Below are 57,671 nucleotides of genomic sequence, written 5' to 3'. Positions count from 1 at the left end.
CGGCGGGCTGGAGACCTCCACCCACGCGACCGTCGGAGAAGGAGACGCTACACTTGCAGCGGCGGAAGCCGTAGAGCGGGGCTTTGATATCGTTATTGCCGCAGGAGGCGACGGAACCCTATATGAGGTTATTAACGGGATCGCCGAGAAGGAGCGCCGTCCGGCGCTTGGTATTTTGCCCTTGGGGACAACGAATGATTTTGCCCGGGCGTTGTCCATCCCCCGGAATTGGGAGGCGGCCTGCGATCTGATCGTTCGCCAGTATACCCGCATGATCGATGTCGGCAAAGTGAATCAGAGATATTTTATTAATATTGCCGGCGGAGGCTCTCTTACGGAGTTGACCTATGAGGTGCCCAGCAAACTAAAAACGATGATCGGCCAACTGGCCTATTATATTAAAGGAATCGAGAAGCTGCCCCGGCTCCGTCCGATCGAAATGCATGTCAGAACCGATACGATGGAATTTAACGAGCAGGTGATGATGTTCCTCGTCACCAACAGCAACTCGGTCGGAGGCTTTGAGAAGCTGGCTCCGGATGCCAGTCTGGACGATGGCTTGCTGGATGTTTTTATATTGAAAAAATGCAATCTGGCGGAATTCATCCGCGTTATCACGCTGGCACTGCGGGGCGAACACCTTAATGACCCCCAAATCATCTACACCTCCACCCGCAGGATCGAAATTACATCTCCCGATTATGTTCAGATCAATCTGGACGGGGAATTAGGCGGCACGCTTCCGTGTACGATTTCGGTTCTTCCTTCACATTTAAACATTATTGTGGACGAATCAGGCAGCTCTACCTACCGCTCCAAACACGGTCTGCTCAAATAGAAGACGGACTCGACTGAACTAATAATATATTTAAAATAAAGGAAAACGGCATATAACTTATGAAAAAGAACAAAGGACAGAAGACTCTCTCGGGTGACCCGGGATCAGGAAAGGGTCGGCCTGGAGGAAAGCGTCAGAATAGAGGCAAGAATCAAATAACAGAAAAGCGATCCCTATCTCTGGAAGGCGTTCCGGTTCAGGAGAACGATGAAGTCCTTGTAGAGATACACGGGCTGGGGCATGAAGGAGAAGGGGTAGGCCGTTATCGCGGCTTTACCCTTTTTGTACCTGGTGCCCTGCCGGGAGAACGGGTTCAGGTCCGGGTGACGAAGGTGAAAAAGCAGTATGGTTACGCCCAAATGCTGCGGATCGACCAGGCCAGTCCCGACCGGATTAAGGCGCCATGCCCGATATATAGCCAATGCGGAGGCTGTCAACTCCAGCATCTCAGCTATTCTGCCCAGCTTCAGCACAAGCGTCAGGTAGTCATCGACAGCTTGGAGAGAATCGGCAAGCTGAAGATCCGCCGGGATGGAGAAGCTGCAAGCGGAGAGAGTGAAGCGGATTTATCGCCGTCGATCACGGACGATCATGAGGCTCGCGGAAATGCCAAGGAAACGCAGGAATTCGGAAACGGGAAATATGCAGCTGCAGAGGAAGAAAACGCAAATAGAGAGGAATCCAGCCGTTCGGTATACGCGTTGTCTGAAGCTAAGCAACAAACGGAAGAGATGGTTCTCGCAAAAGGAAATCGGGGGCATGAGGAGCTCGGTGCCTTAGAGCGGGTTGAGTCGGACAACGCCGGGATTATCGTGCATCCGACGATGGGCATGGATGATCCTTGGCGCTATCGGAATAAGGCCCAGGTTCCTTTTGGCGAGGAAGAAGGCGGCCTGATCGGAGGCTTCTATGCTCAAGGCAGCCATCGGATTATCGATATGGACCAATGCCTGATCCAGCATGAGCAAAGCGACGCAGTGGTCGCTCGCGTGAAGGAAATCGCCCGCTCGTTGGGGATTTCGGCGTACGACGAGCGAGCTCATACGGGGCTGCTTCGTCATGTCGTCGTCAAATACGGCTTTGCGACCGGAGAGATCATGGTGGTTCTCATCACCAATGGCCGGCAAATCCCCAAGGCGGACGAATGGGTTCGCGCTATCCGCGATGCCCTTCCCGCCGTAAAGAGCATCTGCCATAACGTAAATATGGCGAGAACGAACGTCATCTTCGGCGAACGGACAGAGGTGCTCTGGGGGCAAGAATACATCCACGATTATATCGGGGATGTGAAATTTGCCATTTCGCCGAGGTCGTTCTACCAGGTCAACCCGGCTCAGACGGAGGTGCTGTACCGCCAGGCCCTCGAGTATGCCGGCTTGACGGGGCAGGAGACGGTCATCGATGCCTATTGCGGAATAGGCACGATTTCCTTGTTCCTGGCCCGGCATGCCAAGCAGGTCTACGGGGTGGAGATCGTCGAAGACGCAGTTGCCGATGCCCGCCGCAATGCCGCGCTGAATGGCCTCCCTAACGTCACCTTTGCCGCAGGCAAGGCGGAGGAGGTCATTCCCGCGTGGAAGCAGGAGGGCATCACGGCCGACGTCATCGTCGTCGACCCGCCCCGTAAGGGCTGCGACGCGGCGCTGCTGGAGACGATGGTGGCGATGCGGCCCAAGCGCATCGTCTACGTCTCGTGCAACCCGGCGACGCTGGCCCGCGACCTGCGGGTGCTCGAGGGCGGCGGCTACCGCGCCGTCGAGGCGCAGCCGGTGGACATGTTTCCACATACGTTGCATGTGGAGTGCGTAATAGGAATACAACGCATCGATACGTAGAAATCCTTTGTTTTCAACACTTTGCGCGATTTATGACGTTCACGACGGACGGCAACGACTTCAAAAATAAGCTGGTCAAAGACAAAATCGAGGTTTCGGTCGTTTTGGACTTGGATTTGGATGTCGTATGCGTAGATATGTTGGATTCGTTAATTTGAGTTTTCACAAAAGTGGATAGTTTGATTATGTGAGCCAATAGGGGACTAAACTAACTGGGTTGCATACCGCAAATATCAAAAAGGAATCTTGGGCCTTTTCATGTAGTTAAATGGCTACATATTTTTATGAAACAGAGGTCAAATAATGAAGGTATCCGCAAAAACGGAAAAAGAAATTAATATTGATCCTGCTTACTTACAGTCACTATTACGGCGAATAGTACCTTCAAAATGTTTACAGTTATTATTGTGGGATTGCAGCCCGCTTGGAAAAAACAAGGAAGAGAGTTCGGTCTATAGGGTATCTTGTACAGTTCTAGACAACGATAGAGAGCAAAATTATGCCCTGATACTTAAAATATTAAAACCCGATTCTGCGCGTAATCAAGTCGATCACTACTACTACTGGAAACGCGAAGCTTTGGTTTATTATTCAGGGATACTGAATCTGTTGCCATCTGGTATAAGGGCGCCCTTATGCCATGCAGTAGAAGAGTATCCTGATGAAAATGTCTGGATCTGGCTCGAGGATATAGCTTTTGAATCTATCCAAAGTAACTGGTTATTCACGCACATGTGTAAAATATCCTACTTACTTGGAAAATACAATGGCGCTTACATAACAGGAAATCCTCTCCCTAATGAGTCTTTTTTATGCCACACTTGGATGCGTTCTTGGGTAGAGGTTTGTGCTGCTTATGCTAAACCCATTGAGGAGCAAAAAGTTATTTGGGATTCTTGTTTGATTGATTTTATTGGTAAGAGTTCTATGTGGGAGCTTTATCATAACAATAGAAACCGAGTAAATAGCTTGCTGGAGACACTAGAATTGCTGCCCCGTGTATTTGCCCATCAAGACGTACACTGGGATAACATTTTTATAGAGAAATTGAATGGCAGCGATTCATTAATAGCGATCGATTGGCAGTTTGCAAGCATCTCAGGTGTAGGAGAAGAGCTCGGTCGAATGTTTGGATATGCGTTATTAAAGAAGAAAGTTCCAGTTAACAAGGTAGAAGAGTATAAGGAAGAGTTATTTCTAAACTATATGCAAGGACTTAGAGATGTAGGGTGGGACGGAAATTCCAAGCTTGCTCGATTCGGGTTTACTGCGAGTTCATCGCTTAGGTTTATCATGGTTATTGATAAGCTGATTAGTAACTTAGAAAAAGACGATAGAATAAACCAGAAAGAAAAATCAAGACATCTGTTGTTAGTCACTCAGGCATTGCTTAAATTGGCAGAAGAGTCTTGGAGCCTTAGAAGTCAAATAATATAGTACATACAGTTCCGCATGTTTCACCGTTACGCTAACGAAGACAAGAGCTTAAAGACGGCGACGGAGAGAGGATCAAAATGAGATAGGGGGCCGCAGAATGCTGGATATCGGATTGCTGCCGCAAGCGATTCGTCGTTATACGGAAGGAAGCGACGTTTCGGCACTGAAGTTAAAGGGTCGCTCGTCCGTCTACCATATTGCGGGTTCGGACGGTGCGTACTGTTTAAAAATCGCGCATGCGCGCGAACGGTTACAGCGGGAAGCGGATATGCTTCGGTTTCTCGCGGAAGACGGACTTGCGCCGGAATCTATTTGCTTCGAGTCAGACAGAGAGCGAGAGCGAGAATATCTATTAATGGAAGTCGTCCCCGGACATGACGCAACAGATAACCGATATTTGGCTAACCCAGCCAAGCTTTGCGAAACGTTTGCGGAAAGCTTGACCCGGCTGCACAGCCTGAAAACGGCGGGTTGTCCTACCGTGAATGGACTGGAGGATATGGTCCGAAGGGCGGAAGATAATTTTCGAAACGGTCGCTGCGACCGTTCGTTGCTTCGATATCTCGAATGCGCTGATCCGGCAGCCGCATTCGACGAGTTGACAGCGATTGTTCGTCACGTCAGTTGGGATAAGGGGGTCGTAATTCACGGCGATTATTGTCTGCCGAACGTCATGCTTCAGCACTGGCGGCTGTCTGGTTTCATCGACGTGGGTTATGGCGGTGTCGGCGATCCGCATTACGACTTGTTCTGGGGCATGTGGTCGCTTCAGTTCAACCTGGAGGACGTGCGGTGGGCGCATCGGTTCCTTGAAGCGTATGGCCGGCATCTAATCGACCCTGACCGGCAACGTCTATGTGGGTTGATATCAGCCTTTAACGGGTTTCGCGGACAAGATTACTACACGGAGGAATAATAGCTGCAACTAACGAATACGATACGAATTGGTAAACGGAGAGCTATTCAATAAATTGGTGGCTTACTCGATTAACATGCTGGCTCTATTTCATTAAGACTGTGGCTCTAACTCATTGACTGAGTGGCTTCACAGTACCGAAATACTCACTAAATCTTTGAAAGAGAAGCTATCATAATATATGAATGTTCAAGAGAACGCCTTTCTCCCGGCGTTCTTTTTTATATAGATACTTTCAAAAAGGCGGTTGCCCTGAACCTTCAGCGCAACCGCCTTTTTGTATGAGAGGGGATGTGTGTTATAGCCAAAGGAATCGCTCTCGCCAATCAGAAGGGCGGCGTGGGCAAGAAGGTTTTACTGGTCGATGCGGATGCGCAGGGCAACTTGACGGATTCGCTCGGGTTTCATGAGCCGGACAGTTTGTCGGTATCGCTCGCTACGATGTTGACGAAAGCGATGCTGGAAGAACCGTATGATGCACAGGAAGGTATTCTGCATCATCATGAAGGTATCGATTTTGATGCCTGGAAACATCGAATTATCGGCGGTCGAAGTGGCGCTCGTCAATACGATGAGCAGGGAAACGATTATGCGTTCGTACATCGATTCCGTGAAAGCAGATTACGATTATATCCTGATCGACTGTATGCCGAGCTTGGGCATGATGACGATCAACGCATTGGCAGCGGCGGATAGCGTCATTATCCCGGTACAGGCGCATTACCTGCCCGCCAAAGGCATGACGCAGCTTTTGCAGACGGTTGCCCGCGTTCGGCGTCAAATTAATCCGAAGCTTGCTGTGGATGGTGTGCTGCTCACGATGGTAGACAGCCGAACCAATTTCGCCAAAGACATTTCTTTCGTTTTGCGTCGGGATTATGGGGATAAGCTGCGTGTATTCAATACAGAAATCCCCCTGTCCATCCGCGCGGCGGAAACAAGCGCCAAGGGTAAAAGCATTTATGCCCACGATCCGAACGGACAGGTTGCTAAAGCCTACGCTGCACTTACGAAGGAGGTGCAGGATATTGGCAGCGAAAGAAGATCGGCTCGCCAGCATAAAGCTGACCAAAGTCGATGATTTATTCTCGACAGAGGAAAGCCGCAACGATTCGCAACGGGAAAAGGTGATGGATATTCCATTGGCTGAAATTAGTGAATTTCCCGGTCATCCCTTTAAGAGGCTGTTCAAAAAGCCCACGTTCTTTTGAAGGCGACAGGAGAAAATTGTTATCACCCAATCCAGATTTGGAAATGAAAGGATACCTTTGGTGGCGAATCTCCTTCCGTAGCACAAAAGTACCATTCAGTCTTGAAAAATGGACAGACGTATCCCGTTGTGTATAGTTGTAATTTTTAGATTTGGATTGTTGATGCGCCCTAACTTGCCAGCGGCAAGGAGAGCTGCTCTACTTGGATTTCCTGCAGTTTTTTGAAGCGGCTTCTCGCGATAAACGAGCCCTGGCCCGGAGAGGCCACCGCCCCCCGGTTTTTCTTAGGGCGGACTATAGGGGGAACGACACTCTGTCGGATTCGGTATGATGTCCCGGAGATACTTGTCGAGCAATTGAAGAGATTGTGTGCTGACGAACCGATCGAGAGGGATATCCAGACGAACCCAAAATATTTCGAGGCATATATGAACCTCCTCCAGGGAGAACGATTCACGATGGGACCTTGTTTTATAATTCCCGGTGAAGCCACGCCGAAAATGCAGGTGGTAAGCATCACCCGGGAAAATATAGAGGAATTTTTGCTTGACGGTTTCGAATGGCTGACCTTAGAAATTGACTATGTGCAACCCTGTATAGCGCTAGTGTGCGAAACTAGGGCCGTCTCGATCTGCCGCAGCGTTCGCATCACATCCAAGGCACATGAAGCAGGACTTGAGACCTTGAATCCGTTTCGCGGAAGGGGATATGCCGCCGCAGTTGTTGCCGGATGGGCCATGGAGGTGCGAAAGTTGGGAAGTATTCCATTATACAGTACTTCGTGGGAGAATCTTGCATCTCAAAAAGTGGCGAGAAAATTAGCCTTATCATTATATGGGGTCAATTTCATAATTATTTAACGTATTCCAGGAGGCTGGTCGGGGTGTGTTTGTGCCTCCGACGATTCAACGGGTACAATAGTTGAGCGATCCAGGAGCAGTTTGCCAATAAAATATTGACGAATAAAGGGTATCTTTCCAGATAAAAAATTAGGATTGTTAAAGAAAATATCTTTACAATTTGCTTAACTAATTTTGTCGCTCATGATACTTAACTGCACCTGCAATTAACGTCACTTATAAATGTGAAATAGCTTCCCGTGTTGTCCACGTAGCACTGGCGAATGCTTTGTAATTGGTAACGGCAGCTTGGAAATCCCTTTCACTTGTCGCTGCTGTGGCATCGTATACAACAGCTGTTTCAAACCCATTTTCGATTAAATCCCTCATGTGAGACTCTACACAAATGTTGGAAAGTACTCCCGCAATAATCGTCTTTTCCTTTCTATGTTGTCGTAGCTGGTATACTAAGTCATTTGTTTGTGGACTAGCAACCTTGTGTGGTGTTGATACGACTGTTCTCCTATCAAAAATGTAAGGTTTGAAAGAGTGAACAAAGTCAGCTCCAAAAGATGGTGGTGTGTACACATTTACCATTTGATACATTCTAAGACCTAATAACATCTTTTGTTCATTACCTGTAAATTGCCAGTCATAATCATGAGGATATAAATAATGGGGAGATATGAAAAGCTGATATCCTTTATTCAGGGCAGTGCTCATTAATAATTCAAGGTTTTGTATCGTGTTGTTTTTTTCAATAGTATCTTTTGTCAGATGATAGCCTCTTCCCCCAGGACACATGAAATCATTTTGTGGGTCTGTAATTACAATGGCGGTATTACTGGGATGTGGTTGAAACAGCAAGATAGATACCTCCCTCGCAGCTTATTCTTAAATATTTATAGGCATTTATATGTATTTGCAGTTTGTTTGGTGTAAGTAGTGATAAGAAAATAATTGTGCACTCAAAACGGGCAGTTAGGTTTAGCAAATAGGGGATACTCCCCACCGACATGGCATGCAAACAAGTAATAGGTATTCACCTATGCATACTTAGGTGAGTATCTTATTGCTGAAGTGAGTTAAGGGGGAATCGGTGTGGGATACTTTGTCAGCGTAGAATCTGGCGTAAATTTATACGTTGAGGATATAAACCCAAAGGGTAGCAAGACGATTGTGTTTTTGCACGGTTGGCCGTTAAGCCATAAACAGTTTGAGTACCAGTTTGACGTTCTTCCCGCGATGGGATACCGGTGTATCGGAATTGACTGGAGAGGCTTCGGGAAGTCGGATAAACCATTCTCTGGTTACAATTTTGACCGTTTGGCCGATGATATTCGTGTTATTATTGACGCCCTTCAACTGAACAACTTCACACTCGCTGGGCATTCCACCGGCGGATCGATCGCGATTCGTTATATGGCCCGGCATCATGGGTACGGAGTATCCAAACTTATCCTCATTGACGCTGCAGCTCCTACCGGTTTTACCAGAGAAACGGCCGATCAATTGCTTTCCGAAGCTCGAAACGACAGACCAAAGATGATGCGGGGAATCACTGATATGTTTTTCTTTCAATATATCACCGGCCCCTTTTTGGACTGGTTTATGCAAATAGGATTCGAGGCGGCCGGGTGGTCAACAGCAGCGATCATCGTAACTCTAAGAGATGAGAGACTGGACGTCGATTTGCCGAAAATTGGGGTGCCGACCTTAATCGTTCACGGTACTCACGACAAAGTAATCCCATTCGCACAAGCACAGGAAATGCATCGTCAAATCATAAACTCACAGCTTGTTCCGTTTCATTACAGCGGTCATGGTGCTTTCTGGGAAGAACGTGAAAAGTTTAACTATCTAATAACGCAGTTTATTGGTTGATTTGCTGTTCAGATAACGGGAGACGATAGTCGAGCGATCAATGAGCAATTTGCCGCCGAGGCAGCTGCTCCTTCTGGCATTAAGCTAGACGGGTACTATACATTAAACACCAAGAAGGGACACCGAGGAATCATCTGATCGGTGGCCCTTTTCAGCGAACGGGCAGGATAGTTATGGAAGGCATTTCAAACAAAATAAAATCTGCAACAGACCCGTTTAAATTTTTACTTTTACTTTACTTTTGTGATAAAAGCATTTTCACTTTCTCGATTGTTTCTGTTCCGCTTAGAGGCATATTCAATACAATCTGCAATTCCGGGGAATATGCCGCCGAGAATGCAAGATATTCGAAATCCATTCTGCCTGCAATTGGATGAGTAATGACCTTATGCCCTTCAGGGGCATAGATTACTTCTTGTCGCTCCCACATTGCCTTGAATTCATTACTAATGTTGGATAACAGGCGTGTTGATTATCCAGTAACAGGTAATGAAAATTGAAAAGAGGCCTTCCTTTTAGTAGAATCAGAAGTTACCACACAACGATTCAAAAGGAGCCTCTCATGAAACAGATTACCCCATTTACGAATTTAGTGCAAACACTGCTGACAGAACAAGAAGTAAAAGAAGTCGTGAAGGCGATTGGCTATGAAGATAAAGGGAGAACATTTACTGTATTCACCCTGCTTCAATATCTGACCAACGCTGCCGCAGGCGAGTGGGAGAGTTATCGATCCGGCGCAGATCGCGCTGCAGATTGTGGATTGCCGAGTGTGAATTACTCCACGTTCTCCAAGAAAGCCGCTGACGTTCCTTACGAGGTCTTCAAACGTCTATTTGAGATAATGGTATCCAAATGTAACCGGTCTACCCGTCGGAAGTTGCGAATCCCTTCATCTCTGCTGATCGTTGATTCAACGACGATCACCGTAGGCCAGACCCGTTTGCCTTGGGCGGTGTTTCACGGAAAACGCGCTGGAGTAAAACTTCATGTAGCTTACGATGCGGCCATGAATATGCCGATGAAAGTTATCGAGACGGTGGCTACCAAGCATGATGGACCGATATCTACTGGTCAATTACTTTCCAGTATTCACGGCTGGTATTATTTTAATCGTCGAAGAAGCTAACATTTCTTGAGACATGCCTGATCGAGCTCTTAATTCCTTGCATCTTTGCCCAAACTCCAACCTTATATCCACGACCACAATCCTCCATGACTAGCCAATACCTATAAGAAGATATATCGGTAATTCGGGACTAATGTTGTATATAAGTCAGCGATGGTTACTCAAAGTCAACTGAAATGAAACTAATATCTTGATTATTATAAAGAAAGAGCCATCAGTGATTGGCTGATAGCTTCTTGAATTTACTCAGCATCAGTATTGGTTTCTTTGAGCTTCTCGTACTCTGCTTCGATAATTTTGAAAAAGGTTGAAGGTTTTATTTGAAGCCCTTCACAAAGTTCAAAGATCTTGCTGACCGATGGTTCGTTTTTGCCGACCTCGACTAGCGATATGTAAGAACGGTCAACTTGGCAAAGACCTGCGAGATCCTCTTGACTTAATCCCTGCTTAATTCGAATTGCTTTTATCGTTTTACCAATGACTTGTTTTATGATCAAGGAATGGTCGTTCAAGGGAGAAAACTCCTTTTACAACCATTTTCAGTACGGTATAATAGAAATACCAGATCGAATATTCAACAAAAAGTAAAATATTGTAATTATAATAAAGTTCGGAGTAGACATTTCCTTCTTACCACAGATTATATTGGAGGTATGGTCATGACAAATCGTCATTGAAAGAAGGTTGCTATAGCCCTTAGCACGGCTTTAGTCGCGTCTATGCTGGCTATAGGCGGCACAGTCGCCGCGCAGGAAAAATCCTTCTTCATAATCGGGGATAAGGAATGTATTTTGCAAAAAATATCCTTTTTGTAAAATAATAGTGGAGAAAATATCCACCTTATGATAAATTGTAATTAATGTAATCGCTCTCATCCTAGAATAGTCATGTCTTAGCGAGTGAAAAGGAGGGGAGTAAGGATAATTATTGTAGAATTAAGACTTTTAGTTTCAAAATGAATCCTCGATTTACAACATTTTGTCAGGAGGACTGAAAAATGAAATGGAGATCGACGTTTCCAATCACTTTTTCTTTTCTTGTAATCATTTCTATTATATTTGGCTGCTCCCAAGCTTCGACGGATAATAACAAAGGGAAAACAGATACAAGAGCCAGCGAAACAAATGAAGAAGTGGTGGAAATTGATTTTTGGTACGGTTGGACGGGACCTGGCGGTGAGGCAATGGAAGAACTCATAGCGGAGTTTAATGAGAGTCAGGATAAGATCAAGGTGAAGGGGCTTAGTCAGAGTGATTATCAGAAGCAACTTACGGCGATAACAGGTGGGAATCCGCCAGATGTTGCATCTAATTATAGTAAAGATGTTGCTTCTTGGGGATCACGAGGAGCGATGACTCCTTTAGATGATTATATAGCTGAAAGCCAGGTAGACATGGATGACTTTATACCTACAGCAATGGAAACCTCACAGTATGACGGAACGACCTATGCCATCCCATTAGCTATGCATGTGTATTTACTTTTTTATAATAAGGATATATTCGCAGAAGCCGGCTTAGATGGACCGCCTGAAACCATTTCTGAGTTGATGGAGTACGCAGATAAACTGACTGTAATGAATGACGATGGAAGAATCGAAAGACTTGGTTTTTTTCCAAGTGTTGACCCTAATTTCTACACGATGACTTTTACATATGGTGGTCGATTTTGGGATGCCGATAAAAAAGAAGTAACACCTGAAGATCCAGGTTTTAAACAGTCCATGCAGTTTGCTAAGGATATTTGGGATAAATATGGCGCGGAGAATTTAGACCGGTTTGCTACGAGTCTTGGGAAAGTTGCGTCACCACAAGATCCGTTTTATACGGGGAAATATGCGATGAGAATGACCGGAGAGTATGAGCCGAAGAGGATTGAGGATAATGTACCCGAATTAAATTATGGAATTGCACCGGTACCATACGATGAAGAACATCCGGAGCTAAAAAATTCGGGGTTTGTTGGCGCTAGTGTTTTATATATTCCCAAAGGTGCGAAGCATCCTGATGAAGCTTGGGAGTTTTTAAGCTGGCTCACCGATAAAGATCAAATGTCAAGATTTGATGCGGCAATCGGCAATTTACCGACAAGAATGAGTGCGTTAGACCATCCCGCATTCGATGATGTCCCGGGGTTTGATATCTTTTTGGAATACTCCAAAAGTCCAAACCTTCAATCGATGCCATCGCTCCCCTTTATGAATGAGTACATGGCAGAAATTAATAAACAGTACGACGCTATTATGCGGAAGAAAGTAACACTAGATGAAGGAACGAAGCGAATAAAAGAAAAAATCCAGCCTCTCGTTGAAAAAACGATGGAGTAGTCAAGTCCTAAAAGGGATCCTGTAATCTATAAAATTACAGGATCCTCCCAAACAACAGAAGAGGGAGGATAACGATGATTTCGAATTCTTTACCCACTTATAATGAAAAAAGAACCATAAAAGGGCGAAGGAATTTATTGTTAGGATTGGCTTTTGCGTCACCGTGGATTATCGGTTTTATTTTGTTTACTGTCTACCCGTTTGTTATTTCGTTTTATTATAGCTTGACAGAGTACGATTTGTTTTCACCACCGACGTGGGTAGGGCTTGCAAATTATCAAGCCATTTTAATGGATGAAAACTTCTACAAATCCCTAACGAACACGTTTTACATGGCATTAATTGCTGTGCCGATATCGTTATTCATTAGTTTACTTTTGGCACTCCTGTTAAATCTTAAGGTAAAGGGCATTGCCTTTTATCGCACGATCTATTATCTGCCTGCTGTTATTCCGGCTGTGCCAGGTGCTATTTTGTGGCTTTGGATTTTGAACACTGAATACGGCATGCTTAATATTGGTTTAAGGGCGATCGGGTTGTATGACCCTGCCTGGTTAAGTGATCCGTCCTTTACTAAACCCTCGCTTGTTCTAATGAATGTATGGGGGGCAGGTGCTACTGCCTTAATTTATCTTGCAGCACTTCAAGGTATTCCGAAACAGTACTATGAGGCTGCGGCTTTAGACGGTGCTAATTGGTGGCATCGGTTTTGGTCCATTACTTTACCTACGCTATCGCCCATAACACTCTTCCAATTGATTATGGGGCTGATAGGAGCCTTTCAGATCTTTACTGAATCATTCATTCTAATGGATGGGGCCACAGGCGGGCCAGATCAGTCGTTGTTGTTTTATGCGGTAAATTTATATCAAGAAGCTTTTGTCTATCTCAATATGGGATATGCATCAGCGTTAGCTTGGGTTTTATTTATAATTGTAGTCCTTATTACCGTCATTGTGTTTAAAACTTCAATGCGGTGGGTTTATTACGGGGGTGAATAATTGTGGAGGCAGTGTCAAATTTTCCAAAACAAACAATAAAGCAAAGGAAGTCGAGGCATAGTACCGGGTATAGGTTACGCAAGTTCATACTTCCCCATGTCTTTTTGATATTATTGGGGTTAGTCTTCCTATTTCCGTTTGTGTGGTTAATATTAACTTCATTGAAAATGCCTCAGGAAATATTTAAGGTGCCGTTAACATTTTTTCCACAAGAATTTCAATGGCAGAATTATAGTAATGCGATAGCGGCAATGCCATTTTTTCGATTCGTCGGAAACTCACTGTTCATTGCTTCCTTAAATATCATTGGGCAATTATTCGCTGCTCCGCTTGTTGCTTATTCCATTGCGAAAATTCCTTGGAGAGGTCGCAATGTTGTTTTTAGTATTATTATAGCCACCATGATCTTGCCACCACAGGTCATGTTGATTCCACAGTACATTATTTTTTCAAAGCTAGATTTGGTTAACACTTATGTCCCATTAACGATTGGTGCTTTTTTTGGGGCGCCATTCTATATTTTCCTTTTACGCCAGTTTTTGTTGGGAATTCCGATTGAACTATCGGAGGCAGCTCGAATTGACGGAGCTTCTGAATTTCGCATATACTGGCAAATTATTCTTCCGCAGTTAAAGCCTGTACTAGCCACCATCGTTCTATTTACGTTTGTCGGTGCATGGACAGAGTTTTTAGGTCCCTTGATTTATTTAACCGATGCTGAGAAATGGACGATTATGATTGGCTTGCAAGGTTTCCTACAGGATCATTCTGCCCAGTGGGAACAATTGATGGCTGCAGCTGCTCTTTTCACGATTCCGTCAGTTATTATCTTCTTCTTTGGGCAAAAGTATTTTATGGAAGCCGGTTCAGCCATGACAGGGTTAAAGTGAGAATTCGTTATTATGACGGAGAGGGGAATGATGGACTTAATAGAAAATATTTTTCAACATTTGCTAGCGGTACATGCAAAAAGCATTCAAGCTGTGGAGATTGGTGCAGCGGGTCGAATTGATGAAAGGACAGGTTGAGTATTGTATGCGACACATCAATTTCAAAAGCAACCAGCATTAAGCAGTATCTGAAACTATATTGAATAATGGTCTTTAAAAAACTGAAATGAGGGATTTGTGATGAAAATTCACTTTTTAGGAACGGCTGCTGCCGAAGGTTGGCCTGCGCTCTTTTGCCGATGTGAGTACTGTCATAAAGCGAGGCAACTAGGCGGTAAGAACATACGCACGCGGTCATCAGTCATTATTGATGACACTATGAAAATTGACTTTCCACCAGACACGTATCATCATGTGCTGCGTGACAATATTGATCTAGCATCGGTGGAGCATTTGTTCATTACTCACTCGCATTGGGATCACCTGCAACAAACGGATCTGGAAAAGCGGATGCCAACTAGTGCTCACGGGATTGATTTTCCATTGCATATTTATGGGCATGATCTCGTCATGCAGAGCTGTAAATCAGTAATTGATGCAAAGCATGAACGGTTTGAACTTCATCACGTTCTACCTTTTCAAAATGTTCAAGTTGATCAGAATACGTGTGTCACCCCACTTTTAGCCGACCATGGCAAGCATGAAACATGTCTTCTTTATTTTATTGAAAAAAACGGTAAATCCATCCTTTACGGTCACGATTCTGGATGGTTTCCTTCTGAAACGTGGAACTGGCTTGAAGGGCGCTCTTTTGACTTGGCGATTTTAGACTGTACCAACGGCCCCTTACCAGGGAGGCAGAATCATCAAAATATTGAAGCTGTGATTGAAATGAAAGAAGAATTTCAACAAAAGGGAATGTTACGTAAGAATGGGAAAGTCATCGCAACACATTTTTCCCATAATGGTGGCTTGCTTCATCATGAATTAGAAGAACGATTTTCCCCACACGGTATAATAGTGGCTTTCGACGGTATGGTATACGAGGTGTAATTATATTAATTTTTTTCATCGAGTAGACTTAAATATGTTTATGGTTACAGCACAAGACTAGAGATAAAAGGAAAGGAACTATTTATGAAAATTATCGAAGAAAAAACGGTTTCTAAAACAGGTAACCGTGATACATGTGAGGATCGGTACTGTGTCACAGGACATTACGCTTGTGTTATAGATGGTGCTACTAATGTTTCAGGAAGAATATATAATGGCTTGACACCGGGTCAGATCGCCTCGGGAGTAATTGCGAAAACGATTCCAACACTTCCACCTGATGCAGATATTAGTGAGATCGTCAAGAGCATTAATGACAACCTAATCCATTATTATAAGGCACACGGTATTTACGACTCAATTTTGGAAAACCCTTTCTCTTGTCCGACGGCTTCAATGGTTTTATACAGCAAGTCTAGACATACAATTTGGATGATAGGTGACTGCCAGTGTATGATCGACGATAAATGGTATACAAATGCAAAAATAGTTGACGACATCATTGCTAATATAAGGTCCTTCGTTTTGGAAGTCGAGCTTCAAAGAGGGAAAACAATTGAGGAACTCATGAAAAAAGATACTGGCCACGAAGCTGTTAGGTCATTCAAACGAATGCAATATTACTTGCAGAATACTGAAGTCGAAACCCAGTACAGCTATATTGCCCTTACAGGATTTGAATTTAATCTTGATAGTATTGAGACGCTTTATGTTGATCCGGTTGCCAAATATCTCGTTCTTGCTTCTGATGGTTACCCTGGGCTAAAACCAACATTGGAAGAGACGGAGAAGGAACTAGAATACATTCTGAAGAACGATCCCCTTTGCTTTAGGGAGTATAAGCTTGGTAAAGGGTTAATCGAGGGGAACGTTTCATTTGATGATCGGACATACGTAAAGGTAAAGCTAGATTAAGAGGTGTAAGTTTGGTTTCCATCATTAATATTTTTAGGGGGATGAATATGGCAGGGATTGGAGCGAGTGGTTTGATCTTAATTTTATTGGTTATGTTGTTACTATTTGGCCCGAGTAAGCTTCCCGAGCTCGGACGTGCTATTGGGAGCACACTGAGGGAATTCAAAAACGGAACGAGGGGCATTTTGTATGCTGATGTACAGGAAGACGAAGAAACTCTGGTTTCCAATGTTATGCAAGCGGATTCAGCATCGAAAAGGACAGCTAGTTGATGGGAAAATGACTTGCAGGTAAACGCAGATGTTTGAAGAAAAAAAATGGGCTTGATCGAACATTTGACTGTTTTTGGTATTTTATCGTACTCCCAATAGCTTTTTGCTTTACTGCCATAGTCACACAAAGATTATTTGATGGAAACATACAGGATAATATAAATAATGTTTGATCCGCGGCGATAAAAAAAATACTCAGGTTATCTTATTTATTACTACTATCGCAAAACGGTATGTTCAAAATGAGTATTGAGAGCAATTACGTTCAAAAACTCTAATAGGGACAGACTGAAGAATAGGAGGCATGAGTGGTGGATAATCAAACGTCTAAAAATAAGGAATTCCGGCAAAAAAATGAGGTAGATAAAGAGGCGAATCTCAAGCAAGAGGAAGGCGGAAAAATCAGTCGCAGACAACTTATGGCGACAATGGGTCTAGCAGGTGCTGCTGTCGTATCAGGGGGACTGTTTTCTACTCTCAGCAACCAAGCTTTTGCAGCAGAGAAGGAAAGGAAAGACCCAATCACTGACGACGCTGATAGAATTTCTTATAGTTATTCCGAAGATCAAATTAAACGTACCGTTGCTGACAAACTACGTGAGTTTGTCAGCGTTAAGGATTTTGGTGCCAAGGGTGACGGAGTTGCTGACGATACAGAGGCCTTTATTGCTGCTGAAACAAAAGCAAAAGGGAAGTTCATATATGTACCGCCTGGAACTTATAATGCTTACGAGCAGCATCTTTCCGGCAATTATTTTGGCAAAGGCGCTGTCGTTATATTCCGTACGCCTGAAACGTTTTACAACACTATGCCTGACAGTGAAAAGACATATCAATGGGAGGTCGAATTAGGCGCAATTCCTCAGCCTGTATTAAACGAATTTTATGGGAAAAGTTCTGGAACAAAGTCCCAGGCGGAAGCATACACCAACACCGCAGTAGGTGAGGAATCCCTTAAAACATTAACAACTGGGAAACAAAATACGGCAGTTGGATTCCGCTCGCAATCTGAAAATAAAACGCAATATTCCAATGTATCGCTTGGTTCGGATTCATTATCTAAAGGGGACTTTTTTAGCCGGTCAGTCGCCGTAGGTTCGAACGCGATGAAATGGGCCGGGACGCAGGATCCCATTATCGCCAGACACGAATTATGGCTTGATGAACACGATGTAAGGGACCCGTGGAGCGTCCCCGGTTCTACCAGTTATTTTCTTTTAGAAATGAATCCTGAAGTTGCTGATTTAATTAAACCAGGCGGTTTATTCCCTAAGGCGTCAAGTGCTGAAGAGGTTATGGGGAATGTAGGAGTGGGAAGAAATGCACTTTTACAACTTGTGAAGGGAAGGTTTAACACCGCTTTTGGCTACCAAGCACTTTCCCGATCATACACAACTGAAAGAAGTGTTGCTTTAGGTGCCTATGCACTTTCCAACAGTTTAGCGGGTTACGATAACATAGGTATAGGTATGTACGCTTTAAGATTTAACCAAACAGGTAATAGAAATACAGTCATAGGTTATGATGCAGCGTATTCGGACGTCTTTGCCGATAGAAATGTCATTATTGGGTATCGTGCTTTACGGGATGCTAAAGGTGATAAATCCCCTTCAAACACATTAAATACAATCATCGGAACATTTGCAGGACAAAATAAAACAAACGGAATGGCAAATGTGGCAATAGGGGCAAGAACACTATTAAATGGACAAGCTGGTTCGCGAAATGTCGTTGTAGGGACTGAAGCAGCGCAAAATTATACAGGGAATAATTCCATTATAATCGGTAACAATGCAGAACCAACCACGCAACAAGATCGAGTATTATGGGTGGATTATGGTAACGATAGAAGATCGTCCCCATTTATTTACGGTGATATGGGTAACGATATCATGAATGTTAGAGCAAATTTACGTCCGGATAAGGACGCTTCACAGTCCCTAGGTGCGCCTTCAAGACGTTGGGATTCCTTATATGCACAAAATGGTACGATAAATACCTCCGATGAACGCCATAAACAACAAATAAGTGCCATTCCTGATGAATGGCTCGATGCCTGGGAAGAAGTTGACTATTGTCGATTCAAATTTAATGACGCGGTAGAAGAGAAAGGTGAAAAGGCCCGTTGGCATGTCGGAATCATTGCCCAACGTGTACATGAGGTATTTCAAAAGCGGGGATTAAACGCCTTTGAGATAGGTTTACTTTGTTATGATAAATGGAAGGAAGAACGCGTAGACGTATTAGATCAAGAGGGGAAGTCAACCGGGAAGACTCAAATAAGTGCTAAGGAAGGAGATTTGTGGTCTATCCGCGCCGATGAATGTCAATTCATGGAAATGGCATTGATGAGACGTGAATTAAAGAAACTTAAGGCGGCCCGTTAGAAACAAAATTAAGGTTTCCATCGTTTTGGACTTGGATTTGGATGTCGGGTGTGTAGATATGTTGAACTCATTAAAGTGAGTAAGCGAGTATGGCATGAATGATTAAGAGAACGCCTTTTGTGGCGTTCTCTTTCTTACGGGAGTGCAGAGAGAAACACAGTGATAAGAGCCATATTTACCTGCAAGTTGAAGCCCGACCTCACACGGTACGGGCTTTTGTTGTATCAATAGACATATGGGGACAATTAATGTATATTCATGAAACAAACGGACCTTCAAAATGGTTTGGGATAAAGGAAATAAAATCCCATTTCTAATAACCGATATACTGAATGTTACGGTATGACAGGGCCACTTAGAAGTTAGTGAGAGCGGAGGGCTTAAAAATAAAGTATATCGGGACGGCTGTACAGCGTAAAGCGGAAGGAATGAGTTATGATAGCTATTAGAGTAGGCCACGCTATAATTGTAATTAACAATTTTTTGCGAAACGGAGTAGAAACAAAATGGTAGACTTCCATCATTACATGGAGGATATCTCGGGTGCCAGGCATCTTCATTTTTCCAGCCTTCTCGGGCGAAAGCCATTTCACCTTTTTCATGAGTCCATCGATCTTGCGTCTGCCGTAATTATTAAACGGTTGACTCAGTCCGTGCAAACATGCGGCATCAAAAACCTGGAGCTGGAGTGCAATGTGCTGGAGCTCCTGTTTGTCGGCCTTTCAATCATTTCTTACCGAGTCGAAGCTTCCGGAATTATCCAGCATTGAAAGGCAAAAAATACAGCGGGCGCGCGATATTATGTTGGAACGAATGGCGAATCCCCCCTCGCTGATCGAGCTGTCCCGTATGATTGGCCTTAACGACAACAAATTAAAAATTGGCTTTAAAGGCTGCACATCGGGCCAACTTGGCCCGAAGCGGCAGTTAGGCTTGTTCGATAGAACATGTTGACAAAGCTCGTATATAGTCAAAAAAGGTAAAAAAACACCTTCTAGGGAAAATCCCCGAAAGGTGTCGAATAAAAAATGGGCGCACTGATCGTCCAAATATTTACTTGATTTTTTGAAGTTATATAAGAGAAAAACTTTTGCTACATCCAGCTGTCACAGCCGATAACCGTGAATGTTCTCACAAATTATCGGCTCTACGTCTTAGCGTCTGGCTCTTTGATAACTGAAGTATTTAATTCTCGTACATTTATTAAGATTTCCTGTTTACATTTCGGACGGAACAACGGGAAGTTTTCAGGTATTGTATCGTTCCGTATCTTTGTACGAGTTTTGCTTTTACAAAGAGGACATAAAATCCATTCAGATCGCTCCATGTTTTATGTTTACCTCGTAGATATTTCGTTGGCAACGGTGAATATTTGGTGAACCATTTTTCGCTATTATTAATTACCTGCTATTTTCTGCTGCTATGTTGAGAAGCATAAAGAAACCGGCAGTATCCAATTTCAGAGACATTCTTCATTAATTCCAAATTGAGCCATGCGGCAAGCTCATAGAATGGTTTGTCTGTAAACGGCCAACAAGTACGTTCACAGCTAACAAGTTCTTCATCAACAATGCCTCGATACCAGCGATCCAGTCCTTCCGAAAGTTTGCTATTTTTTCCCGAACATCCGCCATACTACCGGGCCATTGCACATCTTCACGCGTTAACATACCCTTGCCAAATGAGTGATCGATAACCATAGACCACCAAAATGTAATATGCCAAGTCAGCCATGCAATACTGGCTGGTCCAATATCATAAGACTCTGAATCTGGCCAGTCCGAACATCATACGCCGGCATTGTTGTAAATGTGAAGTCCTTTTACGCAAGGACGCCAAAGGCATTCCTCATCTTCAAGACCAGTAAGATGGATCTCTAAAAGCTGCCAGCAGATATCAAATTGAGAGCTTATAACATTTCGGATGCTCTCTGTTGAGTGCTTAATATCTTTATTGTCCACTATATACCGCTCCAATCTATTTTTATTGCAAGCTTACTTTACCCAATACTCCCTGCCATTGCTGATTCTGTCCATAAAACCATAATCGACTAAATACCTTCGCAGGACAGCGTGATCGTCAAATATATTTTTCAAAATATCTATGACTTCTTTTTCTGAATATTTTCTTCCAGCTTCAAACTCTTCAGCTATTCTTGCCAATATAATCACCTTCTTTTTTGCTTTTGGTGAAAAATCCTTGAGCCTTAAAGGCGAGAGGCTTTTAAAGGCTGTACTAAGAATATGAGCTTTTTCTTTTTCTGTTGTTACATAGCGATCATCAACCATCGTTGCCGTATTGTGGATTGATGTGATCGCATCCTCATCAAAAACTGTTTTTTCAAAAACCTGCTCATATACCGCCAAATACAATTTTGCCTGCTTTGCTTTTTCACGAAATGCACCCTACGAACAATGAGGCGGGAACTTTGAGCATCGTGCGCATAACGAGCAACGTTCGTGTTCGGAGCTTTAGTTGCACAAAACGGCAAGCAGTGCAAGTGTATTGACACTTGCACATTTTTAGAGATTTTCCTGCGGTCAGATCCTAAAAATGGCTTGTTGGGGCAAGCCGCCCCAAGTCGGTGCTTCGCACCTCATGTTGCGTCATGTCGCTATCGCTCCATTTCCTTGTTTTTCTGCGCGTCTGTCAGGCCGAACAGATGGTCAATATTAGCCTTTACAGTTACAACCTCTTCGATATTGAATAACGAATTTCTAGAAGTAAGGTTGTAATAAAAAGGTAGGTTAGCTGCCCGAACTAGAGCAAAGGTCATTCCTTTAAGTATGTACTCCCTATCAACTCAATACATGTCGAATGCCTAATATTGATGGTGCGTAATGAATAGATGAGATGTGACAGTATTCGCTCAAAAAAAAGTAAGGACACGATGTATTTTAGTACTTTTAGCGGGAGACTCAGCTCAACTGGGAGAGAGCATCGCTGGCAAAGATGAGGGTCAGGGGCCGGATTCCAATGTAACTAAATTGGCCAAAGCATTTCAGGTAACCAGAGGTGCGATAAGTAAAGTCACCAAACGATTATTAGAGATGGGGGCCATAGAAAGGTACCAAAAGCCTGGAAACAATAAGGAAATTTATTACAGACTTTCAGATATTGGAAGAGGTATTTATTGGGGGCACGAAAAAATGCATCAGACTCGGATCGCAAGAGACAGTGCCTATTTCAGTCAATTAAGCGAGGAGGAAAAGGATCGTCTTATAGAGATTTTAAATAAAATCTATGGACAGATTGCTGAGGAGCTTAAGACAATGGGACTGGACAATTATATATAAAGAATGGAGCAGGAATAATGACTTTTGAAGAAAACAAAATGGAGCCTTCTCGGGTGAAGAATTGCAGATGGGCATATTTCATTTTCTCATGGGTTCTCGTTATCTGTATCATTATACAAGTATTTCTAGCTGGAATGGCATTGTTCGATAATCCGGTGGCTTGGGGATGGCATAGGACTTTTGTTCACATGTTTCAATATATTTCGATCCTCTTGTTTATCCTCGGCATTTTAGGGAAGCTTTCTTGGAAAATGATTTGGGGAAGTCTTGGTTTGTTCGCCCTTTTTAATATTCAGTATTATACGGCGCATGGTATTGCCGGTGCACTTCATCCCGTATTGGCTCTTGTATTGTTTTGTTGGGCTCTCGCACTAGTGCGTGGATCCTATCAGCTTTTAATTAATCGGGACCGCTCTAAATAGGAGGACGAACGAATGGAAAGATCGGGACGTGTAAGGACCGAAGGCGATGAAATATACTTTGAAGTTCGAGGAGCAGGAGAGCCGCTTCTCATGATTCCAGGCGGGAACGGGGATGCGGGTTTTTATACGTATGTTACCGGAATTCTTGCCGACGAATACCAAGTCATTACGTATGACCGCCGCGGCAATTCGCGGAGCACTAGAAACGATCCACAAAATTTCGAGGTCAGCCAGTAGGCACGGGATGCTGTTGCGGTATTAAATGCAGTTGGTCATGAATCAGCTTATGTATTTGGAAATAGCAGCGGAGCTATTATTGCGCTCGAAATGGCGAGACATCATCCCCAAGCGATTAAGGTGGCAGTTGTCCATGAACCTCCTGTTGTACGCGTTCTTCCCGACAGCCCCAAATGGCTAAGCTTTTTTGCAAGTGTGTATCGGACATCGTTCAGATATAACATTCCATTGGCGAGCTTCAAATTTAATTTATCTCTGTCGATCCCGTTCCGAGCTTTTAAAAGCGTGCCGAAAGATTTTCAGAAACGGGTGACGGAAGCGAATAACGAGTATTTCTTAATCCGACATGAACTGATTCCCAGTGTGAATTACCAGCCTGATACCGATAGGATTAAGCAGAACGGCGTCAAGATCGTGATGGCCGCTGGCCAAATGACACAGGCTAAAGGGAAATACTATGGGAGAACAGTTCCAATCTTGGCAGAGAAACTTGGTTGTGAAATGGTGACGTTACCGGGACATCATCTTTCCTTTTTTGATATGCCTAACGAGTGGGCAACTGCCTAGCGCGATATCCTTCATAGAACATAGAGTACACATTAATTATGGTTAGTGAAATTAACCAGCACGGAAGAGTGCATCGCTGGCAGTGATGAAGTCAGGGGGTCGATCCCCCTGGGCTCACCCTACATGTCAAAGATATAGTTAATATCGCAATATCACGCACTCGACTCATGTTGAGTGCGTGGTAGGAATACAACGAATAGATACGTAGAAATCTTTTGCTTTCAGCACTTTACGCAATTTATGACGTTTACGACAGAGGGCAGTGACTTCAGAAATAAGATCATCAAAGACAATATTAAGGTTTCTGTCGTGTTGGACTTGGATTTGGACGTCGGGTGTGTAGATATGTTGGATTCATTATGATTCGTTACAGTGAGTGTGGCATGAATGATTTAGAGAACACCTAGCATTGGTATGCTGGATGTTATGAAACGTGACCGTAAGTATAGGGAGGTAGCAGAGTCGATTCGGTTCCTGCTCCTCCTTTTTTGTTTGACATTTCCAATCGCGATTTGTCATGTTAAGATGGAACGGATGGTAGATTTAGATGAGTGTCTGATCAAATAGTACATCCACATCTGTGACTGTCATCGTGAAGGGAACGCAAGGAACGGGTTGAGAGCAAAGGCACTGGCAACGGTTGAGTTGGAGCCGACGGAAAGATCCGATTGATTTGGAACATGGCGGGCATTTCTTTGTCCGCTGTTCTCCACCGAATACTGGGCTAAGATCTTTCCACTACGCTGCAGATTGTTTCGGCCCTTGAAAGTAACCTGCTTTCTTTCGTTGTTGATCTTGATATCCGATAGGTCCGTAGCAACTTTCAATATTCGCGTAGCTTGACTGGCAACCTTGGGGCGTTCAGGTAGGCGAGAGGCGGCAGGTTCAGGGATTCTATCAAATCTGTTAGAGAGACATTTACATGAGAAATTTAAGAAGTATAACAAATTGGGTGAATGGTTTTGGCCTGAAGACGAGATTATTAAGTTTATTAATACCATTAAAATGGAAGATGAATATTTCGGACGAATTGATTCAATAGTTTCTTTTGCACTAAAGCATGGCTACAAGATACCAGATGACGACATGGAGACATTAGTTGATTTAACAAGAGGTACGGTAATATCATGGACGCCAAGTATTGATCATAAGTTATTATATTGGGATATACTTGATGCTTATCAGAAGTATCTAGAGAGCTTCCCACAGTATATGATTAGGAGAAGAAGACTAAGTGTTTGGAGAAATGAAGGATATCAATCTTGGGATAAGGAAATAAAGAAATCATTAGGTTTCTCGTAGGAGAAAGATACTGCACATAACTTCGTACTCCTACTACGGGAGTCAAAATCCTTCGGTCTGGCCGGATATGTTGGCAGGGAATTAAGATCAGACGGGCACACCCGACTGCTGTCAGGAACACGGGAATTTTATCAAAAATTACAGTAAAGGACAGAAATGCATGAAAGAAAAGGTTATTACTTGTCTTCATTGCGGCAATAAGACATCAATGAAAGTTGTAGCAAGTCATGACTTGGTAGAGCATGAAGAGATTTGGGACCATTCTGTCAATCATTATCAACCTGCCTATATTACATCATTTTTTAAACAATGGGATATGTATTTGTGTCCAGTTTGTACAGAGATAACCGTTCAGAGAATTACCTCATTCAGTGAAGAGACAGAACCGAACGGAAAACCAATTAAGTATATAGATCTTATTTTTCCTTCAGGTTCCAGCGAAAACAAGCATCTCCCACCACCTGTTAGAGATGCTTTTGAAGCTGCATTGAAAGTAAGGAATCTGGATGGAGCAGTTTGTATTATGGCCTTAAGAAGAACCTTAGAAAAAATGTGTAAGCATAAAAATGCAAAGGGTAAAGACTTATTTACAAAATTAAAAGACCTTCAATCAGAAAATATTTTACCCCCGATTATGGAAGGGATTTCATATATACTAAGGAAAGAAGGTAATTCTGCTGCTCATGCAGATGATACAGAGTTTTCAAGTGAGACAGTCAAATTGATGATCGAATTTACTGAGGTAATATTAGACTACGTTTATTCATTACCAGAAAAAATAGAGCAAGCTCAATTAAGATTAAACAAAGAAACAATCAGTCAAGAGAAAAGTGAAGGTTAATTCAAGAATGTTTGTGACTTCTGCTAACACCGCAGTATGAGAACCGTTTTTTGATCCTTCAGAAATGCCATGAACCCTTGTATAGCAAGGGTTATTCCAGTTTCTCTACTTCGCTTTTGGTGCTTTGTTTTCGCATTTTTAGCCCATATATGAATCAGTTGGTTAGTGGTCATACGTCCAAAAAGATATGGATACCTGAATTTGGGAAATATACGAGGCTGGTTATTTAAGCTTACTTATTATCAATGAAGCAGTTAAGGTCATTAAAGGGAGTTATGGATTAAAAAATGTATAAGATGTTTTTGTGAATAGGCGAAAGGAATCATTTTTTATGTCGACCCTAGCAGGAAAACTGGAAAAAATGTTGAAATATATCAAGTGAGTTTGTGTTTATAAGTCTTATTGAAATTGAAAGAAAGTTTATTAAAAAGGAAGATAAACTTATTTCAAAAATCCCGACTCAGCTCACAATGAAAAACACTTATATCATCTCTACAAAGAATGGACTGAATAATGTGAAATTGTTTGATGTCATTCCCGAAGGGCTTTTTTTGCTATTAACAGGATCAAATAAACAAATTTATGCTGAAATTTTGCTGCTGCTTTATGAAAATATTCAGGCTGAGCGTTTTGGTATCAGATATGATGTGATGAGGGATCTAATTCAAGAACTATTGGAAACCCATATAGAATTAGGCCTTTCTCTTGACGATATGAATGACGAACAAAGTGAATCAATTCAAGGCACAAACAATCAAACTTCAGTGGAAGAGAGCGCAAGAATAAAAGCTAATGCTATTCTCAGACGCTTGGAAACCATGCGTTGGCTAAGTGTTGAAACCCGTAGTCAATTTGATCGCTATTTGGTTTTACCTCATTATGCGAGCAAGCTTATCGGACTGTTTAAAGAACTATGTGACGCAAAAACGGTAGAATATCAGCGGTTTGCCTTTCTAATCTATCAATCTCTTTCAGGGGAAGCTGCCAGACATCAACCTTGTTCTGCCATTCTTGGAGCCGCAGATATAAGCTCGCAATTCAGGCAGGAGCTTATTGCGCTCTACAACAATATGAAAGCCCATATGGAACAAGTGATTCTTAAGACTTCTATACAAGATGTGCTAGACCATCATTTTGAACAATACAAATCTCAGATTGTTGATAAGAGTTACCATCGTCTGAAGACATCGGATCATGTAGCTCGTTATAGAATGCAAATTTTGCACACAGTCCAACAGTGGTTATTAAATTCTACGCTTATGGAAGAAGCGGCTCTTGATGGTGTGAAAAGTGGACTTTATGAGGCTTTGGATGAGGCCAGACGCGCCATACGCCAAGCGCTTTTTTTTATTGAAGAAACATTTCTTGGGCTTGATGAATTGTTCTATCAAATTGATGTCCGTCATAATCAGTATTTGCGATCTTCATTCGAACGGGCTCGGTACTTAAGCCAGCAAAATGAAGGAACGGAACAACAGATCGTTAAGCTCCTTGGACTACTCTCGCAGTTTTCTAATTTTAGTGAAGCGGACACGATTTTTTCACTTCGTCAGGTCAAAACACTTCAGGAGCAGTCTTTATTACCGCCGAGACGTATGAGAGTGTTGCATCAGCCTGAAACTCATATTGTAGTTGACTTACCTGAACACGTAAGGAATGAATTAAAAGAAAAAAGTGCACAAAAGATGCGTAAGGCTGTAACTCGAAAAAAAGTCAACGACTATGTGCTTCAAAAACTAGATGGAAGAAGACAAATGGAATTGGTTGAACTGGCCCCACAGTCTGCTGAAGAGTATATTTTATTGGGCTACATCTATTTGTATGGGAGTGATGGTGGTTCAGTCTTCCACATTCAACGTAACCCTGGCCGTCAAATACTCGTCATTGGAAACTACCGCTTTAATAATCATACGATTAAACGGAGAGGGCGTGGCTATAATGGTGTTTAAAGACATGAGCGATTCGGAAAAAGAAAAGCTACGAGAAGTCATTAATCGATTGTTAGAGGTTAATATGCTCGTTAAGGAAAAGGAACGTGAGATGTATGCGATAATTCGAAGAAATAAGACCGACTTAACCTCTTATTTCCATTTTTTGGGTTGGGACTTAACGGTTGATGAGCGGCATGAATGCATCTATCTGCATAATCAAGACAGTCGTTTGCGGAGAAGGCTTGATCGTGAGTCAACTATTTGGCTCCTCATTTTACGTATTCTGTATGAAGAGAAAAGATAAGGGCTAGCATTATCTGATTTTCCTATGGTAACACTTTATGAAATTCGGAGTAAATATGAAACCTTACGAATGGAGTGGGTTAAGCCTACTGTCTTAGATCGTCTAGTGAGGATGTGTAATCAATTTCAGTTGTTGGAATCGCTCGATTCGGATCAGCGATCAGATGATGCTCGGTTTAAGTTATTTCACACATGGATTTACGTTATTCAAGCTGATGAAATGAAGCAATTAATTGAGCGTCTCACAAGATATGAGTCTGAAAAGAAAGGAGCAACAACGGATGAAGTGGATGAAGAGATTGCGATTGATTAATTGGCATTACTTCACTGATGTAACTATGGAATTCGGTAAACAAACACTAATTACCGGTCAGAACGGGGCAGGCAAATCCACTATTATTGACGCCCTACAAGTCCTTTTTATAGCAGATCAGCGCCTCATACGTTTTAATGCAGCTACTGATGACGCGAAACGGAGTTACATTAATTATCTTAAAGGTAAAATTGGAAACGATGATCGTTCTTTTCTTCGAGATGGTGACTTTACAACATACATAGTATCTGAATTTTGGGATGAAAAAAAGCGAGAATCATTTGTTGTCGGAATTGTGGTAGATGTATACCGTGATCGTATGTACGATGAAGAGTATTTTATTTTGGCTGAAACTAACCTGGATCAGCTGGATTTTGTAAATCCTAGAAGCGAACTGCTGAATCGTGAAGAGTTTAGGCGTAGATATGGAGTAAATGCTGGAGAGGTTGGAAGGAGGGGCGTTCGTAATAAAACGTTGTTTGAGCGAAATAAATCGAACTATGTGAAAGCGTTGTTGGCCAGAACCGGAGGTCTTCATGAACGTTTTTTCAAGGTGTTTACTAAAGCACTATCCTTCAAGCCAATTTCCGATATTAGAAGTTTTGTCTATGATTATATTCTGGATCGACGTGAATTACAGTTAGATTTGTTAAAACAGAATTTCGAACTTCATGAGAGATACAAACAAGAGCTAGAACGCCTTCAGGAACGTAAGCAGCAACTCAAGGATATTCAGGAGAACTATCGGTTGTACGTGAGATATCGAGAAACTACCAAAGAACAAGATTATGTTATTCGTCGTTTGAAACTTGATGTCGAGCAAGAATATAAGGAAGAAAAGGAGCGAGAACTGAGTCATTCACAACGGCAACTGGAGCAAACGAGAGATAACATTAGGGTGGCTCAAACGAAGCACCAGGAGGCAAGCGAAGAAAGTAAATCAGCTTATCAACGTTGGCAGGACAATTCAGGGGAGAAAAGTAAAAAATCCCTTGAGTTAAAGGTAGCGGAAGGGAAGCGGAATCTTGAAGAGCTTGGAAGACTGAAGCAAACGTATGAGTATCAAATACAGAAAGAGATAGAACTTATTAATGAATTTTCTAAATGGTCTAACAATGAGTACTGGGTATTAGGAGATCAGGAAAAAGCGGGTTTAGAAATGCATCAGGCGATGTTGCTGCAATTGCTGGGGCTTGTTCAGTTTGAAAGGTTGGAGACTCATGAAGAAGAGCAGTGGCAAGAAAATTTAAAATCGCTTGGAAAGACCTTGTCAAACTTCCATCAACGGTTAATTGCTGGTGAGTCACGGTTGCATGATCAAATGAAAGCAGATGCCGAAAAAATTAGTGAATTGGAACAGGTTATACGTGAACTTGAACAAAAACGGTTTAGTTATTCGGAGCCTGTACGTCAGTTGAAGGCTCTGTTAGATGAAAGCCTTAAAGGTCGTTCAATGGTGTGGATTTTTTGTGAAGAGGCAGAGTTGTTAAACGAAGAGTGGAGGAATGCTATTGAAGGTTATTTGAATACACAACGTTTTGATATCTTAGTTGAGCCACAGTATGTTTCAGAGGCTCTGCGAATCTATGAACGTGAGAAATGGAAGTACAGACTTGAAGGAGTCGGTTTAGTAGATACAGAAAAAGAAAAACGTTTTCTTGGCACTTCCGAAAAAGGCTCGTTAGCAAAGGAAGTGGAGGCTACTCACCCAGTGATTCTAGCACATGTTGAGCACTTGCTTGGTAGAGTAATGAAAGCTTCAAATGAACAGGAACTTCGACAACATCGTACAGCCGTTACGAAAACATGTATGGTATATAGTAACTATGTGGCTCGACAAATGGCTAGGAGACAGTATGAGGTTCCTTATATGGGATCGAAGGCTATCGTTAGACAATTGGATATTCGTCGGACTGAACTAGCGCAACTTAAAGAAGCAAGCATAGTGCGTCAACAATTACACAGTGAGTTTCAGAAACAAATCCAAAGAACGAAAGAAAAAGAATCACAATATGCTCGCTTATCAGAGAACACTGATCTCATGCGAAAGATAGATGAGCTATCGCTGCAATTAGAACAAGATCAGAATAATCTAAGAACACTGGATTTGACTGAAGCAGAACTACTTAAAGGAGAATTCGAATATTGGGGCAAACAAGAGAAAGAATGGTTGGAAAAACTGGGAGATGAACAAAAGAAACTTGGCAAACTTGAAGAAGCATGTGGACAGTATGCTGCGGCAGTACATCTTCAGACAACTAAGATCCGAGAAGCGGAAGAGAATTGTTCTCAGTGGGTTAGCGAATGGGGGCTGGAAATTGAGAAGCGAGCTATGAAGCGATACGAAGATGCGGTTAAGCAGACAAATCCAACGGCGCAAAAAATAAATAATTATCTGGTTAGTTGGAAAGGACAGCAGAAACTTCGTGATGATCAGTTTAAAGAGGTCGTTACACTACGAACTCGTTATAATGCCAGCAGTGCTGCTATACAGGATGAGGAAAATACTCCTTATGATCGAATGTATGAAACTATTGAAAACCTTAATATACCAGAATATCAGACGAAAGTGGAAGCGGCTCGTATGGAGTCAGAGGAGCAGTTCAAATCCCATTTTATTTTTAAGTTGCGTGAAGCTATAGAAATGGCACGGCGCGAGTTTGAACAGCTAAACTACGCGCTACGTCATTTCCCATTCTCAGATGATCGATATCACTTTGAAGTAAGGGCCAGCGAACGCTATAAGAAGTTTTATGATGCAATTATGGACCCTATGCTATTGGAGAAGGGGTCATTATTTGAACTTCCCGAGAATGAGCGTACCTCTAACTTGCACGAGTTATTTGAAAGATTGGTACGTGGTGAAGGTGGAGAACTTGAGGAATTCACAGATTATCGACAATATCTGGACTTTGATATCGTTATTACATCAGGGGATGGGGCAAAGTCGAGATTTTCGCAAGTATTAAAAGAAAAATCTGGAGGAGAGACTCAAACGCCGTTTTATATTGCTATCTTGGCATCGTTTCATCATCTATATTCAAGCAATAAAACATCTAGATTAGTTGTTTTTGATGAAGCGTTTAACAAAATGGATGAGCAGCGCATACAATCGAGTCTCCGTTTAATTAAGCAATTGGGTCTTCAACTTATTGCTGCTGTTCCTGATGAGAAAATGCAGCATATGGCACCAGAAGTATCCACTACATTGTTTGTGACCAAATACAATTATCAATGTTACGTGGATATGATTGATCGCTGGGAAGGTGAAAGCGAATATGTATCAGAAGAAGTAGATGATAAGAATAATGATGAAATTCAACCTACATTATTCTAAGTCATTCAACATGAATGATCGGAGTGTATATGATGGCAACGAGGAGTTCAGATTTGCGTGAGAAGGAATTTAAGAATCGTTTTTCCCGCAAAATGCTAAATCTGCTGTTGGATAAATATGAACAGAGTCAAACATTTCAAAGTGGAAGGCCAGGCAAACAACGTCCTCAAATAAAAATGACAAAGAGTTCTTTTAATGCAGACTACACGGATGAAATGGATTTTGTAAAAAGGCAATGGATGAATGAAGTTTTGATTTCTTTAGAACAAAGACAGGTTTTAACGTTACAATGGATCAAGTATCAGGAATTTAAAGAAGTAGATAGAATTTATTTAAACTGGGAAATGGTAAGACAATCATACTCTCTTTCTGGCAGAATTCCTCTCCGCGATAAGATAGATCGTCTTTGTGAAGTCCTTGTTCCGCTTAAGCAACATCCGTGGGCTTGGATAGTAAATTGGACGGTACAAACGTTGGCAGGTCTCGAGCAAGGAAAAACAATGGGTTTAGATGTTGAAAGCCCGAACGAGTATGAAGATATCGTACAAGTTTTAAAACAGTTGCCTTTAATGGGGGAAAAGGTAATCTCACTTCGATTGTTTAGTCAACAAATTTTTAATGATTCAAAGTATTTAGAGAAATCAGTGTTAAAGAGGCTTTTGTCAGTAGTAAAACAAGCATCGAAGGAACATCGTGAAACAGATGAAGAATGGCTAGACTTGATTGGTTTGACTCGAAATCCTCAGTATGTTCATTTTTGTGGATCTTTGCAGTTTTTTATAGACAAGCAATCTTATTTAACTACAGGATTGTTAGGTGGTATAGGTTTATCGCAGAAAACAACAGAACTCATGACTGATTTGAAAACAAATGCTCGACGAATCATTACTATAGAAAATTTGACAAGCTACCATCACTGGATTGAGCGGCGTGAGAGGCATGGGGCTGAGGAATTAGTTATTTATACAGGTGGCTTTCCTCATCGAAGTTTACAGGATTTTTTGAAAATGTTGTCCATGCTGAAAGGGGAAAATGGCGAACTAATTCAAATTATGCATTGGGGTGACATTGATTTAGGCGGAATTCGAATTTTTGAGTTTATAAAAAGCAGACTGATACCGTCACTCAAATCATTATGGATGGATATTGAGACACTACAAAGGCTTGAACAAAAAGCTTCTACAATAACAGATACTTACGCGGGGCAAATTGCCGCAGCCTTGGAAGACTCTCGGTACGAATGCTGGAAACCATTGCTAAAGTATATGTTGGAGCAAAATATACGTCTCGAGCAAGAGGCGATACTTGTAGAGGATTGCAGTTTATAATTGCTAAAAGGTAACAGGTGATGTTATGTATACCACAAGAGTGAAAAAAATAACGTATTTTACGACTGTGGGAAAGGACTATAGAAATAAGATATTGAACGATAAAATTGAGTTTTAAAAGCTCTATATTGCTTATAAAACGTAGATATTATGATTTGAAAATCTCGTATTGGTCTGTCGTTGAACATGAAATTTGCAGATGACATTGATCCCAAAGGCATCTGTAAGAATGTTTCAGAATTAGGCAGATAGAGAAATCGTTATGTGGAAGTATCTTTAGATAGCTAGGACGGACTTGACGATGTTATGATTGTCATCCAGCAGGCATTTCAGTTGCAAGTAACTGAGGGAGATGTCAAACCGTCCTGCTGTGTTATAATTGAATCAAATGTCGATACTAGCGATGGAAAGGTGAAACCATGGATAAATTCAAAGATTTAGAAAAGCTTATTAAGCTTACAGGAGATCGCGCCAAGCTGGATGCAAAAGCAAATGACACTTACATTGTATATAAAACCGTAGAAGGTCAAATTGTAAAGGAATATAACAACGGGGAAATTGTTCCTGTTGCCAACTCGGATGGCTCCCATGCATGAGCAAATGCCAATCATGTATGTATTTGCCGGTAATAATGGCAGCGGTAAAAGTACGATTCGAAACCTGATCGTTGATCGGCTAGGAATCAGTGTGAACATTGATCCAGATGTTTTGGCACGAGGGATTGACTCTTTGCATCCTGAAAGCCGAAAAGTATCGGCGGGTAAAGAAGCCATTAAATTGGCCAGAGACTGTATTCGTCATGGTAGAGACTTTTCGGTTGAAACTACATTGGCAGGAGGCAACTCCATTCGTCTCATGCGGGATGCTAAGGCCAACAAGTTTGAGATTACGATGTTTTATGTAGGTTTGGGTGATTATCATTTAAACATAGAACGAGTTGCAGCGCGAGTTAGAAATGGCGGGCATCATATTCCAACTGAGGACATTGTCAGAAGGCATGACACTTCAATTCAGAATCTACTTAACAACGTGCACCTAATCGATCATCTAATTGTCATTGATAACAGTAGCGATAAAGGCGATATGGTGCTTCAGATAAGCCATGGTTCAATTACACACCGCTTGGATTCAATTCCAGGTTGGGTAGAACAAGTTGAAAAGAGATATTTGAAGTGATTGAAGTCGTACGATATAGAGCGAGCAATTCATGTTCCTATTCCCAGCACGATACATGTGGAGGTTACAGTAAGACTTGAAAGAAAAGATACAGCCCGATAGACTGTACCTTAGTTGGTGGCGTAAGGATTGGAAAGGTTATAGTGAATCTTAATCCTTTCACCTTCAAACACTTCGATTTTGTGGATTAACCGTTGTAGGACTTGTTTCATTACTTGCTCGTCGTCGAAGTCAAGCAAACAACCAACCCCTATGATGGTAAAGTCGGAATATCTCGTGTACCACAGGTGCGGCTACTTCATCGACTTCGTATTTCTTTGTCGTCGGATTAATCGTATAGCCGAAAGGCGGGACGGATACCCTACGACTCCTTCCCGTGCGCTTGTCTGCAACCCAAGCTTGATACGTTCCGACAATTCGGCGTTCTCATCTTCCGCAAGAATTGCCTTCAAGTTGAACATGAACCTACTCTTGCTTGTGTCGGTATCGTAGCTGTCTTCGGGCAGGATTAGTCGTACCGGGAGACGTTCCAGTATAAAAACATAGTATATTTCGTTATTAAACGCTAGTTAATACGATACAGAATACGAATTGAAATTAACCGCATCGAACGAAGTGAAGATACCGAAGGTCAAGTTCTTCAATTATTAATATATCGTCTTCATCAATCCGACAATAGAACGTCGTCTTGATAAATCCGAACGCAAGCGTACCAGTATTCAACAATCATAACGATATTTGAATAGATGGTAACAACCTGTACTAATGACGTTAGACCTTAAAAGATAAATAACGGACCGAAGGTCAAGACCAGGTTCCGCGCCGCGTCCTTCTTTTGAACGTTGAACTTCAAAAAAGCTGCTATCGACAATGAAACGGCGACACCGATCGAATGTATTTCATAGCGCTTAAACAAGCACAGGAACGCCGGGAACGTGAAGAAGCTGCCGAGATCAAATAAACGAATATCGAACTAAGCGGGCGCCCTTCAGGGCGTCTTATTTCATTTACAGGGGGAAACGAAATGGCAAACTTACGAAACAGAGTAAACGAGGACGTCGCCCGGTACGAATGTCAACGCGCTAATGGTAACGCAGTTCCTAGACGCATTGCAACGGGCAATTTCAACGAACAACAGACGCTTGCTATCGAACTACTTGCCGTCAAAGGTCGGCGTTCATTAGGCACTATTGCCGCGCAGATCGGCGTTGACGTACGTACCCTTAATAGATGGCGCCAAGAACCTTCGTTTAAGGAAGCCGTCATTGATAAGTCAAAGAACGAATATCTAGGCGCGGGACTTCCCGAAGTCTTCGCAAAGCATCTTGAACTAGCGATAGCCGGGAACGTGAAGGCGATCGAACTGTACTATAAGGTAACGGGATTATTCGTCGAGAAGAAAGAAATCCATCCCGTTATTGACGATCGTTCGAACGAAGCGATTGAACGTGATATTGACAAATTGGATGCGCTGCTTGACGAGATCGACAAAGAACCGATACATTAACGTTAGTCTCTGTTAAGCTGCGTTGTTAACTTTTCATTGACGGGCAGGATAGCTGAATGACTTCGCGAATACTTTTTGAGACGGAATATTCATCACGAACTTCATGAATATCACGTTATGTGAAATCACAGTTAAAATAATAAGTTAGCATTTCAAGGAGGATTATATGAAGACCACCATCTATATGGTTAGGCATGCTGAATCACCATACACTGAAGGAACCGAAAGAACAAGAGGACTCACCACTAAGGGCAAGGGCGATGTTGAAAAAGTTACAGAAATTCTTAAAGAAGAAGGAATAGATGTTATTATATCTAGCCCGTATAACAGAGCAATCCTGAGTATTGAGGGATTGGCACAAAACTTAGGATTAGATATCAAAACATTTGAAGATCTCAGGGAAAGGTATTTTGCTGGAGAAATTATTGAAAATGCTGAGTTAATGTCAGTTATTAGAGAGAAATTTTATGATTTTGATTATTCTTTACCGGGAGGGGAGTCTAATTCTGATTGCCAGAATAGATCGATATCAGTGATAAAAAACATATTAAAAGAACACTCTGGAAAAAAATAGCTATTGGAACACATGGGCTTGTAATGACTTTGATGATGAATTATTTTGATTCAAGTTATGGTTTGGATTTTTTAAATCAATTAAAGAAACCAGATATTTATAAATAGTTTTGAAAATTTAGAATTAAAAGAAGTAATAAGACTGTGGAATGAAGATTTTGGATTAAGCTAACGTAAGAACGATAGTTCAGAATTGACCGCCCAATGTGGCGGTTTTTTTCATGGCTAACGCTAAAAAGTTACCCGAGAACTACCGCATTCAAAAACCCGTAAAATCTGCCTTATACGTCCCACTTTCAAAAAGTTAGTTAGTGGGTGTCCCCCTTCTCAATCCCAAGCACTACAAGCAATTCACCCGCTTCTACCCCCTGAAATTTCAATGTCATTCGGACATTCTATTTTTCTTCAACATCCAAAAACGATGTTGTTATAATGTTCGTGTTCAAAACTTAACAGTATTGACGACGAAATTTGATTTCAGTAAAATCAAGGTATCAAGCGTAATCATAACTTATGTTCATAAATAAGGGGCGGGTATACAATGAAATACGGATATTCGCGGGTTAGTACGATTGGACAAGACTTAACCGCACAGATCGAAGCACTAAAGGCGGAAGGTTGCGAAACGATCATACAAGAGAAGTTTACCGGGACGACGACTAGCCGCCCGCAATTCGAAGCGCTTGTTGCGAAGCTTTCCGAAGGCGATTCGTTAGTTGTGACGAAGCTTGATCGTTTGGCGCGAAATACGAAAGAAGGAATCGAGATCGTCGAAAGCCTATTCGCTAAAGGGGTAAAGGTTCACGTCTTGAACGTCGGGCTATTGGAGAATACGACTATGGGACGCTTCTTCCTTCAAACGATGTTAGCGGTCGCTGAAATGGAACGTAACCTTATTATCGAGCGTACGCAAGAAGGTAAGGCGATCGCCAAGCAACGCGACGACTTCCGAGAAGGTCGCCCGAACAAGTTTAATCGTAAGCAAGTCGAACATGCGCTATCGCTGCTTGAAACGAATTCATATACGCAAGTCGAATCCATGACGGGAATAAGCAAGTCAACGCTAGTACGCGCCAAACAGAAGAGCGACGCACAGGAGTGCGGCAACAACGCATGATTACAGCTGCGAAGGCCTTTGTTGAGGGGGGAAACATACCCGACGCTACTAAACGGCGCCTATACCGCCTTTACGGTCGTACAGATCGACGCCGATCTATGCGAAGCCTTTATCGTATGGACGGACAACAACGCCGAAGAATGGGCGTACATGGATGATATGAAACGATGGATTGACGTTGATTGATCGGCGTCTAATGCGTTTTGAAGCTTGAATTTCAAAATGTAACAGCGAAGGGGTACATCGGGGGAACGGGGGGAGGTCTACGTCGAAAAAGCAGTATAGAATTTACGCATAATATTTGAAATATATTGTTCCATAATATTACAAGACTACTTATACTTAACCAACACATGTGGAGTGCTGTTCACTGTTAGTGCGGAAGGACAACTAAATAGGAGATGTATTGGCGGAAATAGCAAAGAGGGGCGGCGAACCCCTCTTTTTTATGCACGAACTTGTTTCTATAGGAGAAAGATTGCAATAAAAAAATCGCCACTTATGTGACGATTTGGTATTTTGGCATGATTTAAGCAAGGGGTCTGTTTCCAATCCCTTACAATAGTATTATAAACGAAAGGAAAACATAAGTCTATATCTTTCCGGAAAAAGCCTGTATCCTTAGTTTGGGTTGAGATAGTACAAAATTCCAATTCCAAATGAGGAGTGCGATATTATGGGTGAGTATTATTGGGATACGCAAATTGAATACCTTCGTAATTCAAGAGACTTATTTTACAATGATGATTACATCGAATTTTTAGTAAAGACAGTTTGGAAAATCGAAACCCCTGTACATCTCATTGATTTCGGTTGTGGCTATGGTTATTTAGGATTGAAACTGCTTCCGTTGTTGCCAAAGGGCTCAACTTATACTGGAATCGACTTAGGGGATAAGTTGCTTAATGAAGCTCGGGAACTTTTTGCTCGACTCCCATACAAGACAACATTTCTGCAAGGAGATATTCAGGAGATTACTTTGGAAAGTAAGTACGATATTGCAATATGCCATGCCTTTTTACTTCATGTACCGAACCCAATGGATATACTGAAGAAGATGATTGATTGTGTTGTTGATAAGGGAAAGGTCATCACTTTTGAACCTCACTGGATATCAAACGCATCAAATTTTTACTTACATGGACATGACCAATCTCGATTTGTACAGTTAGGGTTCCTTCAAAAACTCTACGAGCAAGATTCCGCCCGGAGCGGCAAAGACGGCAATATAGGCATGAAGATACCTATATATCTAAGTCAAATAGGTTTGAAGGATATCGAATGTAGAGTTTCGGATAAGGTGAATTTCCTTCATCCCAATATGGAGGTCGATAGTAAAAATAGGTTGTATACTCGTTTACTTGAGAGCGGTTATGCGGATGCTCCTAATGAGGATAGGGATATCTTTATTAAGAATCTCATTGAACGTGGAGCCACTGTTAATGAAGCTGAGATTCAATATGAGAATGAACTTCTTCTATCGAAGGAATTTAACCTTGAATCGTACTTAACTTATGCTTCCAACATGAAAATCACTTTTGGAAGTGTAGTAAGATAAAAAAGAACCGAGTAGCATCGGTTCATCATTATTAGAGCAAACACTATTCCTTCGGACACGTACATGTTTGTTGTCACTGTCTACTCGTCACATGTGGAGTCGGTAATATTGATGGTTCGTAATGAATAGATGAGATGTAACAGTATCGCTCAATTGTATTGCTTATGGGCAGCAGGGAGATGCCAGCAATGTTCACCCCGACTCGCATTTCCCTGCTTGAGTTGCAAAAATAACTATCCATTAAATCGGTAATCCCCAAACTTTATCTGTAGCTTCTAACTTTCGCAGAGTATTTTGAGCGGTAGAGATAGTTACTTGATTGGAACGATTACGGTTTTTCTGCTGCAAATTCGCGTGCTAATATACATTGTTTAATTCGATAATATTGAGTATAATTTTTTACATGAGGTGATGATAAATATGCCCAATATTAGGCCGATCTCGGATTTAAGAAATTACACAGAATTACTTAACGAAGTTAAGGAAAATAGCCCTGTTTATTTAACGAGGAATGGTCGAGGAGAGTACGCTATCGTTAAAATCACTGAATTGGATAAGTTGAAAGCAACCATCAAATTATTAGCGAATCTTGAGGAGGGTGAAAAATCAGGGAGGGAAATGGGATGGCTCTCAGCGGATGACGTTGAGGCCAAGTTAGGACTTTAAGTATGGCTAAGGTTCACTACTCCCACATAGCACTCAAAGATTTGCAAGACCTCAGTGGTTATATTTTAGATAACTGGGGAGAACACGTTGCACAAAGAGTACTGAAGAAGATTACAACGGATATTAGAAAGTTGGAGCAATATCCTACATTAGGCGCTGATCTAGGGAAGATTATTGATGTACCAACAGACTATCGCTATATTTTTTCTGAAAAGAATTATGTGTTCTATCGCATTAGAGCTGACTCAATCCATATCATTCGTGTATTAAATGAACAGCAAGATTACATGCAGCAATTGTTTGGATAGGGATTCCATCGTCCCGTTGTCGATGCACCCGTACATCCTAGATATGCTTTGTTTCATGACTATATCATCCAGTTTCTTCTTCAAGTTCATTGTTGTTCCGCTACATCGGCTGGAATAACCAAAACTTTATTTTCCCGGAGCCCCTTTTCGACTTCCCGTAGTTTCGCCTCACGTCTGCCGTTTAGAACAAAAACGAGTTGTGTATGCAGAGGTCCCGCCCAAGGTAGAATATTCACTTACGGAATACGGCAAAACACTGGGTCCTCTTTTAATGGCTGAATAATGGACGATATCCGCAAGGATGGAGTCGCGGGTAATTAAACCAAGGAGGATTTTAAAAATGGCAAAAGATCGTTATCAACAAGGTTTAGACAAATTAATGGAGCTTACTATACCAGACAGTGACAACCCAACTGGCCATATGGATATTGGTGAGGGATTTAAAGATATTGCGCCTGATTTAAGTAAATATGTTGTTGAATTTGCTTTTGGAGACATTTATTCACGTCCAGGATTGGATAACAAACAAAAAGTTCTTACAACCATTTCAGCCCTTGTTGCGCAAGGAACACCGCAGATTGGGATGCATGTAAAAACAGGGCTTGCAGTTGGTTTAACACCGGAAGAAATTGTCGGTTGTATTATGCACCTCATCCCGTATACAGGATTTCCGCGTGTCCTGAATGCTTTAAAAGCCGCTCAAAAAGTGTTTGAAGAACGAGGTGTATCAGTAACAACATCTAACAATTAAAAAGGTTCTTTATACGAAATATAGAACGGAAGATAAACTGAGGCCAATAACTGGGTCGAGACTGTTCAAATATTAAAATGGTTCTAGTCAGCGATTTGTTCGTGATTGGAGCCATTTTATCTTGTCCAGAACTTTATCCTATTTTAACACGGTAAAGCTGATCAAGAAGCGTTGAACAAAATAACGGTAAAAGAAGATTGGGAAGCTATTCTGATGATAAGATGACTTTTATAAGGTAAAAAAACTACATCCCATATCTGTCATCACTACTCGAGCCATGTGGAGCGCATAATATTGATGGTTCTGAATCAATAGATGAGCTGTAACAGCATGGCTTAAAACTTCTATCTACTATATAAATTGAAACTAATGATTGAATAGCTCATGAAGTGGAGAAAGAAAGATGCTTCCAGGGCGAGTTTTGGCTTTGTATTCCAACCATCCGAAGGCCCATCCCATATATAAGGAATGATCGGTTGGATCGGGGTCCCCGAAAAGTAAATGGAACTCACTATGAAGCATCACTTCACTTTTTGGGGAAGGAGTATGATGTTTGAAGCTTCGGAGGCACTTTCCTTCGGAACGAAATGAGAGCTATTCTTTAGTTCAATATATATAGAATACAGTTCAATCCAGGAAAGTTGCTGATTTTGATTAGATTAAGTTAAGCAGCTGTTATAACAAATCAACCTCGTTATTTGTCTTATGTTTAAAATGACAAGAGGTGATTCCATGAAATCGTTTGAAAAAACCTATGATGTTGCAGTTATTGGCGGTGGGCTTTCCGGACTGACTGCATCCATTTATCTGGCAAAAGCAGGTCTAACCGTTATTTTAGTAGAAAAGATGAATCAACTTGGCGGGCGTGCCATGACGGTGAAGAAGAAGGGAGCTTCACTGAATTTGGGCGTGCATGCGTTTTATCTAGACGGTGAAGGCGAAGCTGTGATGAAAGAGCTTGGCGTGGAACTGAAGGGAAACCATCCGCCGGCATCTGCAATTGCCGTATGGAATAATAAGATTTATCCGATGCCTGCAGGCCCGCTTAAATTGATTTCATCTAAGTTGTTTTCCGTACCAGGTAAACTGGAACTAGCACGATTCATGATGAAGCTCGGAAGAATCGATACGAAAAGTATTGGGCAAGTGTCACTGAGGGAATGGGCGGAACAGGAAATTCGTGAACCGATGATTCGAAATGTCGTCTATTCCATTTGTCGGTCGAACTCCTTAGTCCCGCACCCGGAACTACAACCGGCCGGTTCGGCTATCAGGCAGTTGCAGCGTACTTTTTCCGGTAAAGCATTTTATTTGGATAACGGTTGGGCCGCCCTTGTAAATGATCTGGAAGAAAAAGCGCGCAGTGTCGGTGTCACGGTCCTAACCGGTCATCTTATATCTGAAATTACACATGGCGGTACATCTTTGCAGTTGAGATTCAAGAATGATGAAGTTCTTGAAGTTTCTTCTGTCATTGTTACAGGCAGCCCAAAGGAAACTTGCAAGCTCGTGAAGGACGCGGATCAGACTCAGCTAGCACGATGGGAAAGTCAAGCCCGGCCGATGAAAGCGGCCTGCCTTGATCTCGTATTGCGCCGATTGCCGAAACCGAACCCGTTCATTATTGCGGGGTTCTGGCTGGATCAACCGATCTTCTACAACAACCCGACCTCTGTGTCCAAGATGAGTGAAGACGGTTCAGTTGTCATCCACCTGATCAAGCATCTCGGTGAAAATCCAAGCCATCCGAAAGAGGATGAGCGACAATTGGAACAAGCAATGGATCTCTTACAACCGGGTTGGCGCAGCGAGGAGCTTGGACGTCAGTTTCTACCTAATATGACTGTCGTCCATGACTTTTGCTCGGTGGACAAATACGGCAGCTTTTCTGGTCCCTCTGTTCCGGAAATCAGAGGACTTTATGTTGCAGGAGATTGGGCAGGTCATGGGGAATTGCTAGTAGACGCGGCGCTTGCCAGCGCCAAAAGGGCAGCGCAATCGATCATCTCGCAATATGCGTCAAGACAATAATAGCTTTGGGGGGTTATCATATGGAAACCGAACAATTGTATAACGACTTAAAGCCCCTTTTATTTTCATTGGCATATCGAATGATGGGCAGTGTCATGGATGCGGAAGATATCGTTCAGGAAGCGTTTATTACCTTACAGAATGCTCAAAGTGATGAAGTTCTGAATATTAAAGCGTATATGTGTAAAATCGTGACTAACAGTTGCATCAACCGACTCAAATCAGCCAGCAGGCAACGTGAAACGTATTTGGGACCCTGGCTGCCGGAACCCTATGCTACCAACGGAGACAGCAAAGACCCTCTAAATAACTATATTTCCAAAGAAACGCTTTCTACGGCTTACTTGCTTCTATTGCAGCAGCTCTCAACAATGGAACGTGTCGTCTTCCTTCTAAGGGAAGTATTTCAGTATCCTTTCAACGAGATTGCCGAAATGGTCGACAAGAGCAGCGGGAATTGTCGTCAGATTTTTTATCGGGCCAAAAGGAGTATCGGCGATATTTCGGATAAAAACATACCGTCAAAGACAAATACCGGCCCAATGGTGGAACAATTCGTTCAAGCACTCGTTACTGGTAATATGGACCGGTTACTGAATATCTTGACTTCAGAAACGGTTCTATTCACGGATGGCGGAGGGAAAGCGAAAGCGGCTATTCGCCCAATTGTCGGGCAAGATCTTATTACTCGTTATTTTACGGCGATTCGACCCGAGGTTCCCCAAAACTTTACGTGCGACATTCTGGAAATTAACGGATATCCCGGCATTGTTCTTAAGGTAATGGATTATATATTTGCTGTTATCACTTTTCAGATTATGGATGATAGGATCTCGAACATTTATATTTTAATGAACCCTGACAAGCTGCTGCATTTTAATCGTATTTGACTACTTATAATAACAAGCAACGGGATAACTATGATGGCAGGCAGTATTGGCGCTGTCTACTCAACGCATGTGGAGTGTTATGTGTCGCTCATTAAGAAGTAGTATTTTTAGAACCGCATTTACCTGCCCGTTAAAGCTCGAACGTATTCAGTCGTTCGGGCTTTTGTGTATTTGCTCCCGCAGAACTATGCTTAGCATAAGTTCTCCGTCATACAGCCGCCATCACACGGTCCGAGCATAGGGTCAGTTTTTAGTTAAGAAACCTTTTAGGTTGCGCCCTTTGCTATGGGGGGATCTATACCCTTCTCTCTCCATAGTAAGAATGCTAACAATAAAACACCGAGCATTGTAATAAAATGCTGCCAGCTATCCTTAACTTCACCCCCATATTGTGTAAGGACTAAAATTCCATCAATAAAAGGGATGATTGCAGACACAAGCGAAAAAGCGATCAAAACCTTTTTTATTCTCATGAAAACAAAAACAATGATACTTATTCCAAGTACTAAATCTCTTGTTGCCTTCACCCTGACATACCCACTGTCCAGCGGATTCAAGATTTCTAAGCCAAATGCTCTTGAAGCAGCGACAGGTTGAATAAAACCATTAATACCTAAGCCCATTAAACCACATGCACATAAAATGATGAGCCAAAAAGATAATGATTTAGGGCCCCAGCGTTTTATTTTTTTCTCATTCACTTCTTAATCCTCCTCCTTTTTTGTCATATCTAAGACAGCTTTTAATGCAAGCTCCTCTGCTTGCTCTCTTGTGCCGTATAATCTGCCAGATATAAATAAGGATGAAATTCCGTGCAATGCCCCCCAAGTGGCATAGACATAACGATCAAGCTCTTCATCGCTACAATGAGGCAGGTAGGAAGAGAGCACATTTTTGCTAATCTCCCCTATACGCATTCCCTCTTGCCAAGTCTGTTCAACTCCGAACGGGACCCCATCCATGCCATACATGATCCGATAATAGGCTCCATTCTCCCAGGCAAAGGCACAATATGCTTTTGCTAAAGCCATAGCTTGTTCTCGCGGATTTGAATATTTGCTAACAGCCTCTTCAAGTTGGCCGGCTAACAATTTAAAACCATTGCGCAGGAGTTCAAGAATAAGTTGTTCCTTGTTTTCAAACAGCTCATAAACTTTTGTCGTGCTGTACTCAATTTCACTTGCGATTCTTCTTATGCTTACTTTTGACCATCCGTTGGATGCAGCAATGTGTAAGGCAGCTTTAAGAACTTCTTCTCTTAGACGAATTTGCTCTCGTTCAAATCTACTTACCACGAGGGCCACCACCTTTATTTAGTGTTTAATTTAAGCTGTTAAATCCAGGGGACTTCACCCCTTTCGTATAACAGTGTTATTTTTCAAAACATAGTTATATGCTACATTGCTTTTTATTTTTTGTAAATACACAAAACGAAATAATTCAAACTATAGGGTTTTTCTTATACATAGGCAGTCTCTTTGCCCAGGTGACTTGTAAAAATGGAGCGAACCCTTTATATTATGGAAGTGTCAGGAATTGAGAAATGGAAGATTCGAAGGGTGTATAGGATCGTGGAAAGGGTGAAGAATGGCGATGTTTCGATCAAAACGAAGTGTCATGTATGCGTGGATCGTGTCCTATGCGGTTATTTTTTTCATTCCTGTTATCGTAAGCGCATCCATCTACCCTTTTACAAGAAGTATGTTGGAAAGAGAGATCCATGATGCGAACCAATCGATGCTGAATCAAGTCCAGTACGCCATTGATGATCGATTACGGGATATTCAGAAAATAGCTAACGAGCTTGCGACCAAACCCGCTATTCGTGGCTTGCCTTATTTGACTTTGGATACGGACAAAGCGTTGCAATACAACGCGGTGATGCAGTATCTACGCGGTTACAAGATGACGAACTCCTTTCTGGATGATATCTATATCGTATTGGGCGATCAGAGCGGTGCGATTAGTTATGATACGTTCTTGCCCTATGATCTGTTCAACAAGCGGCTGCATGGGGATGAGAGTTGGTCGGTCGAGCAATGGGAGGAACTTCTGTCCCAACCTCATTACGGTGACTTCGAGACGGTATGCCGACCGCACGGAGAACAGAATGTGTGTGAGGCGGTCGTGTTGGTCCAATCTTTACCTACGCTGAATCAAAATTCGCTATTCGGCCAACTGGTGCTCGTGATGGATGGCTCGAACTTTCTGGAGCCGATTCGAAATCTCCAGTGGGTCGAGGGGGCACAGTTGTTGATTCTCGATGACAGCTATCGCGTTGTGGCCGCGACATCGGAGATCCATGAAGTGACGGATGATCCGCGTGTCTATGAATTATCGGGCAACTTTCATGCGGCGTATAACGAACGGGATTGGACGGTATCTCACGTAAAGTCGGATATTCTGGGCTGGACGTATTTGTCGTTCGTCCCGACTCAAGCGATTGAGGAGAAGCTGAACTATATTCGTAATCTAACCGTGGCCGGTCTGGCCCTAAGTTTCACATTGGGAGGCCTGCTGACGTACTTTTTCATTCGAAGAAACTATCATCCACTGAATCGACTCATACGCGGAATTGCAGATCATGACGGTCGATCATTTGACAAAAGAACGAATGAGTTCGAATGGATTGAGCAAGCGATTGCTCAGTCTGCCTTGGACAAGAAGCAGATTCATCAAATTATGCATAGACAGGAAGATTTATTAAAAACGAATGATCTTGTGCAGTGGCTCGAAGGGCACTGGATGGATCAGGAATGGGTAAGTGAATGTTTCGCTGACCACCTTTTTGATGGACATCTGTTCGGGATAATGATCCTGCAGGTGAATGAAGAGAAGATGGCGTACCAAGTGCCGGCCAAAGAGCATGGGCTGGCTAAGGAAATGCGGCTGGCCAGATTCATTCTGTCGAATACGGCGAAGGATATTGTCTCTGCTCATTATGGCGTTATAGGAACGGAAGCGAACGGCAATCTGGTGCTGATCATCCAGTTCCACGGCGATGCGGAAGAGATTCGTCAGAAGATGAACGGGATCGCGAAGGAAATACGCACGTTTATCGATGAAAAATACCGTATTCCTTTTACGATGGCAGTCAGCAATATGAAATCGGATCTCCTCTCCTTGCCCGTCGCTTATCGGGAAGCGCTAGATACCATCGAATACAATTTGATTCTGGGCATATCGGGCATCTCCTTTTACGGAAATATGATTAACTCGGACAACATGCAGTCGGAAGACTGGGTACATTTCTCGTCTTTGCGCACAGGGAGAAAGCTCATTAATTATGTGAAGATTGGTGACGTGAACCAAGCGAAAGAAGCGCTGGGCGAGATGTTTGAGTTGCACAGCAGCTCCGCCCCGCTATCCGTGCAAACGGTCAAACTGATGAAATTAAATCTGATCAACACGATGATGAATACGTTGTACGAGATTAGTCCGTTTATTGATGAGTCCCTCTTGCAACAGCTCAACCCGGTGCGCCGCTTGTTCAACTGTCAACAAATCGCTGAAATCAAGGAGGAGATGAATGAGATCCTGGAGCGATTGTGTGCGTATGTGAACGAACAGCGTAAAGAGGACACCCGGGAATTACAAGAGGAGGTTACTGCGTTTCTTGAGGAGAACTATCGGGATACGGGACTAAGTGTGGCGGCGATGGGCGCGCACTTCGGCATGACGCCGACGTATTTGTCGAGGTTGTTCAAAGAGCAGACAGGAGGGGGACTGCTCGATTATATATTGCGGTTCCGCTTGGAGAAGGCCAAGGCATTGCTTAGACATAGTGAGCAGAACGTCAATCAGATTGCCCTGCAGGTTGGCTTCGCTAGTACGAACACGTTTATCCGTGCATTCAAAAAGTACGAGGGAATCACACCCGGTAAGTACCGAGAGTAGATCAAGAAGACGCTTGTCGCGCATAATGCGGATAAGCGTCTATTTGTGTATGCGTCGATTCGCGATATTTTTTGGTTTTTGCACATGCAGATCGGAATATGGTGATTCGAGATTTTGCATTCTGACGATGGATTCTGCTTATTGGCGATTTCCGAACAGGGCACAGTTGCTTATACTCAGAATACCGGAGCGCTCCGGATGTGGAAAAACGAAATTGGGGAGGATACGGCATGTTGAAAAGGAAAGTAGCGGGGTCTATTGCAGTGTGCGCCTTGATCATGGGCTTGCTGTTGTCGGCATGTTCCAATCAGACAGATTCGTCAGGGAAAGACGGCAACACGGAGAAGAAGCAAAAGATCACGGTTTTATTGCCGAAGCATGAGATGGATAACGTGGGATTCATGGAAAAAGAGACGCGACAATTCGAAAAAGAGACCGGTATTGAAGTCGAACTGATCAATATGTCGTGGGATAACGTAGCCGATAAGATTACGGTGGAAATGACGGCAGGGGGAGACTCTTACGATGTCATCGAATTAGATAACTCCTGGGTGGCGAAGTTCGCAACCAACGAATGGATTACTCCTCTGGATGAGCTGATGAACGGGGAGATGAAGGACGGCATCCTTCCGGGATTGCTGGACAAATTCTCTTATGAAGGAAAGCTATACGGCATTCCTTGGAATAATGATACGCGGTTCTTTATGTACAACAAAAAGAAACTGGAAGACGCCGGGATTGCAGCCCCTCCGAAAACATGGGAGGAGTTGAAGGAACAGTCCAAAATCCTGATCGATCAGGGATTGGTCAAATACGGTTTCATCGATTCATACATGCAAGCACAGTCGGGGATGAACCAACTGACGTATATGGCGTACTCGTTCGGTGCCGATTTTCTGGATCAAAACAATCAAGTTCATCTGACTGACAATGAGGTGCTGACGCAAGCGTACACCTTTATTCGAGAAGGGCTGCACGAGGATAAGTTCATCGACCCTGCTTCGATCACTTCGAACTATGAGACGGTTGCCGATGTGTTCTTGAAAGGGGACACGGCTTTCTTCTTGCAAGCATGGTCCGGTATTTATCAGACGGCCAATGACCCGGAGAAGTCGAAGATCGTGGATGAGATTGCCGTAGCACCTTACTCCATCGGTGTAGACGAATCATCTGGTGCGGTACTCACCTTGCCGGAGGCAATGGCTATTCCCAAGAACAGCAAGAACAAAGAAGCGGCTTGGAAGTACATCGAGTATATGTCAAGCAAAGCATTCGACAAGAGAAAAGCACAGGAGATCGGGGCTTTGCCGATCTGGACGGATCTGTTCCATGATCCGGAGTTGCTGGAGATTTATCCGCACTGGGAAGATTTTGGTACACAGTCTTTGACGGCAAAGGGACTTCAGGATGTACTCTGGTACGATCAGTTCTCGAACGTCGTACAGGTGGAAAGTATTAAGATTTTGTTGGATAAAGTGAGCATTGAGGAAGGTTTCAAAGAGATTGAGCGCAATGTGGCGCAATTTACTGAGTAAACGATGCTGGGTCGGAAGCACATGCTAGTAAAGAATGTGCTTCCGCAGCAGCGGGTCTATGAAAGCGTGGGGGAACGATGACATCGAAATTTCTGAGAGGCGTCACGAACGTCATGGATTCAGATAGAAAGCTAGGCTACTTATTAATATTGCCGACGGCTCTGGTGTTTGCAGTCGTACTGCTGTATCCATTTCTATACTCGCTAAGCATGAGCATGTCCAAAATGGATTTTGCCAACCGTACCCTGGAATTCATTGGACTGACCAACTATATTCAGATTTTTAAAGACTCGTATTTTTTGAATGCGATCCATTTAACCGGTTATTTCACCTTGGTTACGGTAATTGCAGAGATTTCTCTAGGAATCGGGATTGCCCTTGTTTTGAATCAGAAATTCAAATTCAGGGGATTCGTGCGAGGCATCATGATCCTGCCTTGGGCGTTGCCGAGTGTAGTGAATGCGATCATGTGGAAGTGGATATACAACCCGAACTACGGAGCACTCAATGCTCTGTTGACGCAATTGCATATTATTGATGAATATCGGGACTGGTTGGGCGAACCGATGTCAGCGTTACATGCGATGATTTTCGCCAATATATGGAAAGAAACCCCGTATGTGGTGCTGCTCGTATTAGCAGGCCTTTCGAACATTTCGGCGGATCTGTATGAATCAGCCAAAATCGATGGGGCGAATGCTTGGCAAGCTTTCTGGAAAGTGACTTTGCCGATTCTTAAACCCATCATTATTATTCTGGTCATCATGAAGACGATCTGGGCCATCCAGACATTCGAGCTGCCGTTTATTCTAACGGGTGGCGGACCGGGCGGAGGCACGGAACTGATCTCCTTCTACATCTATAAAACGACATTCAAATTCTTGAACTTCGGGTTAGGATCAGCGATGGCTTATATGGTTACGTTCGTGACGTTTATACTGGCTCTGCTCTACATTAAATTTCAATCAAGGGACGGCGAAGTGATCTAAATTCGCATCCATGCTGAGGTGTTTTTCATGAAAAGAGTGTTCTCGTTTAAGCCAATCATCATCTACGCGCTCGTGATACTGATTGTGCTCTACGTACTGGCTCCATATGGATGGTTAATTATCTCCAGTCTATCGACAAAAGCAGACTTGTTGACGGTACCCCTGAGATGGATTCCGGAACAACTGACGCTAGACCATTATCGATCCATTCTGTTCGGTGGAAGTGCATCGACATCGGATGCGGGAGGACAGTTTGTCTCTGCGATGAAGAACAGCATGATCATTGCTGCAAGTGTAACGGTGTTAGCCCTGTTCTTCGGAGTTTTGGCGGCATATGCTTTGTCAAGGCTAAAGTTTAAAGGCAGGAAGCCGGCTACGTTGACGATCTTGCTCGTGCAGATGGTGCCGCCTATTGCGCTCATCATTCCCATGTACATCATCTTAAGCAAAGCTTCATTGATGAACAACAAGTGGGCGTTGATTGTCGTGTATTTATCCTTTGTGTTACCGTTTGTGATCTGGATCATGAGGGGATATCTGGCAGGAATATCTCCTGATTTGGAGGAGGCCGCAAGAATTGACGGATGCTCCAAGCTTCGTGCTTTTTTTACGATCGTCTTGCCGGTCTCCTTGTCGGGTCTGGCGGCGACGACAATCTTCGCGTTTATCATGTCGTGGAATGAATTTTTCTATGCGCTTAATTTCACGACGACGTTGGAAGCGAAGACGCTGCCCGTTGTCATTACCGAATTTAGCAGTAAACACGGTGCCGACTATATTATGACGAGTACGGGCGGCGTCATTGCCAGCTTGCCGCCGGTTCTTCTGGCCCTCTTCTTCCAGCGATATATTATATCAGGTCTGTCGAGTGGAGCGGTCAAAGGATAAGTTAATTACAAGGGAGGATTCGACATGTCTGTATATATATTGGGCGAATTGAATGTGGATATGATCGTTGGGGGAGAAGACGTTATCCCGGAATGGAATCGGGAGAAAGTGGTGGATCGCTTTCAGGTCGTTCTCGGCTCTTCTTCGGCGATTACAGCGTGTGCACTGGCGGGACTCGGGCAGGATGTTCAGTTCGTCAGTGTGGTCGGTGACGATGAATTCGGGCACTTCTGCGTGAATCGCCTGAAGGAGAAAGGCGTGGACACGACGCATGTGCAGATGAGTCGAGATGTGCAGACCGGCGTGACGCTGTCCTTCTCTACATCGAAGGATCGCGGTCTGGTCACTTATATGGGAAGCATTGCGGCGTTGACGCCGGCGGACATTCCCGAGGAACTGTATAGCCGGGCGGAACACGTCCATTTCGGCTCGTATTTTCTGCAGGATGGGATGCGGGACCATTGGCCCCAACTGTTCGAACGTATTCGAAATCACGGCATCAGCACTTCATTTGATACGGGGTGGGACGTGCGTAATAACTGGCAACGCGATGGTATTGTAGAGCTTCTAGCCCATACGGATCTGTTCATTCCGAGCGAGGAGGAGATTCTTCATATTCTCGGCGCTTCCTCTGTGGATGAAGTGGTGACGGCATTGCCGAGTCAACGCCTATGGGTGTTGATCAAGCGCGGAGCACAGGGGAGCATGCTAATCTCCCCGGAGGGAAAAGTCATGACCGCACCGGCATATGATATTCAACCTGTGGATACGACTGGAGCGGGTGATTCGTTCAACGCCGGAGCAATTGCCGGGTGGTTGTCCGGCAAGCACGGCAAGGATTGGATAGAGTTCGCGAACGCATGTGGAGCCGCCTCCACGTTACGTATCGGTGGGGCAGAACAGGTATCGACCTTGGTGGATATTCACCATTTTCAGGAGACGCATCGGCTGAAGAAAGACTAGGAAGAAAGAAAAGATAAGATAAGTACTGGTACGGGAAGCGCAGGAATGCCGAGACTACAGCATTCCTGCCTTTTTTGTAAGCTATCCGAGTTATTCAAGAAATGAGAGAGGTGATAAATGGTTTATTTTAAGTATAGTTATTTTCAACGTAAGCCTAACTTCTTCTCGTTGCTGATGTATCCTAATAATACCTGTGTATGGAGACACTACAACGCTATGCTGTCATTCAACCCAACTAGCCCACCACTCGAAGTATTAAAGATTTTCAATATGATTTCTCCTGAAAGGTGGGCGGTCAAACCAAATCATGGAGGAAGCTAACTTTAAAAAAGCAACAAAAGTACACGTTAATTTATTGTAACGTGTAGCCAGTCGCCGATTATGTTTCAGTTTATTGATAGAGGCCTTATTTTTCAACAGCCTGAGATATTACCCTGCACTTGCGTATTACGTTACGTAATAGTATATCTTGATTTTAGAGAGAGTAGGAGGGATTAGGGGTAATGGAGAAAAGGCAAAGAAGGAAGATAAAGAAAAGATGGTATTTTTTAATATTTATATTGCTTGCTGGTGTAGTGGGTTACTTCAGCTTGTTTTATGATGATGGCTCAGTCTCTTCTTTTATAGATAAGGAAGGAGAGCTGGAGTTTATGGAAGCTTATAGCGAAGCGATGTCTTACCTGCCGGAGCCTGCGGAAGAAGCTTTGCTCATCACATCATTTGGTCAAGTCAAGCTTTACAAGTTCCAGGCATCCGAGACAGAGCGCGCCCCATTGCTTTTATTGCCCGGGAAGTCCGCTTCTACGCCAATGTGGGAAGCTAATTTACAAGGCCTGATTCAAGAGAGACCGGTATACACAATCGATTTGATTGGAGAGCCTGGGCTGAGTGTCGAAAACGCCAGAATCCAAACGATACAGGACCAGGCGACTTGGTTAAAAGAAGTAGTAACCTCATTAGATGAAGCAGAAATCCACCTGCTAGGGTTGTCATTTGGAGGATGGAGTGCTGCGAATTTACTTGTTCAGGAAGAGGTTCCGCAGGTGAAATCACTTATTTTAGTTGAACCTGTGTACGTGTTTGATACGCTTCCTTTAAAAACGGTTTTAGCCTCGATTCCGGCTTCCGTGCCGTTCATTCCCAAATCTATAAGGGACCGAATGTTAAGCGATATTTCCGGAGGTGCCGATATCGAGGATGAACCTATAGCGAGGCTCGTTGAAGCCGGGATGAGAAATTTTAAAAGCAAGCTGCCTATGCCGCAAAAGATAAGTAAAGAGGAACTGGAATCTTTGACTGTTCCCACGCTGGCTATTCTTGGAGGAGAATCAATAATGCACAATCCTGACAAAGCTTTTGCTGCTGCTGAAGAAAGCTTGACGCATCCGCAAAGCGAAGCCGTACTGTTTGACCAGGCATCTCATGCTATTAATGGGGAGTATCCCGAGGAACTCGCGGAGAGAATTCAGATGTTTTTGACAAGATTGGAGCCGTAGAGATGGAGGTGGAGTTCCATTACGAAAACTTATTCAGTAAAAGAGCTGGCTGTAATAAGTGGAGTTTCCAGAAGGACTTTGCAATATTACGATAATGAAGGAATTTTAACGGCTATTAAAAATGCCAAAGGACACCGGACCTACACTGAGGTCCATCTGAGGAAACTAACCCGAATTAATTACTACAAAAGCTTGGGGCTTTCGTTAGAGCAAATTAAAAATAAACTGAATGATTCGGATTCAGACAACGCTGTGGAAAAAGAACTGTATGCCCAAAGTATAATGCTGCGGAGACAGTTGGAAGGGATCAAGGCGAAGCTGCAGGGCATTGAAGTTTCCCGGAAGCTGCGGGCGGCAGGGTATGAAATACCGTGGGAACTGTTAGCCGGCCTGATGAATGTATTGGAAATGGACGCTATTGACCATTGGGGCGAATATGATTTTCCGGAAGAGGACTATGCGGTTTTTCAGGAAGTGTTCCAGACAGAGGAGGCTGTTTTTGAATTTTACAATGAATTCCGAAGACTGATTTTATATTCAGCAGCTTATCAGGCGAGCGAAGTGCCTATAGAGTCAGAGCTGGTTGAAGAGCTTTACAAGGATTGGCAAACGATGGTTACTAGCGTAACGTCTGGCAATGCCCAAGCGATGGAGGCTCTGCTAAGAGTGGATAGTGACCGTGGTCAATGGAGCCGGGGAGAACAGGATTTAATTAGTAAAGGAGAACCTTATCTGACGAAAGTCATTCGCCATTATGATCTTGCGAGAGATGAGTAACCAGGTTAGAGATCATTTGATAACCGCACGTATAATATTTTATTGAAAAATTCAACATGAAAAAGCATCATAAGTATAACAAGCAATACATAGTATGAAAAGTTATTCTATCGAACAGAGAATGCAAGGAGAGATGATATATGGAAAATAATAATATAAAGCTGCCTGATGAAAAGCTTGAGGGTAAATTTATAGGGTCAGTTAAGGTTGGTCCAAAAGGACAGATCGTAATTCCAAAGGAGGTACGAGATCTATTTAATATTGCAAGAAGATGAGAATAAGATAGGGAAAGATTTCGCGGCATTAATTGAAATGGTCGCTGATACTACAATTAATTTAGATAAAGAGGTTTGTGAGGAATTACAAAATTTTAAACCAGATTGCATAGTATCGGATTCTTTGTGCATCTGGGGAAAGCTCTTTGCAAAGAAACTAAAGATTAAATATATATGTTCCACAACTTCATTTGCATTCAATAAGCATACTGTAAAAATGATGAAGCGTGGAGTTGGAGAAATCATACGTATGGCTATAGGAATGCCTCGAATAAATAAGAAGCTCCAACTTTTGAGAGCAAATGGATATGAGATTGATAATTTTATTTCTTTGATTGAGAATGATAATAACACTAATACGATAGTTTACACTTCTAAAGAATTTCAACCTATGTCTGAAATATTTTCTGATAAGTATGCTTTTGTAGGACCATCAGTGAGTGATGTAGAAGAATATGTTGGGGATGAACGTAGAACGGTATATATATCGTTAAGTACAGTAAAAATAATGAGTTTTATAAAAGCGATTGAACAGATATTAAATGATGATACTTATAAAGAAAATGCAATTAAAACATCGAAAAGTTTTAAAATTTCTGGAGAGGCAAAAAAGGCAGCAGATGTGATTTTAAATGTTATAAATAATGGAGAAAAATAGTAGCCCTTATATTCTGCACACCTGAGCCTATAATTTTGCCCCTCCATTTTCTATATAATGGATTATGATGACTAGGCGGTTGGGGACGAAATAGGGTTAATAACAACTGGATTTTTAACGATTGATTTAAACGTTTAGATAGCTGCCTGCGGGTAGTTGATGGTTGGATAAGATGCAAGCGAACCAAAAGCCCGATCTATGCCTGATAGAACGCTCCAATGCTAATGATGATCTATCCGTTTGTACTAAGCGCCAACAAGCGTTTTAGGTTGTCATCAATAAATTGATTATCGGCACGGTTGATTCCGCGACCGGCAAAATGGCCCCAAATCGACCTGATAGGATTAAAAACAGCATTAGGTATAAGCTTAGCCTCGTATTCGTTATCGTCCGCCGAACAGAAGAGATCCGTGCTCCCTGGCATGACACAGGCAAGTGCTTTAATGCTTTTGAGTGCCTCATCGAAATCTCCGTTATAGGAGGGGTTTGCACTAATATCTGCATTTTGGCCTGTCCATAACATGGCCAGGACATTGTGCGGATCCATCTTCATAAAGCTATCTTCCCAGACGCCAACCATAAAATCCGCCAATGAATCATATCCCATCTCACGATAAAGTTCCTCTCTGTAAAACGCCTGCGATAAGCCCCATCCCGCATAGACACGTCCAACGGCGCGCATGTCTGCAGAAGTCAACTGATTTAGTTTGCTTGAATCGAAGTGGGCTGCAGCCATGAGTGCAGCTTTCATTCCGTCCAGGACTACATACGTATGCGGCCAAGTCTTTGCAACTCCGGCGAATGGTGCAATTCGTTCTACCATGTCTGGATAACTTGCCCCCCACTGGAATGATTGAATGCCTCCCATGGACCATCCAACGACGAGAGCGATCTTTTGAATGCCGAATTTTTCGGTCACCAGTCGATGCTGTAATTTAACGTTGTCATAGATAGTTACCTGCGGAAAATTAGCTCGGTCGAATGGGGGAGGCGTGTTACTGGGAGACGAGGATAATCCGTTGCCCAGCAGATTGGGAACGATAATGAAATATTCTCTCGGATCTAGTGCCATGCCCTCTCCAATCAACCATTCGTTCTGAGCATGCTGATCGCCAAAAGCAGTTGGATAGATGATGACATTATCTTTCTTTTCATTCAATCTTCCATAAGTCTTATAAGCAAGAAAAGCGCTTGGTAACGTCAGTCCTGATTGCAAGGTTACGTCACCCAAATCAAAAATCTCATAATCCATCGTGTTGCCGCTCCCTTCAAAATGAAACTATTCCTTTAGAATGTCTTTCTTGTTATTAGTATAGAGCTGTGATAGTCTCAATAAAAGTGAATAAAATTCAATGCAATATTCAATTATATTGAAAGTAAAAGGGGGATCGTATGATGGAATTGCGCCAACTGATTACGTTCCGCACGGTTGCATCAACTTTAAATTTCAGTCGGGCTGCGGAAGTGCTGAACTATGTCCCCTCCAACGTCACGATGCAAATAAAAGCATTGGAGGATGAACTCGGTGTTCGTCTCTTTGACCGCTTGGGCAAGCAGCTCGTTCTCACAAGTGCGGGTAAACGCTTTTTAACTCATATCCAAGGCGTTCTAAACAAATTGGACGAAGCTCGCAGCGTCGTTCATGATAATGAAAATTTAAGCGGCACCCTAACGATAAGTGCTAACGAGGTTCTTTGCGCCTATCGGCTTCCAGTTGTCTTTCACCTATTTCGTTCCCGTCATCCGGGAGTGCGTCTCATCTTCCGCTCCGTTCCCAATCAAGAGCTCAAGCAAACGCTCTTTGAGGGAACCGCTGATGTCGTCTTTATGTTGGACGAATCCATTCGCTCGAGCGGACTTGCAGTGGAGCCGCTGGTGGAAGAAACTTTTCGCTTTTTCGCCGCTCCAGACCATCCGCTCGCGAAACTAACTGTACTGCAGCTGGAGGATTTTCACGGACAAGTGTTCCTTACGAATGAAAAGGGTTGTCCCTATCGAACTATGTTTGATCGGCAATTTGAGAAAGAGGGCATTGATAGCATTACGTATTTAGAGTTTCAAAATGCCGAAGCCATTAAACAATGTGCAATTACGGGAATCGGTATTGCCTTTCTTCCTGAAGTAACAGCGGAAGCCGAAGTTGAACGGGGCGAACTTGTTGCTCTTCCTTGGCAAATTCCGGACCTGCACGTGTATACACAGATGTTATGGCATAAAGACAAGTGGCTTTCACCCATCATATTATCTTTCATAGAAGCAGCAAGGGAGGTTCTCGCTACAGAGGAGGGGAATACAACCATTTAGCCTATTCAGCGATAGGAAAACACCTACTCGCCTGCGGGCTATTTGACCCTTGATTCGCAACTGTTGGAGGACAGGAACTTATATCGTTAACACTTAGTTCAGGAAGATGAACCTACAATAGTTTTGTCATATATACTAAAATTTCTTGGAAGGAGTGCTGTGTGTCGCTAGTGAGAATGCAGTGATTTAGAGCCATATTTACCAGGATAAAAGCCCAAGCTGGTTACTAGCTTGGGCTTTTCTTGGCTCATTGGGGATTAGCGCTGGGCTCAGCTACGCTGTCCATTATTTGCAAAGGAGAGCGTGGTGAACATGTAAGGATCAATCTTTTCGAGTTATCGGACGTATTCCGAATATGCCCAAATACAGGATTCCGGCAGCTAGTGATAAAACAAAAAGAAGGAGAAACAGGTTGCTGTAAATATGAGCGTTGGCTTGTTCAATAAAAGGAAGGAGGGGTACCGCGAGCGCTTTGACGTTTAACAAGGAAGATACGGCGGCT

Annotated in this window: 59 protein-coding genes and 3 pseudogenes (2 of these 62 cut by a window edge); 51 read left to right on the top strand and 11 right to left on the bottom strand. The window is 42.9% G+C overall.

Features of this window, described 5'->3' with window-relative positions:
* The 7 genes from KJS69_RS14085 to KJS69_RS14055 form a co-directional block, all read left to right on the top strand.
* A protein-coding gene (locus KJS69_RS14085) for a diacylglycerol kinase (protein WP_213584388.1) crosses the window boundary here: on the top strand, positions 1-838 show its 3' portion. 92 nt of this gene lie to the left of the window's left edge; the window shows 838 of its 930 coding nt (coding positions 93-930); its start codon lies beyond the left edge, outside the window; its stop codon occupies positions 836-838.
* 59 nt (positions 839-897) lie between these two features.
* Positions 898-2,673 carry a 23S rRNA (uracil(1939)-C(5))-methyltransferase RlmD gene (gene rlmD / locus KJS69_RS14080; RefSeq protein WP_213584387.1) on the top strand — a complete coding sequence of 592 codons (1,776 nt, stop codon included), beginning with the start codon at positions 898-900 and terminating at the stop codon, positions 2,671-2,673.
* A gap of 303 nt (positions 2,674-2,976) precedes the next feature.
* A complete protein-coding gene (locus tag KJS69_RS14075; protein WP_213584386.1) occupies positions 2,977-4,110 on the top strand; it encodes a hypothetical protein in 1,134 nt (377 codons plus the stop codon).
* A 97-nt stretch (positions 4,111-4,207) separates the two neighbouring features.
* Complete coding sequence (locus KJS69_RS14070) at positions 4,208-5,026, top strand: aminoglycoside 3'-phosphotransferase (protein ID WP_213584385.1); 819 nt, start codon at positions 4,208-4,210, stop codon at positions 5,024-5,026.
* A 472-nt stretch (positions 5,027-5,498) separates the two neighbouring features.
* Positions 5,499-6,107 carry a ParA family protein gene (locus tag KJS69_RS14065; protein ID WP_483874563.1) on the top strand — a complete coding sequence of 203 codons (609 nt, stop codon included), beginning with the start codon at positions 5,499-5,501 and terminating at the stop codon, positions 6,105-6,107.
* Positions 6,055-6,237, top strand: a complete 183-nt coding sequence (locus tag KJS69_RS14060; protein ID WP_213584384.1) for a hypothetical protein — start codon at positions 6,055-6,057, stop codon at positions 6,235-6,237. The genes KJS69_RS14065 and KJS69_RS14060 overlap by 53 nt, the downstream gene beginning before the upstream one ends.
* Positions 6,238-6,458: 221 nt before the next feature.
* Positions 6,459-7,097, top strand: coding sequence for a GNAT family N-acetyltransferase (locus KJS69_RS14055; RefSeq protein ID WP_249730520.1), 639 nt, complete (start codon positions 6,459-6,461; stop codon positions 7,095-7,097).
* Positions 7,098-7,313: 216 nt separating this feature from the next.
* Here the strand turns inward: KJS69_RS14055 and KJS69_RS14050 are convergent, their stop codons facing one another.
* Positions 7,314-7,943 (bottom strand): cysteine hydrolase family protein, encoded by a 630-nt coding sequence (locus KJS69_RS14050; protein ID WP_249730519.1) that lies wholly within the window; start codon positions 7,941-7,943, stop codon positions 7,314-7,316.
* Between the two features lie 234 nt (positions 7,944-8,177).
* Here KJS69_RS14050 and KJS69_RS14045 point away from each other — a divergent pair, with 234 nt between their 5' ends.
* Positions 8,178-8,960, top strand: a complete 783-nt coding sequence (locus KJS69_RS14045; RefSeq protein ID WP_213584383.1) for an alpha/beta fold hydrolase — start codon at positions 8,178-8,180, stop codon at positions 8,958-8,960.
* A 235-nt stretch (positions 8,961-9,195) separates the two neighbouring features.
* Here KJS69_RS14045 and KJS69_RS14040 read toward each other — a convergent pair whose 3' ends face one another.
* Positions 9,196-9,411 (bottom strand): MmyB family transcriptional regulator, encoded by a 216-nt coding sequence (locus KJS69_RS14040; protein WP_283777463.1) that lies wholly within the window; start codon positions 9,409-9,411, stop codon positions 9,196-9,198.
* Between the two features lie 111 nt (positions 9,412-9,522).
* Here KJS69_RS14040 and KJS69_RS14035 point away from each other — a divergent pair, with 111 nt between their 5' ends.
* Positions 9,523-10,089, top strand: a complete 567-nt coding sequence (locus KJS69_RS14035; RefSeq protein ID WP_213584381.1) for a transposase — start codon at positions 9,523-9,525, stop codon at positions 10,087-10,089.
* Between the two features lie 242 nt (positions 10,090-10,331).
* Here the strand turns inward: KJS69_RS14035 and KJS69_RS14030 are convergent, their stop codons facing one another.
* A complete protein-coding gene (locus KJS69_RS14030) occupies positions 10,332-10,601 on the bottom strand; it encodes a helix-turn-helix domain-containing protein (protein ID WP_249730518.1) in 270 nt (89 codons plus the stop codon).
* Between the two features lie 485 nt (positions 10,602-11,086).
* Here KJS69_RS14030 and KJS69_RS14025 point away from each other — a divergent pair, with 485 nt between their 5' ends.
* From KJS69_RS14025 to KJS69_RS13990, 8 genes are all read left to right on the top strand, one after another.
* Positions 11,087-12,415, top strand: a complete 1,329-nt coding sequence (locus KJS69_RS14025; RefSeq protein WP_213584380.1) for an ABC transporter substrate-binding protein — start codon at positions 11,087-11,089, stop codon at positions 12,413-12,415.
* A gap of 74 nt (positions 12,416-12,489) precedes the next feature.
* A complete protein-coding gene (locus tag KJS69_RS14020; protein WP_213584379.1) occupies positions 12,490-13,416 on the top strand; it encodes a carbohydrate ABC transporter permease in 927 nt (308 codons plus the stop codon).
* A 35-nt stretch (positions 13,417-13,451) separates the two neighbouring features.
* A complete protein-coding gene (locus KJS69_RS14015; protein ID WP_213584419.1) occupies positions 13,452-14,306 on the top strand; it encodes a carbohydrate ABC transporter permease in 855 nt (284 codons plus the stop codon).
* 240 nt (positions 14,307-14,546) lie between these two features.
* The gene (locus tag KJS69_RS14010; protein WP_213584378.1) at positions 14,547-15,359 is read left to right on the top strand and encodes an MBL fold metallo-hydrolase; all 813 of its coding nucleotides are present in this window, start codon (positions 14,547-14,549) and stop codon (positions 15,357-15,359) included.
* 84 nt (positions 15,360-15,443) lie between these two features.
* Entirely contained in the window at positions 15,444-16,274 is an 831-nt protein-coding gene (locus KJS69_RS14005; RefSeq protein WP_213584377.1) for a hypothetical protein, read from the top strand.
* A gap of 11 nt (positions 16,275-16,285) precedes the next feature.
* Positions 16,286-16,546: a twin-arginine translocase TatA/TatE family subunit gene (gene tatA, locus KJS69_RS14000; RefSeq protein ID WP_374706635.1), complete on the top strand. Its 261-nt coding sequence runs from the start codon at positions 16,286-16,288 to the stop codon at positions 16,544-16,546.
* A gap of 311 nt (positions 16,547-16,857) precedes the next feature.
* Positions 16,858-18,933 carry a tail fiber domain-containing protein gene (locus KJS69_RS13995; protein ID WP_213584376.1) on the top strand — a complete coding sequence of 692 codons (2,076 nt, stop codon included), beginning with the start codon at positions 16,858-16,860 and terminating at the stop codon, positions 18,931-18,933.
* 506 nt (positions 18,934-19,439) lie between these two features.
* Positions 19,440-19,703 (top strand): hypothetical protein, encoded by a 264-nt coding sequence (locus KJS69_RS13990; RefSeq protein WP_249730516.1) that lies wholly within the window; start codon positions 19,440-19,442, stop codon positions 19,701-19,703.
* A 377-nt stretch (positions 19,704-20,080) separates the two neighbouring features.
* On the opposite strand, the gene KJS69_RS13985 is transcribed toward KJS69_RS13990, so the two are convergent.
* The 3 genes from KJS69_RS13985 to KJS69_RS13975 all read right to left on the bottom strand — a co-directional run bounded on the left by KJS69_RS13985 (position 20,081) and on the right by KJS69_RS13975 (position 21,299).
* A complete protein-coding gene (locus tag KJS69_RS13985; RefSeq protein ID WP_213584375.1) occupies positions 20,081-20,260 on the bottom strand; it encodes a cysteine-rich KTR domain-containing protein in 180 nt (59 codons plus the stop codon).
* A gap of 148 nt (positions 20,261-20,408) precedes the next feature.
* The gene (locus KJS69_RS29685; protein ID WP_249730515.1) at positions 20,409-20,633 is read right to left on the bottom strand and encodes a hypothetical protein; all 225 of its coding nucleotides are present in this window, start codon (positions 20,631-20,633) and stop codon (positions 20,409-20,411) included.
* Positions 20,634-20,927: 294 nt separating this feature from the next.
* Positions 20,928-21,299: a DUF2087 domain-containing protein gene (locus KJS69_RS13975; RefSeq protein ID WP_249730514.1), complete on the bottom strand. Its 372-nt coding sequence runs from the start codon at positions 21,297-21,299 to the stop codon at positions 20,928-20,930.
* Positions 21,300-21,788: 489 nt separating this feature from the next.
* Between KJS69_RS13975 and KJS69_RS13970 the strand changes: the two genes are divergently transcribed.
* The 13 genes and pseudogenes from KJS69_RS13970 to KJS69_RS13910 all read left to right on the top strand — a co-directional run bounded on the left by KJS69_RS13970 (position 21,789) and on the right by KJS69_RS13910 (position 33,986).
* The gene (locus tag KJS69_RS13970) at positions 21,789-22,229 is read left to right on the top strand and encodes a MarR family transcriptional regulator (protein ID WP_213584373.1); all 441 of its coding nucleotides are present in this window, start codon (positions 21,789-21,791) and stop codon (positions 22,227-22,229) included.
* Between the two features lie 17 nt (positions 22,230-22,246).
* The gene (locus KJS69_RS13965; RefSeq protein ID WP_213584372.1) at positions 22,247-22,651 is read left to right on the top strand and encodes a DUF6220 domain-containing protein; all 405 of its coding nucleotides are present in this window, start codon (positions 22,247-22,249) and stop codon (positions 22,649-22,651) included.
* Between the two features lie 12 nt (positions 22,652-22,663).
* Positions 22,664-22,888, top strand: a complete 225-nt coding sequence (locus KJS69_RS13960; RefSeq protein ID WP_213584371.1) for an alpha/beta fold hydrolase — start codon at positions 22,664-22,666, stop codon at positions 22,886-22,888.
* A gap of 12 nt (positions 22,889-22,900) precedes the next feature.
* A pseudogene (locus KJS69_RS13955) lies at positions 22,901-23,455 on the top strand (alpha/beta fold hydrolase); the annotation flags it as partial.
* 948 nt (positions 23,456-24,403) lie between these two features.
* A complete protein-coding gene (locus tag KJS69_RS13950; protein WP_213584370.1) occupies positions 24,404-24,757 on the top strand; it encodes a hypothetical protein in 354 nt (117 codons plus the stop codon).
* A 160-nt stretch (positions 24,758-24,917) separates the two neighbouring features.
* Entirely contained in the window at positions 24,918-25,598 is a 681-nt protein-coding gene (locus KJS69_RS13945) for a DUF4145 domain-containing protein (RefSeq protein WP_213584369.1), read from the top strand.
* Between the two features lie 386 nt (positions 25,599-25,984).
* Entirely contained in the window at positions 25,985-27,547 is a 1,563-nt protein-coding gene (locus tag KJS69_RS13940; protein WP_249730512.1) for a Wadjet anti-phage system protein JetA family protein, read from the top strand.
* A complete protein-coding gene (locus KJS69_RS13935; RefSeq protein ID WP_213584368.1) occupies positions 27,537-27,833 on the top strand; it encodes a DUF4194 domain-containing protein in 297 nt (98 codons plus the stop codon). The genes KJS69_RS13940 and KJS69_RS13935 overlap by 11 nt, the downstream gene beginning before the upstream one ends.
* A 69-nt stretch (positions 27,834-27,902) precedes the next feature.
* Positions 27,903-28,145, top strand: coding sequence for a hypothetical protein (locus tag KJS69_RS13930; protein WP_213584367.1), 243 nt, complete (start codon positions 27,903-27,905; stop codon positions 28,143-28,145).
* The gene (locus tag KJS69_RS13925; protein WP_213584366.1) at positions 28,114-31,482 is read left to right on the top strand and encodes an ATP-binding protein; all 3,369 of its coding nucleotides are present in this window, start codon (positions 28,114-28,116) and stop codon (positions 31,480-31,482) included. The genes KJS69_RS13930 and KJS69_RS13925 overlap by 32 nt, the downstream gene beginning before the upstream one ends.
* Before the next feature lie 53 nt (positions 31,483-31,535).
* Positions 31,536-32,810 carry a Wadjet anti-phage system protein JetD domain-containing protein gene (locus KJS69_RS13920; protein ID WP_213584365.1) on the top strand — a complete coding sequence of 425 codons (1,275 nt, stop codon included), beginning with the start codon at positions 31,536-31,538 and terminating at the stop codon, positions 32,808-32,810.
* Positions 32,811-33,229: 419 nt separating this feature from the next.
* Positions 33,230-33,406, top strand: a complete 177-nt coding sequence (locus KJS69_RS13915) for a hypothetical protein (protein WP_213584364.1) — start codon at positions 33,230-33,232, stop codon at positions 33,404-33,406.
* Complete coding sequence (locus KJS69_RS13910) at positions 33,399-33,986, top strand: ATPase (protein ID WP_213584363.1); 588 nt, start codon at positions 33,399-33,401, stop codon at positions 33,984-33,986. The genes KJS69_RS13915 and KJS69_RS13910 overlap by 8 nt, the downstream gene beginning before the upstream one ends.
* Before the next feature lie 293 nt (positions 33,987-34,279).
* Here KJS69_RS13910 and KJS69_RS13905 read toward each other — a convergent pair whose 3' ends face one another.
* Positions 34,280-34,492 (bottom strand): recombinase family protein, encoded by a 213-nt coding sequence (locus tag KJS69_RS13905; protein ID WP_249730526.1) that lies wholly within the window; start codon positions 34,490-34,492, stop codon positions 34,280-34,282.
* A gap of 518 nt (positions 34,493-35,010) precedes the next feature.
* Between KJS69_RS13905 and KJS69_RS13900 the strand changes: the two genes are divergently transcribed.
* The 11 genes and pseudogenes from KJS69_RS13900 to KJS69_RS13850 all read left to right on the top strand — a co-directional run bounded on the left by KJS69_RS13900 (position 35,011) and on the right by KJS69_RS13850 (position 43,387).
* Positions 35,011-35,493: a phBC6A51 family helix-turn-helix protein gene (locus tag KJS69_RS13900; RefSeq protein WP_213584362.1), complete on the top strand. Its 483-nt coding sequence runs from the start codon at positions 35,011-35,013 to the stop codon at positions 35,491-35,493.
* Between the two features lie 166 nt (positions 35,494-35,659).
* A pseudogene (locus KJS69_RS13895) lies at positions 35,660-36,238 on the top strand (histidine phosphatase family protein).
* A 369-nt stretch (positions 36,239-36,607) separates the two neighbouring features.
* The gene (locus KJS69_RS13890) at positions 36,608-37,183 is read left to right on the top strand and encodes a recombinase family protein (protein ID WP_213584361.1); all 576 of its coding nucleotides are present in this window, start codon (positions 36,608-36,610) and stop codon (positions 37,181-37,183) included.
* 21 nt (positions 37,184-37,204) lie between these two features.
* Entirely contained in the window at positions 37,205-37,369 is a 165-nt protein-coding gene (locus KJS69_RS13885; protein ID WP_213584360.1) for a hypothetical protein, read from the top strand.
* Between the two features lie 490 nt (positions 37,370-37,859).
* The gene (locus tag KJS69_RS13880; protein ID WP_213584359.1) at positions 37,860-38,741 is read left to right on the top strand and encodes a methyltransferase domain-containing protein; all 882 of its coding nucleotides are present in this window, start codon (positions 37,860-37,862) and stop codon (positions 38,739-38,741) included.
* A gap of 420 nt (positions 38,742-39,161) precedes the next feature.
* The gene (locus tag KJS69_RS13875) at positions 39,162-39,407 is read left to right on the top strand and encodes a type II toxin-antitoxin system prevent-host-death family antitoxin (protein WP_213584358.1); all 246 of its coding nucleotides are present in this window, start codon (positions 39,162-39,164) and stop codon (positions 39,405-39,407) included.
* 2 nt (positions 39,408-39,409) lie between these two features.
* Positions 39,410-39,715 carry a type II toxin-antitoxin system RelE/ParE family toxin gene (locus KJS69_RS13870; RefSeq protein WP_213584357.1) on the top strand — a complete coding sequence of 102 codons (306 nt, stop codon included), beginning with the start codon at positions 39,410-39,412 and terminating at the stop codon, positions 39,713-39,715.
* A gap of 190 nt (positions 39,716-39,905) precedes the next feature.
* Positions 39,906-39,998, top strand: a pseudogene (locus KJS69_RS13865) (winged helix-turn-helix transcriptional regulator); the annotation flags it as partial.
* A gap of 57 nt (positions 39,999-40,055) precedes the next feature.
* Positions 40,056-40,466: a carboxymuconolactone decarboxylase family protein gene (locus tag KJS69_RS13860; protein WP_213584356.1), complete on the top strand. Its 411-nt coding sequence runs from the start codon at positions 40,056-40,058 to the stop codon at positions 40,464-40,466.
* A 732-nt stretch (positions 40,467-41,198) separates the two neighbouring features.
* Positions 41,199-42,497, top strand: a complete 1,299-nt coding sequence (locus tag KJS69_RS13855; protein ID WP_213584355.1) for a phytoene desaturase family protein — start codon at positions 41,199-41,201, stop codon at positions 42,495-42,497.
* A gap of 20 nt (positions 42,498-42,517) precedes the next feature.
* A complete protein-coding gene (locus tag KJS69_RS13850; protein ID WP_213584354.1) occupies positions 42,518-43,387 on the top strand; it encodes an RNA polymerase sigma-70 factor in 870 nt (289 codons plus the stop codon).
* Positions 43,388-43,653: 266 nt separating this feature from the next.
* Here the strand turns inward: KJS69_RS13850 and KJS69_RS13845 are convergent, their stop codons facing one another.
* The gene (locus KJS69_RS13845; protein ID WP_213584353.1) at positions 43,654-44,088 is read right to left on the bottom strand and encodes a DUF4267 domain-containing protein; all 435 of its coding nucleotides are present in this window, start codon (positions 44,086-44,088) and stop codon (positions 43,654-43,656) included.
* Between the two features lie 3 nt (positions 44,089-44,091).
* A complete protein-coding gene (locus KJS69_RS13840) occupies positions 44,092-44,682 on the bottom strand; it encodes a TetR/AcrR family transcriptional regulator (RefSeq protein WP_213584352.1) in 591 nt (196 codons plus the stop codon).
* A gap of 298 nt (positions 44,683-44,980) precedes the next feature.
* On the opposite strand from KJS69_RS13840, the gene KJS69_RS13835 reads away from it, so the two are divergent.
* The 9 genes from KJS69_RS13835 to KJS69_RS13795 all read left to right on the top strand — a co-directional run bounded on the left by KJS69_RS13835 (position 44,981) and on the right by KJS69_RS13795 (position 54,865).
* Positions 44,981-47,284 (top strand): helix-turn-helix domain-containing protein, encoded by a 2,304-nt coding sequence (locus KJS69_RS13835; RefSeq protein ID WP_213584351.1) that lies wholly within the window; start codon positions 44,981-44,983, stop codon positions 47,282-47,284.
* 230 nt (positions 47,285-47,514) lie between these two features.
* Positions 47,515-48,819 (top strand): ABC transporter substrate-binding protein, encoded by a 1,305-nt coding sequence (locus KJS69_RS13830; protein ID WP_213584350.1) that lies wholly within the window; start codon positions 47,515-47,517, stop codon positions 48,817-48,819.
* Between the two features lie 77 nt (positions 48,820-48,896).
* Positions 48,897-49,808, top strand: coding sequence for a carbohydrate ABC transporter permease (locus KJS69_RS13825; protein WP_213584349.1), 912 nt, complete (start codon positions 48,897-48,899; stop codon positions 49,806-49,808).
* 27 nt (positions 49,809-49,835) lie between these two features.
* Positions 49,836-50,696, top strand: a complete 861-nt coding sequence (locus tag KJS69_RS13820; protein WP_213584348.1) for a carbohydrate ABC transporter permease — start codon at positions 49,836-49,838, stop codon at positions 50,694-50,696.
* A 24-nt stretch (positions 50,697-50,720) separates the two neighbouring features.
* Complete coding sequence (locus tag KJS69_RS13815) at positions 50,721-51,659, top strand: carbohydrate kinase family protein (protein ID WP_213584347.1); 939 nt, start codon at positions 50,721-50,723, stop codon at positions 51,657-51,659.
* 503 nt (positions 51,660-52,162) lie between these two features.
* Complete coding sequence (locus tag KJS69_RS13810; RefSeq protein WP_213584346.1) at positions 52,163-53,155, top strand: alpha/beta fold hydrolase; 993 nt, start codon at positions 52,163-52,165, stop codon at positions 53,153-53,155.
* A gap of 18 nt (positions 53,156-53,173) precedes the next feature.
* Positions 53,174-53,932, top strand: a complete 759-nt coding sequence (locus KJS69_RS13805; RefSeq protein ID WP_213584414.1) for a MerR family transcriptional regulator — start codon at positions 53,174-53,176, stop codon at positions 53,930-53,932.
* Between the two features lie 140 nt (positions 53,933-54,072).
* Positions 54,073-54,207 carry an AbrB/MazE/SpoVT family DNA-binding domain-containing protein gene (locus tag KJS69_RS13800; protein WP_213584345.1) on the top strand — a complete coding sequence of 45 codons (135 nt, stop codon included), beginning with the start codon at positions 54,073-54,075 and terminating at the stop codon, positions 54,205-54,207.
* Positions 54,194-54,865: a glycosyltransferase gene (locus tag KJS69_RS13795; protein ID WP_213584344.1), complete on the top strand. Its 672-nt coding sequence runs from the start codon at positions 54,194-54,196 to the stop codon at positions 54,863-54,865. Before KJS69_RS13800 ends, KJS69_RS13795 begins: the two co-directional genes overlap by 14 nt.
* 232 nt (positions 54,866-55,097) lie before the next feature.
* On the opposite strand, the gene KJS69_RS13790 is transcribed toward KJS69_RS13795, so the two are convergent.
* Positions 55,098-56,117: an alpha/beta fold hydrolase gene (locus KJS69_RS13790; RefSeq protein WP_213584343.1), complete on the bottom strand. Its 1,020-nt coding sequence runs from the start codon at positions 56,115-56,117 to the stop codon at positions 55,098-55,100.
* A 143-nt stretch (positions 56,118-56,260) separates the two neighbouring features.
* Here KJS69_RS13790 and KJS69_RS13785 point away from each other — a divergent pair, with 143 nt between their 5' ends.
* Positions 56,261-57,169, top strand: a complete 909-nt coding sequence (locus tag KJS69_RS13785; RefSeq protein WP_213584413.1) for a LysR family transcriptional regulator — start codon at positions 56,261-56,263, stop codon at positions 57,167-57,169.
* 321 nt (positions 57,170-57,490) lie between these two features.
* Here KJS69_RS13785 and KJS69_RS13780 read toward each other — a convergent pair whose 3' ends face one another.
* On the bottom strand, positions 57,491-57,671 hold the final stretch of the coding sequence (locus KJS69_RS13780; RefSeq protein WP_213584342.1) for an MFS transporter. 1,217 nt of this gene lie beyond the right edge of the window; 181 of the gene's 1,398 nt are visible here — the last part of the coding sequence; the start codon falls outside the window, past its right edge; it ends in the stop codon at positions 57,491-57,493.

It is taken from the genome of Paenibacillus sp. J2TS4, assembly GCF_018403245.1.
Taxonomy (GTDB): Bacteria; Bacillota; Bacilli; order Paenibacillales; family NBRC-103111; genus Paenibacillus_L.
Note: the sequence above shows the minus strand (reverse complement) of the source record. Positions and strands in the feature narration are given on the sequence as shown.

What these genes read in the sequence shown, in the direction of transcription:
- KJS69_RS13830 (WP_213584350.1), top strand. Translation starts at nt 47,515, where the DNA reads ATGTTGAAAAGGAAAGTAGCGGGGTCTATTGCAGTGTGCGCCTTGATC.
- KJS69_RS13820 (WP_213584348.1), top strand. Translation starts at nt 49,836, where the DNA reads ATGAAAAGAGTGTTCTCGTTTAAGCCAATCATCATCTACGCGCTCGTG.
- KJS69_RS13890 (WP_213584361.1), top strand. Translation starts at nt 36,608, where the DNA reads ATGAAATACGGATATTCGCGGGTTAGTACGATTGGACAAGACTTAACC.
- KJS69_RS13880 (WP_213584359.1), top strand. Translation starts at nt 37,860, where the DNA reads ATGGGTGAGTATTATTGGGATACGCAAATTGAATACCTTCGTAATTCA.
- KJS69_RS13810 (WP_213584346.1), top strand. Translation starts at nt 52,163, where the DNA reads ATGGAGAAAAGGCAAAGAAGGAAGATAAAGAAAAGATGGTATTTTTTA.
- KJS69_RS13960 (WP_213584371.1), top strand. Translation starts at nt 22,664, where the DNA reads ATGGAAAGATCGGGACGTGTAAGGACCGAAGGCGATGAAATATACTTT.
- KJS69_RS14010 (WP_213584378.1), top strand. Translation starts at nt 14,547, where the DNA reads ATGAAAATTCACTTTTTAGGAACGGCTGCTGCCGAAGGTTGGCCTGCG.
- KJS69_RS13800 (WP_213584345.1), top strand. Translation starts at nt 54,073, where the DNA reads ATGGAAAATAATAATATAAAGCTGCCTGATGAAAAGCTTGAGGGTAAA.
- KJS69_RS14070 (WP_213584385.1), top strand. Translation starts at nt 4,208, where the DNA reads ATGCTGGATATCGGATTGCTGCCGCAAGCGATTCGTCGTTATACGGAA.
- KJS69_RS13930 (WP_213584367.1), top strand. Translation starts at nt 27,903, where the DNA reads ATGGAGTGGGTTAAGCCTACTGTCTTAGATCGTCTAGTGAGGATGTGT.
- KJS69_RS13875 (WP_213584358.1), top strand. Translation starts at nt 39,162, where the DNA reads ATGCCCAATATTAGGCCGATCTCGGATTTAAGAAATTACACAGAATTA.
- KJS69_RS13945 (WP_213584369.1), top strand. Translation starts at nt 24,918, where the DNA reads ATGAAAGAAAAGGTTATTACTTGTCTTCATTGCGGCAATAAGACATCA.
- KJS69_RS13835 (WP_213584351.1), top strand. Translation starts at nt 44,981, where the DNA reads ATGTTTCGATCAAAACGAAGTGTCATGTATGCGTGGATCGTGTCCTAT.
- KJS69_RS14035 (WP_213584381.1), top strand. Translation starts at nt 9,523, where the DNA reads ATGAAACAGATTACCCCATTTACGAATTTAGTGCAAACACTGCTGACA.
- KJS69_RS13910 (WP_213584363.1), top strand. Translation starts at nt 33,399, where the DNA reads ATGCATGAGCAAATGCCAATCATGTATGTATTTGCCGGTAATAATGGC.
- KJS69_RS13825 (WP_213584349.1), top strand. Translation starts at nt 48,897, where the DNA reads ATGACATCGAAATTTCTGAGAGGCGTCACGAACGTCATGGATTCAGAT.
- KJS69_RS13965 (WP_213584372.1), top strand. Translation starts at nt 22,247, where the DNA reads ATGACTTTTGAAGAAAACAAAATGGAGCCTTCTCGGGTGAAGAATTGC.
- KJS69_RS14075 (WP_213584386.1), top strand. Translation starts at nt 2,977, where the DNA reads ATGAAGGTATCCGCAAAAACGGAAAAAGAAATTAATATTGATCCTGCT.
- KJS69_RS13785 (WP_213584413.1), top strand. Translation starts at nt 56,261, where the DNA reads ATGGAATTGCGCCAACTGATTACGTTCCGCACGGTTGCATCAACTTTA.
- KJS69_RS29685 (WP_249730515.1), bottom strand. Translation starts at nt 20,633, where the DNA reads ATGGTTATCGATCACTCATTTGGCAAGGGTATGTTAACGCGTGAAGAT.
- KJS69_RS13870 (WP_213584357.1), top strand. Translation starts at nt 39,410, where the DNA reads ATGGCTAAGGTTCACTACTCCCACATAGCACTCAAAGATTTGCAAGAC.
- KJS69_RS13925 (WP_213584366.1), top strand. Translation starts at nt 28,114, where the DNA reads ATGAAGTGGATGAAGAGATTGCGATTGATTAATTGGCATTACTTCACT.
- KJS69_RS14025 (WP_213584380.1), top strand. Translation starts at nt 11,087, where the DNA reads ATGAAATGGAGATCGACGTTTCCAATCACTTTTTCTTTTCTTGTAATC.
- KJS69_RS13815 (WP_213584347.1), top strand. Translation starts at nt 50,721, where the DNA reads ATGTCTGTATATATATTGGGCGAATTGAATGTGGATATGATCGTTGGG.
- KJS69_RS13855 (WP_213584355.1), top strand. Translation starts at nt 41,199, where the DNA reads ATGAAATCGTTTGAAAAAACCTATGATGTTGCAGTTATTGGCGGTGGG.
- KJS69_RS13935 (WP_213584368.1), top strand. Translation starts at nt 27,537, where the DNA reads ATGGTGTTTAAAGACATGAGCGATTCGGAAAAAGAAAAGCTACGAGAA.
- KJS69_RS14020 (WP_213584379.1), top strand. Translation starts at nt 12,490, where the DNA reads ATGATTTCGAATTCTTTACCCACTTATAATGAAAAAAGAACCATAAAA.
- KJS69_RS13860 (WP_213584356.1), top strand. Translation starts at nt 40,056, where the DNA reads ATGGCAAAAGATCGTTATCAACAAGGTTTAGACAAATTAATGGAGCTT.
- KJS69_RS13900 (WP_213584362.1), top strand. Translation starts at nt 35,011, where the DNA reads ATGGCAAACTTACGAAACAGAGTAAACGAGGACGTCGCCCGGTACGAA.
- KJS69_RS14065 (WP_483874563.1), top strand. Translation starts at nt 5,499, where the DNA reads ATGATGCACAGGAAGGTATTCTGCATCATCATGAAGGTATCGATTTTG.
- KJS69_RS13850 (WP_213584354.1), top strand. Translation starts at nt 42,518, where the DNA reads ATGGAAACCGAACAATTGTATAACGACTTAAAGCCCCTTTTATTTTCA.
- KJS69_RS13915 (WP_213584364.1), top strand. Translation starts at nt 33,230, where the DNA reads ATGGATAAATTCAAAGATTTAGAAAAGCTTATTAAGCTTACAGGAGAT.
- rlmD (WP_213584387.1), top strand. Translation starts at nt 898, where the DNA reads ATGAAAAAGAACAAAGGACAGAAGACTCTCTCGGGTGACCCGGGATCA.
- KJS69_RS13990 (WP_249730516.1), top strand. Translation starts at nt 19,440, where the DNA reads ATGGTAGACTTCCATCATTACATGGAGGATATCTCGGGTGCCAGGCAT.
- KJS69_RS13790 (WP_213584343.1), bottom strand. Translation starts at nt 56,117, where the DNA reads ATGGATTATGAGATTTTTGATTTGGGTGACGTAACCTTGCAATCAGGA.
- KJS69_RS14005 (WP_213584377.1), top strand. Translation starts at nt 15,444, where the DNA reads ATGAAAATTATCGAAGAAAAAACGGTTTCTAAAACAGGTAACCGTGAT.
- KJS69_RS13985 (WP_213584375.1), bottom strand. Translation starts at nt 20,260, where the DNA reads ATGGAGCGATCTGAATGGATTTTATGTCCTCTTTGTAAAAGCAAAACT.